Raw genomic sequence first — 57,671 nt, forward strand, 5'->3', positions numbered from 1 at the left:
TGGTCATGGGTCATCTCTTTTTTGTTAATGGTAAAGAAATGACACAGAATTCTGAACACTACCCCGATTGCTTGTCCATTTCTGGTTCGAAAATGCCATAGTCGAAATTCAGCCGCTCGCCATCACCCCCCAATCACTTCCTGCAAATTGCACGACATCAATCCGCACACCTACCCCACGGATGTGCTCCTACGAGTTGGTCAACACCCGGCGAAAGAAGTCGCGGATCTGACACCGTGTACCTGGAAAGAAAAGTTCGCCAGCACTTCGTTGCGACCAGAAATCTACGGCTGGTGCAATGACGCCGTAGAATGAGCACTTACGCTGTTTTTAACTTTAGACACCTTCATCAGAAGCAGTAAAATCCCCTCTTTTTCAAGAGAAGGTGCCAGAGTTGGCCTGAGATAATACAACTAAAAGAGTTTCTGAATAATTCCGTAATATCTCTACAAGTCACAGGCACCACAGGATTGTTAAGTGTCTCCTTAAAGTTGATTGATTGTCTTTTTTATTATCATAACCGGGAAAATATACCCGGTTATGATAATAAAAATTGATTGTAACTACCGATTAACTTCATCAAATCTGTCCAGATTCATTACCTTAGTCCAAGCTTTGACAAAATCCTGGGTAAATTTTTTCTGGGAGTCATTGGAACCATAGACTTCAGCCACCGCGCGCAACTCTGAGTTGGAACCGAATATCAGATCCACTGAGGTGGCAGTCCACTTATCTTTGTCAGTTTTGCGATCCTTACCTTCATAAAGCCCTTCTGACTTTTCAGACTTCTTCCACTCGGTGGACATGTCCAGTAAGTTAACAAAGAAATCATTTGTGAGCACACCGGGACGGTCGGTGAAAACACCGTTGGGAGATCCACCAGTATTGGCATTGAGCGCACGCATTCCACCTACCAAGACTGTCATTTCGGGCACGCTTAAGGTGAGTAGGCTGGCGCGATCTACTAGCATTTCCGTGGGCGTTCGGCTGTTATCTTTAGCGAAATAGTTGCGGAATCCATCGGCGGTGGGCTCTAGTACCGCTACGGATTTCACATCGGTTTGCTCTTGGCTTGCATCAGCCCTGCCAGGCCTAAAGGGTACTTTGATATTGTTTCCACCCTCGGCAGCGGCCTTCTCAATGGCAGCGGAGCCGCCGAGCACGATCAGATCGGCGAGTGAGACTTTCTTGCCGCCGGATTGATTGCTATTAAAGTCCTGTTGTATTTTTTCCAACTGCGTCAGCACCTTTGCCAATTCGGCGGGATCATTTACCGGCCACTGCTTTTGTGGCTCCAGGCGAATGCGGGCTCCATTCGCTCCGCCACGCATATCGGAGCCGCGGAAGGTGGAAGCTGATCCCCATGCAGTTCTCACCAGCTCGGGAACCGTTAAGCCAGAGTCGAGGATTGCGGATTTAAGGTTATTAATATCGCTGTCATTGATCAAAGGGTGATCCACTTTGGGAATGGGGTCCTGCCAGATCAGAGCCTCTTCAGGTACTTCTATACCCAGGTAACGCGCTTTAGGCCCCATATCCCGATGTGTCAGTTTGAACCAGGCTTTGGCAAAGGCGCGTTTAAATTCGTCCGGGTTTTTCTGGAAACGTTGGGCAATTTCCTTGTAACTGGGATCAACTTTAAGCGACAGGTCTGTAGTAAACATAATAGGCGCGTGGCGCTTATTCTTATCAAAAGCATCTGGCACCAAATTGGCTGCATCGGGATCATCGGGGATCCATTGCACAGCACCGGCAGGGCTCTTGGTTTGCACCCAATTGAAATTGAACAGGTTATTCAGGTACTGCTGGCTCCAGGTAATTGGTGCGGCGGACCAGGCGCCCTCCAAGCCAGAGGTCATGGTATCGTCCGCATTGCCTTTGCCGCATTTATTTTTCCAGCCGAGCCCCTGCTGTTCGATCGGGGCGGCGGCTGGCTCCGGGCCTAGGCAGTCGGCCTTGACAGCACCGTGGGCTTTACCAAAGGTATGGCCGCCAGCGATCAGCGCTACCGTCTCTTCATCATCCATCGCCATGCGACCAAAAGTTTCGCGGATATCTTTAGCGGCGGCCACTGGATCGGGATTGCCGTTGGGTCCTTCCGGATTCACGTAGATCAGACCCATCTGTACAGCGCCGAGTGGTTTCTCCAGCTGCCGGTCACCGGTATAGCGTTCATCAGCGAGCCATTTGGTTTCCGGCCCCCAATAGACCAGATCCGGCTCCCAGTCATCGATCCGGCCACCCGCAAACCCAAATGTTTCGAATCCCATGGACTCAAGCGAGACGTTTCCAGTGAGGATCATTAAGTCGGCCCAGGACAGCTTTCGCCCATATTTTTGCTTGATGGGCCAAAGCAGCCGCCGCGCTTTATCCAAGCTGGCGTTATCCGGCCAACTGTTAAGCGGGTCAAAACGCTGCTGGCCTCCGCCGGCACCACCCCGGCCATCGTCGATACGATAGGTGCCCGCGCTATGCCAGGCCATACGAATCATAAAGGGGCCGTAATGGCCGAAGTCTGCTGGCCACCAGTCCTGAGAGGTTTTAAGCAGTACCTCGATATCATTTTTTACCGCTTTGAGATCCAGGGTTTTAAACTCCTCTGCGTAATTAAAGTCATCTCCCATAGGGTTGGATCTTGGTGAGTGTTGGCGCAGAGGCCTAAGATCCAGCTGGTTTGGCCACCAGAACAGATTGGATTTTGGCTGACCCTCGATGGGGCCCTGGCGAATAACTGGATCAGTCACAACTTCCTCCTCATTGGCGGCAAAGGTTTTCAGTGTCAGCAGTGATATGGCGATTATCAGTGCGCCACAGAGAGGGGGTCTTTTTATTAGCATCAGAGTCATCTCCATAGGATATGAAATACAGACCTCAGTTCTTTACCGAGTGGGTCCTTCACTGCCTGAGTCAAAAGGGTTATATAGACTATATTGGCGGCTTTTTGGGTACATTTAGATAATTAAAGCGCCAGCACATACTCTCGTTACTGAACACCACAGTATCAGCCTGTTAGCTAGCCGAGAAAAACGTTCTTTGTTGTATTATCAGGGTAGTCTCAACAAGTTGCGTGAATTTCATCTTTCTGAGTATTTTTATAGAAACTGAAAATTATTACATGCTCGCTTGGTAGTAAGGGGTTTTCCAGTCTGTCCAAGTCACTATAAATTATTGATTGTTTAGTCGCTGAGGGTTGGAGCTTGTTACGGTTGTTATGAGCGTTGGCGCGCCAATAAGAAAAGGGCATTCTCAGATTTATAACAGTGAATTACTCTAACGAGAGCAAAGTAAATAAATGTAGGGGTACTGAAGGTAATTCTGCAAACAAAATAATAAATATTAATTCTTTGGTGAGGCCATACAGTATTCCGCTCGCCATTATCTGATTGAGATATCAGCCAAGTTCCCGATGGAAGAGCTCCACGGTTAAAGATAACAGCCCAGCTGTGCTTTTGAGTGGAGTACAAAGTCATACTAAACACCCTAGGGGAGTTTCTATGCGTTTGTCGATACTGTTATTGTCTTTGTTATTAGTAGCATGTGGTAAGAAGTCTGAAACCGGCGCAGATGTACTCACTGCCAAAATCAAACCTGCCTCTAAGGCTACGATTGCCCACAACCAAGGGGTCTCCGACCAACTGCCATTTACTAATGAGACAGATTTTGAACTGGCCAAACGAGGATTTATTGCCACTATTCCCGGCGCCCAGGTAAAAAATACTGAAGGGCGTGAGGTATACGGTTTATCCCAGATGCAGTTTCTGGAAGGGAGCTCTGCACATACGGTAAACCCCAGCTTGTGGCGGCAGGCCCAGCTCAACGCTTTGAACAATGGGCTGTTTAAGGTAGTGGATGGTATCTACCAGGTCCGCTCCCTGGACCTGGCGAATATGACCCTGGTAAAGGGGGATAGCGGCTGGATTGTTATCGACCCCCTGACATCTGCGGAGACTGCGGCTGCAGCTCTCGCCCTAGCCAACAAATCTCTGGGAGAGAGGCCGGTAAGCGCGGTGATTTTTACCCATAGCCACGCGGATCATTTTGCCGGGGTGACTGGGGTGCTGACCGCTGAGCAACTGGAGAATGACTCAATTGATATTATTGCTCCAGAGGGTTTTGCTGAGGAGGCAATCAGCGAGAATGTTCGCTCTGGCAATGTGATGCAACGGCGCGCCTTATACCAGTTTGGAGACCTTTTGCCCTCGAGCCCTGATGGGTTTGTTTCTTCAGGTCTGGGCAACCGGGTATCCGATGGCGAGCACGGCATTGCCACGCCAACGGTTGTGATCCCCGAAGCCGGTGCACAAATGAAAATCGATGGGGTGAAAATTGAATTTATAAACACCCCCGGGGCGGAAGCACCGACTGAAATGGTATTTTTCTTTCCCCAGTTCAAAGCGTTGTGCATGAGTGAAATAGCCAACCACACACTGCACAATATCTATACCCTGCGTGGTGCCAAAACAAGAGATGCCCTGGCCTGGAGCCGTTACATTGAATTTGCGATGGAGAAGTTTGGTGGACAGACGGAAGTAGTATTCAGTAGCCATCACTGGCCTACTTGGGGGAAAAGTGAGGCTATGGATTACCTCGCCAAGCAGCGGGACCTGTACAAATATATCCACGACCAAACTCTGCGCCTCGCCAATCATGGCTATGACATGATCGAAGTTGCTGAGAGGCTGGAATTGCCTGAAAGCCTTTCACAAGCCTGGGCTAACCGAGGGTATTACGGCACGGTTAATGTCGGTGCCAAGGCTGTATACAACCGCTATTTAGGTTATTTCGATGGCAATCCGGCTAACCTGCACCCGGTTCCCCAGGAAGAGGCGGCTCAGCGCTATGTGGAATATATGGGTGGGGAGGAAAGCATTATGGCGCGGGCACGGCGGGACTTTGCTCGCGGTAACTACCGCTGGGTGGCCATGGTACTGAAGCATTTGGTTTTTGCCGAGCCGAATAACGACCAGGCCCGTTACCTGCTAGCCGACAGCCTGGAGCAGCTGGGTTACCAGGCAGAGTCCGGTATTTGGCGCAATTTTTACCTCTCAGGTGCGAAAGAATTGCGTCATGGTGTTGAATTTCGTGAAGAGGTATTGCCGGCTGAGGAAATAGTCGCCAGGGTGCCCCTGCAGTTGTTATTCGATGCCATGGCCGTGCGACTTAACGGAGAGAAAGCGGCGGATGCGGAGATCCGCCTGAATATTGATATGACCGATACCAGCGAGAAATACCTGGTGGTGGTGCAGAACGGGGTGTTACATGGCTATCCCGGTCGGCACAGTGATGATCCCTCAGCCAGCCTCGCCTTGAGCAGCACCGATCTGCGTTTGATGTTTGGCGGCTTGGTAGGTGCGCCCACCATGATCAAGGAGGGACGCTTGAAGGTGAGTGGCAACCCCCTGGCCCTGATTAAATTCGGCAGGCTCTTCGATAAGTTTGACCGGAACTTTAATCTCGTTACGCCATAGCAAAGTAAAATCATCGGTTTTTACAGCCTTGGGTAGAGGTCCGGCAATAGTGGTGCAGTCGGCCTCAACCGTTAACTTCGCCGAGGTGCCGGTTTCCTTGGAGGTGAAGTCGATCCCATTGCTGCCTGAGCGGGGAGCAATAACCAGGCCGGTGTTGCCATTATTCATCCAGCTTTCGATAAGCCCTGAAGAAGTCAGGTCGATTCGCTCAACACCTGTGTAGAAAGGGACAAAACTTTCTGCCAGGTCATCGCGCACTGAAGAACCGCCAACGGAATTCCAGGTTACAGACTCCTCTTGCCAATCATTTGCGGCCAGGTAAACACCGTAGGTATTGCCGGACCTATTGGTGACATTCAGCTCCAATGTGGCGCTATTGATCGAGCTACAGGCGGTGAGGTCTGAGAGGTCGAACTTGATCAGCGAGTACAGGGTACCAAAAGTGGAGTCACTGCCATCGGCAAGCAGCCCATCGGGATCCCCATCAAAATTACTGGATGAGTAGCGTGAAGAAATAAACACATCGTCAGTCACCGGCAATATAAAGTTGTTGCTGCCGCTGTTATCTTCAGAAATAACGCTGCGGTCCGCGCTGTTGCGTATTAAAGTCATGGCCTCACCGATACGGTTGGCACTCCACCAATTCACGTTACTGGGTAATACCAGTGGATCTGCGGTGCGATCTTCTCGCGATAAGGTGCTGGCGGTATCGTCAAATTCGGCAGTACGCACCACCAGTTCCTCTGCACTCACCTGAATTACTTTGAATTGCTGGATACTGGCCATGTCGATAGTCCAGGACTTGGCATCGTTGGCAGACCGGGCCGGAGCCCCCCAGCTGCCCTCCCCGACATAGACAGTGCCGCCGGAAGTGGTTGTGGAGAAGTTACTACCACTTGGGATGACTGCCTCGGTAAGTTTGGTGAGGTGGGTATCGGACTCTACTACCAGGTTCATGGCGTAATCGTAGAAAGGCTGTGCCCACCAGCTGAACAGGGTGGGGTTGTCAGACTTGCCTGTGTAGTGGGGAAATAAAGGCTTATGGTATTGCGCAAAGCGCCAGCTGGCAGCACTGCCTGATGCTGATAAGTCACTTTCAAGCCAGTTATTCATGGCAGTTGCATAGGAGGACCAGCCACTGCTCTGGAACTGGCTGTTGAGGGTATATACACGCAATAGGGGAGAAACCTGCACAGCACCATAGGTGTCGCTGGGAGTGCAGTCACCGTCGCCATTAAAGTCCACGCCGAAGACCTGGCAGATGGTGGAATAATTATCGTCCTCATGATTGCCGTGTGTGGGAATTAACGGGTAGATGCGTTTGTAACTGTAACCGTCGATATTATCGCTGGAATAAGTCAGCTCCCAGTCGTCCAGAAACTCACGCATTTCCGATGCACTATTCGCGTTGGTAAAGTCTCCACCGTGCATAACGGCGAGGGGGCGAATTTTTGCGAGCAGCTCATTTCCCTGCCGGCGGGTGGTATGGCCAGTTCGGGTATCACCGCCGGCAACCACTACAAATGGGGAGTTGTGCGCAGGTGCAGTCCGGAACCAAAAACGATCCCCACAGCCATCTTGATCACAGATACGAAAATATACGGGAGAGTCTGCATTTAAATCCTGTAAGCGCACGAAGTGGCTGGTGATACCGCCATCGAAGTTTTCGCTGTTGCTGACATAGGCACTATTCCAGTTACTTTCGTCGGTGGAGTAGCCATAGTTTAGGTAGGGGCTATTGCTACTGCCGTCAGGTGAAAAGCCAATCACTGCGCTGCTGGAAGCATCACCATCCCAAGAGAGCCTGTAATGTTTAGTTGCGGCACTGGCACCCATTGTAAGTAACAACGCCGAGATTGTAAGAGCACTGCCAAAATATCGTCTCATTAGAGAAATCCTTTGGAAATTGGGACCATTTTTGTGAGAGCGTCGCGGCCTGGAAGGGGGGGATTGCATGGCAGCAACGCGCAGGAATTATTGAGGAGCTTTGTGACAGGCTGTTGAACGACTGGTTACCAAGCGGACGAATGCGGCATTGCGATAGGGAATTGTGACCCTGTCCCCACCAATAAAATTCACAGCGGTACCGCCGACTGTTAAATAGCGGTAAATACCGCTCAGTTTCTGTTTATTTTCACTGGTCCAGTAATCGCCTCGCATGGTTTTTGGAAAGTACTCGGACTCAATTGTCGGGCTGCCCGGTTTATTGTCTTTGCTGATAATCGTATTGATCTCACTGAGAGTGGGCAGGCGCCAGTTGCCTGCTTGACACAGGCGCTCGCGATTGGTGCGCCGGATCAGGTCTTCAGTATCGCAGCGGTCCGGCTCAAAGTAGCAGTCGCCATTATTGGCAACGCCTTCGCTATCAACAAACCAGGAGTAGGTCCAGCGTCCATCGTGGATGTCCTCGTTGTCGGTTTTTACTTCCCATAAGAGACCACTACGCTTGTCACAGACGCAGGACCAGGGACCTTCCCAGGCGCCGAGTAACTCCCCCTGCATATTGACCTTGACCAAGTAATGTTCCGGTGGCTCAGGATTTTGTGGGGCACGGACCATTGCTGCCGCAACCAGTGTGAAAGGTAGAGCGAAGACCAGAAGTAGGCGAAGTATCATAAGGTTTTATCAAAGCTGAGTTGAATGGCGCGGCTGTGGCGAGTATGGGCAATTTGTGCACGGTCAAAGGCGGAGACCCACATGCAGATGCCGTCCACAATAGGAATATCTTGGGAAGAGCCGGTATCCAGTTTGCGCACCAATTCCAGGGACCAGTGGCCATCGCGCCAGATACCACGAGCGCGGACATCTGCACGGTCGCCCTCAAAGCGATTGGAGGTATACAGCACCGAGGGCATCAAGGTACCCAATGGGAATTGGTCGTGACTTGAAGAATAGGGTTGGTAATCGAACCAGGAAATAGTCCAATCCGGGCTTTGACTGTGGGGGAGAGAATACTGATAGGGAGCCAGCTGATCTATTTTTGCAGGTAGGCGCTTGGGGGTGATTGTAGTGGGAGAATACCACTTCCAGTTCATTCTATAAGCACCGGACTCTTTGCTATCCTGCTGGTAACCAGCGGTATAGCGACGTGCACCGGGACGCACTTTATCCGGCTTGCCGATAAAGTTGTCATCAGCCAAGTACATCTTATTGGTACGTACTGCCTTCCAGTGCCAGAGGTCATGTAACTGCTCGGAGGTACTGTAATGGTAGCCCTTGCCGTGCCAGTTTGCGGGTTTATCAGCCAGTGGGGATTGTCCCAAATGGGCGGTGCCAGCTGCGGCGAAAGAGCAGTTTTCAGAAAGGAGTATCGCGAATTTATCTTCGTAATGGCTTTTTTCATCAAATGTCTCATAACCTGATTGCAAGATTTCCCAACCTTCTGCAGTTTTTTTTAAGGGCAGGTGGGCGAGGCTCTCATCGGGGTCTTGCCAGGTGATATGAAAAAAAATCTCCTGACCATTTTGAAGGGCCTTTAACTGTACATCTGAGCGGCCATTATAAAAATTGGCACCACCATCGGTACTTAAGGTAAGTGTTTGTGCCTTTTGCCATTGGGGTTCTGAGGCCATGCCATCGATATCGATAAATGTATTTGATGAAATTTTAGTGACGGGCAGTGCGTGGTGTGAGTATTCGTTGAGTAGATACCAGCCTCCAAATAAAAATAGGCAGAGTGAAACGGGCAGTATGAAAAGTAACCTATTTGTGGAGCGCGAGGGCTGCATAATAAGCAACAATGCATGGCATCCGAATTGCACCAGATAAACGCCACCATGGAGAAAAATATAAGCACATAGCCCCGCGGCGGTATAAAAGTGTATGAGACGAATGATCGTTAGCGAACCGGTTCCGCTAAACAGCATCCAGCCGCTAATCAGGGCAATGCCTGTCAAAAAAATGCCAGCCCAGGTAACAGTTCTGTGATAACTGAAACTACGGGGTTTAGACTGCTCCTTGGGATTCAAAAAGCGCTGGAAACGGGAGGTTAAGTAGCTAAGGGTAGCCAGAGATAACAAGATGGCGGATATGAAGTGTACGCTATGCACTTCTCCTTGGGGTAGGAGTTCATCGATGCTGGCAACGGCGGTACTGCTAAGCGTTCCGATACGTAGTCCACTAAACAGGCTAAAGAATACGGCCACCACCGCTGCGCTGTGTATAAGTATCCACAAAGGGCTTTTTGATCTTTCTGACATGGTGGCATCTCAAAAAGTGCTCAGGCTATCGAGGCGATATGACAATTTAGAGAATAAATTAAGAGGGCAGGAGATAGATTTACTCATGCAGGGGAGTGACGTCGAAACTCTCTTGAGCTTCGAGAGCCCCTGACAGGGCGGTTAATTGCGGACGTTGACTGCGCCAGTTCAAATCTGCGTGACGAAAGTCCAGGTAGGATAGCGCTGAGCCCAGATTGATATGTAGCATACTGAGCGCGCCGGGAATCTGCACCACTCTGGATTCGAGAAAGTCTAGTGTTCGGCTGATTGCACTATTGTAGCGGAGCCACCAAAACTCCGAGCGCAGCCCCCCGCGCTCCCGAACTTTCTCTATTTGCCTCTGCACCAGTGTCTCAGTCAACCCTGAGGTGAGACTGTAGAGTGTCCGCAGATTCCAGCTATTGTTCACCTCTTTACTCAGGCGGCCATCGCCTAGTTGCATATCCAGATAGGAACAAATTACTTCGCTATCCATAATGGTTAAACCATTGTCAAGGACTAGGCAGGGAACCTTGCCAAGAGGGTTGCTGGATGTTAATTCCTCGTGATTCTGAAAGGGGTGTGAGAAATGCCCCGAAATACAGGACTGTAACTTATGCTCCTGTATAACAATACGGACGGCACGAGCAAAGGGGGAGGAATAAGTCAGGAAGAGCTGCATGAGTCCACCAGCTTGTTTGGATTATCAGTGACTTCAGTGTGCTGAATGACGCTGACATTGTCTATATGGTGGCCCGGCAATGAAATGCTGGCGTAGATTTGAGAATTTGTTGGTGTTTCAGGGGCTCGCACCGGCCTGTGACCGGTGGCGACATATTCCTGTGCCGCACTAGCCGGTTAACTTATTAGTTAACCGGGCTAAGGAGCCAATGAGTAGTAACCTTTATAAATTCAGTGAGGTGAAATCATGTCTGTGATGCGGTTGTAAAGATGCTGCTTTAGATAAGCACGCTGTTTTTTCAAGCTTGAGTAATGTTCGTCATCAGTTCCGATCCCGCTGTCCTGAAGCCCCCGGATCTGTTTATCAAGCTTTCTGTAGAGGTCATTATCCAGTTTGAATTGCAGGTCTTGTTGTAGGAGGTGTTTGATGGTGTCGATATACTCGGGGAAATCCGATACTAACTCGTGCGCGGCAATAGGCATGGGAGAACCTCCACTTGATCCAGTTAGGGTCTCACCGTGTAGTTTAGTTTGTGGCCGGCTGGTCACAAATTGGCTGTGCTGAGGTCTAAGATTTACTTCCTTATCAACTTTCATTTATCACATTTGCTTTGGGGTAGTTGATGAGAAATCACTGAAAGTAAAATTCGGAATATACGATTTTCTTCTAAAGAAAATTCTGTAAATAATATTATTTTAGAGGAATATATTGGAAAGCGAATACTGGGATGTTTTCTGGTGGTGGATATTTTACGGATAGAGTGCTGTTGGCGATCATGCCTCTCCGAATACAGGTGGGGAAGTTTTAATGAATCTTTGTATGATCAGGCAAAAATAAACCCGACAACTTCGTGTTGCCGGGTTTATTTCTAAAAAGAAATGATGTTAAAAACCTTAGCGTTACTGACTTGCTTGTTCAGGCCGAGGCCTCGAGCGGGGCAAAACGCAGCTGGCGTCGTTGCAACAACTCTCCCAGATAGAGTTTTAAGTAAGCTGCTGCTGCACGCTTACCCTCGGCTGCGGCTTCATCGGTAATTCTTCCAAAGCGAGAGTAAGCTTGGGAACAGAAAGAATCATTGATGTTAATTGCGCACATAAAGCGGTCGCGCCAGTCCTGCGATGGCGGTAGCTCAAACTCGCGGGACAGGTTCTTGATCAGAGTGTCTGCCAAGCGCCAGTTATTCTCCATTTGCAGCTGACGCAGTGCCCAGCTGGATTGAGGTCCGTAATGTACCTTCAATGCAGAGATATTATCCTCATAGTAGCCGCGCACAAGATCACACAGCTGATAGAGCATATCCTGCCAGCTTTCCGCCGGAGAAAAATCGGAGTGCCCGAGCACCACATCACCAAAAGATTTGTAGTGACGCTCCGCTAACGCGGTTAGGCTGGCATCCACACTGGGAAAGAAATGGTAGACAGATGCTGCAGGAACCCCGGCAACCTGACTTAGATTGGCGAGACTTATATCGGTTGAATCCTGCTCAGCAATGAGGGTTTCCAGCGCATCGAGAAGCTTCTCATATTTCTCGCGGCCGTTTTTACGTTGTGGTTTGCGCGGACTTGCAGTGTCGCGCCGGCTGATAGCCCGTCGATCGATTTGGTTCAAATTCACCTCCCCCCTAGACAAGCGCAATCGGCTAGCGTCCGAAATACGCTTTACTTCCTTGTAAAAAAATGTCTTTTGGAATTGATGATTATTATCGTACCAATTTCGGGGAGCAAGGGAATTTTGTTTGATTTGTGGGGTAGTTCCGCATTACCAAATTAAATTTGAATAAATCTCTCTACCCCATCAAACTAAAGTTTATTTGGTCAATGGTAGCGTAGTTCTGTTGCTTTACCTCGAAATACCCGGTAGGAAAAAGCGGTATAGGCAAGGATGACTGGTACCACAATTAGCGCGCCCACCAAAATGAACTTGAGGGACGCCGTCGCGCTGGCCGCCTGCCAAATATTCAGCTGCCCCGGCACAATGTCTGGGTAGAAGCTAAAAGCCAAGCCGATAAAGCACATTAGGAAAATAACCACTACCATTGTGAATGGTAGGGCGCTGTACCTGTCATTTTTTTGGGGCATTCTACCGAGTAGGACATCGTTGAAGATAAAGGCCAGGAAGCATAGGGTTGGGATTAGCAGGACAAACATCACCAGTGGATAGGTGAACCAGCGAGCAAAGACTGTTGGGTTGACCAGGGGGTTAATCACGGATACTCCTATGACCCCGAGTAGGGTTGCGCGCCCCGCCCGGCGAGTCCAGCGTACAGCACGCGCTTGCAGCCCATCTTCGGTTTTTAATACCAACCATGCTGAACCCATATAACTGTAGGCGGCCGTCACACCCAGGGCGCTAACTGCGGAAAACAGCTGGGCTTGCCAGCCAGGCTCAAACCCCATCACGTATTGACCCAACATATAACCTTGGGCCAGGCTGGTGGTGAGGGAGCCCGCCTTGAAAGTCCTATCCCATGCGAGTTTGTGGCTTACGGCGGCCTTTGCGCGAAAGTCGAAGGCAACACCGCGCATTATTAAACCCACCAGCATGATCGCAGCAGGGATATAAAGGTGCATAAGTACCATATTGTGGGCAATGGGGAAGGCGATTAACAAAAGGCCAACGGCCAAAACCAGCCAAGTCTCATTGGCATCCCAAAAGGGGCCAATGGAGGCGATCATGGTGTCCCGCTGCGCTTCATCCTCTTCGCTCAGAGGCAGCAGGATACCCACACCCAGGTCATAGCCATCGAGGACAGCGTAGACCAGCACCGCGAATCCCATTAGGCCAATAAAGACGACAGGTAGCCAATATGCGGCGGAAGATGCACTCTCACTCATTGGGAATCCCCCTTTGTCGATTTCTGGGTTGAATGAGGCAGATTGGTCAGGCTGCCCCCTGCGAGAGGTTCTTGTGTCTCAAACTCCTCCACTTTGACTGACTTCAAGGCCATTACTTTCAGTGTGTGTATATAGGCGTATAAAAGGATCACGTAGACAATCAAGTAAAGGGTTAGCGAGAAGCCGATATGAGAAGGAGGTAGCTGGGTGACTGCGTCGGCGGTTTTTAATACACCTGTGACAAGCCAGGGTTGGCGACCGATCTCTGTTACATACCAACCGGCAAGTGTTGCTACCCAGCCGGCAAAGGTCATTCCCACCAGAGTTTTTAGTGCCCAGCGAGGCAGTTCTTTGCGCTTCCACAGTAGGTAGCAACCACCCCAGGCCACCGCCAGCATCAGTAGCCCCATGCCAACCATAATACGGAAGGCGAAGAAGACCGGCGCAACGGGTGGATGATCTCCAGGGAATTCATTAATGCCTCTTACTTCGCCGTCCAACTCATGGGTGAGGATTAAACTGGCCATTTTAGGAATGGCGATCTCAAAGTGGTTGGTTTTTTCCTTGCCATCGGGAATTGCAAAGAGTAGTAAAGGTGCTCCTCGTTCAGTTTCCCAAACCCCCTCCATCGCTGCGACTTTTTGAGGTTGGTACTCAAAAGTATTGAGCCCGTGCAGGTCACCTACAAATATTTGGATGGGGATAAATACTGCCGCTAATATCAGACCGGTTTTTAATGCCAGGCGCGGGGCGCGTTTGGGGTCGCCTTTCAGGATACGATAGGCAGAGATTCCAGCGACAAAGAAGGCTGCCGTTAATCCCGAGGCCAACAGCATATGTGTCAGGCGGTAGGGGAAAGAGGCATTGAAAATAATTGCGAGCCAGCTTTCTGGGTAAGCGACACCATCGCGTATCTCAAAGCCGGAGGGCGTCTGCATCCAGGAGTTAAGAGCGATAATCCAGAAGGCGGAGAGTGTTGTGCCTATGGCTACAACAAATGCGGAAAATGTGTGTACTTTACTGGGTACACGGTTGATTCCAAACAGCATAATGCCGAGGAAAGTGGCCTCCAAGAAAAAGGCAGTGAGCACTTCGTAGCCTAGTAGAGGTCCGGCGATATTACCGACCTGGGCCATAAAGCCAGGCCAATTGGTGCCAAACTGGAATGACATGGTAATACCGCTGACAACCCCGAGGGCAAATGTCAGGGCAAAGATCTTCACCCAAAATCGATAGGCGCGCATCCAAACGGGATTATTAGTCTGGTCATAGCGCAGCTTGAAAAAGACGATAATCCAGGCGAGTGCGATAGTGATAGTGGGAAATAAAATATGAAAACTGATGTTGGCGGCAAACTGTATTCTGGAGAGGATCAGAGTATCTAGCATGGGTGCCTCTGGTGGTCGGAACTATTTTTAACCAGATAACCGGGCACTCTTCCTGAGTAACCCGGGGGTGCCCGAAAAACACCAATGCAGAAGTATGGACCTGCCAGTATTTTTTGAGCGGCTACCGACACTGGGTCGGCGGCGGTATATCCCTATACCGCTTTTTCTGTGGCCCGTTGGATTTCTCAATCCCCCGGGCTGACTACTTCTATGTATTTCTTTTGAAGCCGTGGCGTATTTTTATTCGGAGTTTGACGTTCCACTAGTAAGTTTGCTTTTGAGTTTCAACAGCTTGACGATGCCTGAGCCGAGCTTCATCAATTTAAGCAGGTCGTTGTGCTCCAGTTTGCTCAGGGTGTTGGCAAACTCCTCCAGCAACTCCAGCAGGCTGTAGACCTCCTGAATTTTTTCTTGCGCCTGGGCTTCCTGCTCATCCTGCGGTTCATTGAGCAAAAGCTGGCGCAGTAGGCTCAGGGTGGGATCCAATTCACGCTTGCGGCGCTCTTCAAATACCGTGCGTGCCAGGTCCCAGATTGAACCAGCTGCGGTGAAGTAATCCTTGCGATCCCCTGGTTGGTGATGCAGCTCTATCAAACGCCAGGCTTGTAACTCCTTGAGTCCCATACTCACATTGCCACGGCTGATTTTTAGGGCCTGGGCTAATTGCTCGGCGTTGAGTGGAGAGGGGTGGATGGTAAGCAGGGCAAACATCTGGCCGACGGTACGGTTGAAACCCCACCGGCTGCCCATCTCGCCGAAGTGCAGTACAAATGCTTGGGCTTGACTGGAAATTTTCATGACTTTCTTAATGTTCAGAAATTTCTGAAAATTCTAAATGTAAATTGATCTATGTCAATATGTAATTGAAAAGTGTTTCACTGACTGCTGGAGTGGACACTGTTGGAAGTCGATTCGCCGAAAGAATTTGCTTAAGGGTTTTTCGAGTGTCCCCATCGCATACCAGGGAGAGGCTGACTTCTCACAGCTTCTGGATTGTTGCCATAGCAGCCTGATACCAGTTATTGGGAACGATAAAACCTCGGTTGATCTCTCCGTGATGGTCGAGTGCGGCGATGCAAAGCGGGCGATCCACAGTTTCTTTTTCGAGCACCTGAGTAAGCTGCTTAAAGCTGCATCCGCATTCATACCCCTGCTGTAGCGGCGCCAGCCAAGCGGGCTTGGACAAGTGGAGCCAGCGGATATTGTGACGGAGGGCATCGAAGTGGTTGCTGAAACTGTCCAGATCGGCCCACCAGTAATCTGTGCGACTTTCTTCCAGGCTTTGCCGGCTGTTATCAACAAGGGGGTTTTCCAGCGATGCCAATGAGCGAAACAGCCGGCCTCGCATCAGAGCCCACTGTTGTTCAATGTGCAGCTCCAGGCCTTGTAAGAGGGGTTGCACTAGAGGGCAGTAAATCAATGGCAGTTGGTGTTGAACCATGCGCTCGAGCTTTATATCCAAGCGGTCCCTGAGACCCGGCCCGAGCCAATAGGGACCGGGAAGTTCCAGATAAAACTTCACTGCAACTTCCCAGTGCTCACAACTATCACTGGGCAAATGGGTCACGACAAAATCCAGCTCCCCCAAGGTTCTGTCACTGGTACGTAAGGGCAAGTTGTGATGTAACAACCGGTAGTCGGGGTGATGGTTGAAAGCAAAAGCCCAGAGCCTTTCAAAGTAAACACCCAGCCGTGCGGTGGGTTTTTGCTTACTGCATTTGTCCAGAAACCGCTCCAGTTGTACAGAGAGCTGCTCCCTGGCTACAGGTCTGGAAAAATAATCCAGAAGTTGGCTTCGCCGTAATTTCGTCAGCCAAGGCAACCTCGGTAAGGGCCCTTTCCAGGCAGCCGGACCGGCAATATCGGCACTTCCCACCGCCCAGAGAAGGTTGGTCCAGTTATCCACTGGCGCACTGGGGATAAAATTTGTCATACAAAGCGCAATGGCCCAGTGAAAAGGTAATCGAGAGTGTACCAGAGGCGGCACTATTCAGAGGACTGTGCTAGGGTTCTACATCACACGGCGAAATAATAAAAATACGAAATAAAAACCGGTTGTCCGAGATGATGCTTTCGTGCCGGTAAGCCCCTTAAAAGCTGGGGTTTCATGCACTCCGCACTAATGAGTGGCCATTCGATGTTCGGGTTCCGGAAGATAATAACAATCACAGGAGGCTAGTGTGGAATCAGGACCCATGATCTCGATCGGTCTGCCGATCGCGTTATTTATCATTATGGTCGGAATAGGGATGACCCTGACGGCCAAGGATTTTCATCAGGTTACGGTGAAGCCTGGGGGCTTAGTGGTTGGTACTATTACCCAGATTTTACTCATGCCGCTTGTTGCCTTCGCCTTGTGCTGGCTTCTGAGCCTGCCGGCTGCGATTGCGGTTGGCTTGGTGATAATCGCAGCCTGCCCCGGGGGTACCGTTTCCAACCTATTCACTCTGCTCGCACGAGGCAATGTGGCACTGTCTATTGTGCTCACAGTATCAGCAAGCCTGATTACTATCCTGAGCCTGCCATTTTTCACCAATTATGCTTTGCGCACCTATTTCGGAGCGGAACAGGAAATTGTCCTACCATTTGCCAAGACGGTGGCAATGCTTTCGGCCATCGTCTTGTTACCAGTGGCAATTGGGATGCTGGTACGGGCCTGGAACCCGCACCTGGCCACCCGCGCGGAGGGCGTCGTCAGTATTTTTGGAGCTTTTGTACTGCTGATTCTGGTGGTGGGACTGGTGTGGGGCATGCGTGATCGCACCGGTGAGTTATTGTCACAGGCCGGCCCCTCGGTAATTTTGTTAAATTTTTTGGGAGTAATTGTTGGATTGTTGACCAGCCGGGTATGTGGCTTGTCCGGGCGCGATGGACTGGCGGTGGCCACTGAGCTGGGAATCAAAAATGGCACCATTGGTCTGATGGTGACATTGACCCTTCTACACTCCAGTGAAATGTCAGTGCCCTCGGCAGTTTATGGTGTATTGATGTTCCCATCAGGTATGTTATTGGCAATATACGGCCGTAAAAAGGCTCGGGAGGTCGATGAAGATCGTGCTGCGGAAATCGGCGAGATAGGGTAACGAGGTTATTTTTGGCCTACCTGGACTGGTGTTATCGGTCCAGGCTACAGCTCAGTCAAGTTCTTCAATATAGGCTCCCAGGCGTTCGAGATCAGGCACACTGATGCGGCCGTAGGAGGACTCGATAAGCCCCTTGGATTCAATATTCTTTAGCACCCGGTGTACCCCCTGCCGTGTCATACCCATAGTATTGGCCAAGAGCTCACGGGTGAGGCGAAATTTAACCGTTCCAGATTCCCCATTTCCGTTGTGCATCTGTGCCATAAATAGCAGGCGTCGCGCAACCCGTGCTTCCGTTCCCCGCAGGACATCATCCTGGATGATCGACATCACTGCCCATAGTCTGCGACTCACCTGCTCCAGTGCGACAGGATAGGCCTCAGGATGGCGGCACATCATATCTCGCAGTTGTTCTCCTTGGACATCCACAACGGCACAGTTGCTATGGGCGCTAGCGCCGAATACTCGGGGGGTGCCAGGGCAAAACACGGTATCGCCAAACCAGGCCCCGGCATCCAGAATGGCAAGGGTAGCTTCCCGCCCCGCGGTATTGCTCGAACAGATTCGCACTTGGCCGTCGGCAATTATGGACAGGCGCTCCAATAGGGAAGCTGAAGGATAAATCATGTCGCCAGCATGAAAGCGCTGTATTTGTGCGCTTCGTGCGAGCTGCCCGCGAGCTTCAATTGGCAGTCCGGCGAGCAGAGGACAGGCATCGAGTATGACCGCTATATTATTCATTCGCCAAGTGTAAACAAATTGACAGTGTTTGCGACAAGCCTCATCCAGAATCAGGGTTCCAATAATAACCGGGAGAGACTGATGCAAATGGAAACTATACCGTCGTTGAAGGGAGTAGTCAGTGATGAAGAGTGGCAATTGCGCGTAGACTTGGCTGCAGCTTATCGTTTAATTGCCCACTATGGCTGGGATGATACAATTTTCACCCATCTGTCCGTACGCATTCCCGGTCCCGAATCCCACTTCTTAATCAATCCATTTGGTATGTTTTTTGAGGAGATTACTGCCTCAAGCCTAGTCAAAATAAATCTGAATGGGGAAAAAGTGGATGACTGTGAGGCGATGGTAAACCCCGCCGGTTTTACCATTCACAGCGCTATTCATTTTGCCCGAGAGGATGCCCACTGTGTAATGCATACCCATACCACCGCCGGCGTGGCGGTTTCAGCTCATGCCGAGGGCCTGTTGCCAATCTCGCAGCAGTCTTTGTTTCCCCTGTCGAGTATTGCCTACCATGACTATGAAGGTATTGCTGTGCGAGAAGATGAGAAGGAGAGACTGGTTTCCGACTTGGGCTCGGCCAACTATTTGATTTTACGCAATCACGGGTTGCTAACCTGTGCTCCCACGATTGCAGATACTTTCCTTGCGATGTTTGTTCTCCAGAGAGCTTGCGAAATACAGGTGGCTGCTCTCGCGGGTAACCAGCCCCTTACACCGGTACCTCAAAAAATTGTGGACAAAATTGTTAGTGAGGGCGATATAGTCACTGGTAGTCAGGGTGGTCTCCTAGCCTGGCCGGGGCTACTGAGAAAGCTGGATCGCGTCGACTCTACCTATTGCTACTAAAACACCTGTAATTCTGCGACCCCATGCCGGGAATAAATGTGCCATATTTCCCGGCTGTCAGTTAAGTCAACACTTTTAGCTGGCCATCTCCTGCCCTATTTATAATCTCTAAAATTGCTTCCTGGTACAATTCATTAAAAACAGGCAAACTAACCCCAGTGCTTTTTGGGGATGGCTCGATTCAATTCTTTAAAATGATTTATTGAAAGTTAGTGGCTGGGCATGATTGCTATTGGAGATTACAGTAATACATCATGTTTAAATATTTTTTTAAAAAACAATTAAAACGTCATGATTTGGCAAACAATATGAAGCTTGAGGCCCTGGTGCGTGGCCAACTTTTAAGTCATCAAGCACTTACAGATTGTGACCCCGGGGTTGGTAATGATAAGAAGCATAATATTGTTCTCTCTTTGACCTCCTTTGATAAGCGTATTCATGATGTTTATTTGTGTGTGGAGAGTTTGTTTCAGCAATCCTTAAAGGCAGATGAAGTAGTATTGTGGCTCTCTGCTAAAAATTTTCCGAATAAAACTCTACCCGAGACTTTACGTAAACAGCAGCGACGCGGTTTGCAGGTTTTCTTTGTGGAAGAGGATCTGGGGCCCTATAAGAAATATGTTTATACATTTGAAAAGTTTCCTAAAAGTCTGATTGTTACTGTGGATGATGACGTCCTTTATCCGCCAGATATGCTCGATATGCTTTATCAGGCTTACCTAAGAGATCCTTCAAATATTTATTGCCATCGCGCCCATAGAATTCAAATCGACAATAGTGGAAAGGTTCTGCCATATAAAAAGTGGCGAACTAATAGAGCTAATTGGTGCGGAAAATCAAATATTGAACCTTCCCATAGGGTTTTTCCCACAGGGGTTGGAGGAGTTTTGTATCACCCAGACGCATTACATGAAGATGCATTTGATAGCCATAAATTTTTGCAGTTATGCCCAAATGCAGATGATATATGGTTGAAAGCGATGAGTATTAGGCAGGGTACAAAGGCGGCACGAGTCTCTGATTCCCGTCATTGGAGAGATCGATTCCTGACTATTCAGGGCGCGCAGGTGCAGCCATTAAAAAGAGAGAATTTGAGAAGTAAAATTGGTAATGACGAAAAAATTAGACGTGTTTTTTCTGCGTACCAGATTCAGGAAATGCTGTAATTGTAATTTATTTGAGCTTCTTGGATGGCAAGCATTGTTAACTTTGCAAAATAACAGATTAATGCACTAAAAAGATATGCCATCCTCACTCATGGACTACCCCGAGCTCGTGAGATATTAGCAGATTCACGTAGTTACGCAGTATTGTGCGGGCAGCAGTGAAGTTGATGAGGATTTACTTTTTTGTCAGGTTAATAGCCATGATCTTGGGTTACCATTTGTAACGAAAACCCAACTCAAGGCCAGCCGAAAAGCTATCCCCAGGGTTGTCCAGACTGCTGGAATAAAATATTTCAGAATAAACTGAGCAGTGATCTCCACACTCTTCATAGCTGGCCCCCATACGCAACTCCCCATACAGATCGTCTGGCTCCTGATATAATCGTGTTCCTGAAACCAACACGTCGGTTTCTTGGTCCAAATTGAAAATCAAGCTGGGAGCAAGGTAGAAACTGAATCGCTCAAGGGGAAGTGAACCGTACATTTGTCGACTTGATTTTCTCTGGCTTTTGCGTTTTTCGAATGAGGTTCCCAAACGCAATAGAAAGCCGTTGTTGTTGATATCACTAACCAATACATCGTAAACATCCTGGATATCATCGCCCTCTTCAGAGGTATAGATCAATTGTGCTAATGGAGTAATGGAGTAATAGTCGTATAATTTAAAACTCCAGCCTCCCTCCATAGCTAATGCATAGCCATAGGCTTCGCTACTATTTTTTAGATTTCGCAAATCGTTAGCATCAAAATTGAAATCAAACCAATTCAGCTTTACTTGTGCATCCAGATAGTACCCCCGGTATCCATACCAAGTAAGGAATCCACTGACGCCATAGTTTTTTACATCAATGGTGCCGTCGCCGAAAAATGAATTTGTATCATTTGTTGAGTCTCCATAGTGTAGGGCCATGCTTGCTACTGGTGTGCTTCCCAGGATTGATATATTGAGGGGAAGATCAGCTCCGAGCTGGAATTGAAAATAGTTTTGATCCCAACTGGCCCAAGTGGTGGAGTTTTGCGGAGTAGCTTTTACATGATGAACACTGCTGCGTACCCATATTCCCTTGCCGTCGATAGCTGTTTCCAGGGATGCGCTATAGTCGGTGCTTGACAGGTCTCGATAACTGCTCCCCACCCAAAAACGGTTACCTACCCGGCTTCGCAGGGAAGAGGGAATATTGAGGGTGCGAAGGATTTGGGGCAGTGATTCATACATAACCGCAGCGGGCTGCCAGCGCGTCATTCCCCCCTCGGGAAATTTGCTCGAGTTACTAACTACTGAGCGCAGATACCAATCACCGACGTTGCTCTCGGATACCCCATTGTGATGCAGGGTATAGGCATAGGCGCCACCAATTGTTGCTTGTTGGTCATCCTTGGTAACGTAATCCCCATTAAGGATAAACGCGCCTGGGTCGGAGTGTCCTTGAACGGTTACGAGTTGAATGCCGTTACCTTGGGTTGGGGCACCCTTGCCATCCACATTAAAGACGGTAATAGCTGTGGAGCCAGATGTGTCACCTTCAACTCTTAGCAGATCACTGCCGGCAGTATCATCATCTAGAAAAACGTCCATCCAAAGGCGTCCATCACCGCCAATATACTGGCCATAGTTTCCGTTATTGTCTTTTTTAATCGTCAATGTATTGAATTTTTGGTTGACCAGATCAATGGTGCCATCGTTGGCGATATTGCCAGTAACGATATACTCATCTTTGTCAAAAAAAGCCTGCCCGCCCCATTTGACGTGTAAACCCAGAGGGTTCCCACTACTGTCGAGACCGCCACCTACATTGAGACTGCCGGAGAAAATCATCTTGGAACTGCCCCAAACAACTACCCTTTCCCAATTTTCCAGCTGGGCTCCGTCCAGGCGGTAATCAAGTCTGAAAATTACGGTATCTATATCACCATCTTCGGCGCTGAGGTCATCTCCGCCATCGAGCAGCGCATCACCATCGAAAGAGTAGGCATCAATAACCAGGGTATCTGATCCATCACCGCCGCGTATTTCATTGCTGATACCTTCATCCCAGTGAATATAATCATCGCCTTCACCAGCATCCAGGTAATTAAAAATAAAGCCACCGTCTAAGGTGATTCGATCATCTCCTTCTCCCCCCCATACATGGAAAGACAATCCATCTAAAAGCTGAATATCATCGGAGCCCGCACCGCCATGGATGCCGCCGCCGCCAATAAAATTTCCGACATCGCTATCGCGTTCTTCCAGTATGATGGTGTCGTTACCATCGCCGCCATCTACAAGGTTAGTGATTATCGCACCACGAATATTAATCTCATCATTGCCAGCGCCCCCGTAGGCATTGTCAAGGGTGCCTCCGTTTAGTTCTAGAGTATCGTTGCCGCCAAGGGCGTTGACATCGGCGTTATCAGCATCATTGTCTTCGTCACAGGTAATTAGATCGGGGCCATCTGAGCCTATATTTCCTGGAGTACACTCCGCAGAAACGGACGGGCAGGAAAGTAGGAGTGGCAGGGATAACCCGGCGACAAGAAAAAATTGCTGGGTTTTAAAGAGTTGGAGTGAACTGAGCAGATTATTATGTGTACCCACGATGGCTCCGCTAATCGCTTCATTGTAGGTCGCAGCCGGCTGTCTGAGCAGCTCAGCTGCTGTGCCCGTTTATATTTGAACAGCTGGTGAAAGCCTGTCTATGCGTGGTTTAAAGCATTTTTTAGAATTTGGTTCCAAGTCCTATGTTGATTACCCAGGGGTCATAATCAAAATGGGCATAAAGTCGATCGGTTCCCAGTTCCGTGGGAAAATCTACAGTGGGGTCGGTATCCGACATGTAATACAGCGCTGACAGATTAATTAATAATGGAAACCTGAACTGCCGGAAGTCCAGGATGAAATCGACCCCGGCCTGTAGCGCCCAATCCCAGGAATGCCCCATATTAAAAGAACCAGGTGCAACTGATAAACCGGAATCTATCAAGTATTCATCGAATTGGCGGCTGATGGAAACCGAGTGGAAGTTAGTGTAGTTAATCCCGGCTCCCACGTAAGGGCGACTGAAATAGGAGGGATCCAGGAAATACCAGTTGGCGAAAGCCAGTGTAGTGGAAGCTTTGAAATCCCCTAGCTGGATTTGGTCCCGTCCGGGGTTGCCGGTAAAGTTGTCCAGAGTTACACCATAAGGGGCGCTGTTGATATGCATCAACTCGAAGCCCAAGCTGTCCGTAGGGCGCCATACGCCGGAAACTTGCCATGTTTGTGCAGTGTCTATTTCCCAAACGGTATTATACAGGTCCCACTGCTGAAGAACCCGATATTTCAGTGATGTCCCCGCATCATTGGGAGTCACATAACTCAGGCCAAATCGCACTATAAAGTCGCCCCACTCGATATCACGCCAATCCTCCTGTGCGTGGGTGATAGCTGCGCTGGAAGCCAAAAAAAGCGTTATTGCTGTATGACTTAATTTCTTGAGTTTCATCACTATCTCCCTCTTTTAAAATGCGCAACTGTGTAGAAAAGGTTTATTTTTCTGTCGCTGCCTTTAGTCCGCTGTAACTTATTGGGTTTGTTGGTGGGTATCCAAAAAGTAGCAGGATTCAGGACGGCTGCAGAAGTTTTACAAACTTTAAGGCGCAACTTTTCCGGACGTTTATTGCAGAAAATTTTTTAAACTGTCACTCTTATTTGTGAGTTACTAAAAAGAGGGAAGGAAAGAATACACTGTGCTCGGGAGCGTATGAGGCATGGAGGCCGATTACGAGCTTACAGGGATGTATTCATAGCGCGACTCGAGTGCAGTGTATTCTTTCCTGCTGACCCAGTAGTAGAAGAGGGTTGAACCTGCTTTATTGTTAATTTCTATTTTGACGCAACTGAAGGATATTAATCAGAGGCTGATTAATTACGAAAAATAACAAATTAATGTAACACATGGATGTGTCGCCATCGGTAATAGGCTGGCGCGAGCCTATACAATAACAGTAGATTCTTTTATCTGCGTCAGTATTTCACGGACGAGAATGAAATCGATGAAGATTCACCTATTTCAATGCCAGGTTAATGTAAATCAGATATCCTGAATCCCCCCGGTCTCCTCTGGCACGGTTTCCAGGTTGCGGGCGTATTCCAGGAATTCCATGGCAGCGGGAGAAAGGGGGCGAGATTGACGCCTTGCCAAATACCAGTGAGTGGTAATTGGCAAGGCCTCAACATCCAGTATGGAAAGACCAGAGTGCCCGCCAAATGCAAGGGTGTGCTCGGAGAGAATAGAGACGCCGAGACCGGACATCACTGCATGCTTAATGGCTTCATTGCTTTCAATTGTCATGCGGACATTGAGGTCAACGCCTCTTTTCGCCAGGAAGCGTTCGATGGCATGGCGGGTACCGGAACCCTCCTCTCTGCGTAAGAAGGGGCAACTGGCAAACTCCTTTAGGGAGATATTTTTCCTGTCTGCCAGCGGATGTTTTTCCGGGGCTATAGCGAGCAAGCGGTTCGGTAAAAACTCCACCAGCGCCAAATCGGGGTTTTTTGGTGGATGGCTGAATACATAAAAATCGTCCGCGTCCTCACTGGTGTAATCAATGATCTGCTGGCGGTTGCCCACGCGAAAGCGAATATCCAACTGTGGATGCTGCTTATAAAAGTCCCCAATCAAGTGTGGGATGAAATATTTGGCGGTAGTGACGACTGCCAGCTGGAGCTTGCCGCTTTCAAGGCCACGCAGCTTGGCCAGCTTTAGCTCTAGGTATTCATAATTCTTAAGAATCTCACGGGCACTGTCCACTAGGGTGAGGCCCGCTTCGGTAAATTGCAATTGCTTACCCACCGCATAGTAGAGGGGCAGCCCCACGGCTGAGGAGAGCTTGGCCAGCTGCATTGACACGCTGGGCTGGGTCAGGTGCAGGGTTTTGGCGGCGGCACTAATGCTGCGTTTCTCGAACACAGCCAACAGGATCTCCAGCTGACGTGCGGTTCCGATGCGGGCGTGGGCTCTGCTGGATGACACAAGGCACCTGTATAGATGATTGCTGATAGATAACATAATAATTATCTATTTTTATCTATCAATACCCCTATCGATAATGCGCCCACTTAATAAACAGTGGGGGCCTCTTTGATGCATAAGTCACAACTTTATTTTGGCGCGTCGGTTGGATTACTGGTCATGTTTGTTGGCTGGACCCTAACACTGGCCGGTATCGTAGCCGGTGCCCTCATGGCTGTTGGTCTCCTGGTGTTGCTTGCCAACGTCGGTTACTGGTTCGCCAGTCGAAGCCGCCGGCGAATCAGGGTGGATATCGCCAGACAGGAGCGACAGCCAGGACGATCCCAGCGTCGGAAGTACTGAAAATGCAACTCGATATTGTTGTAGGTTTCTTCCTGCTGGGTGCACTGGCACAGTTGGTTCGCAGTGACCTGCGCCTGCCGACTGGCCTCTACCAAAGCTGTGTGATCTTCCTGTTGCTGGCTATAGGCCTCAAGGGTGGCGCGGCACTCAGCACCTATTCTGCTGCTACCCTGGTACCACAATCACTGGCTGTTCTGGCTTTTGGTGCCTTGCTACCTCTGTTGGCTTTCCCGGTCCTTCATTGGATTGGCAAGTGGTCCCGCCTCGATGCCGCAGCCACAGCTGCCCATTATGGTTCTGTCAGTGTCGCGACTTACGCTGTGGCTGTTGCACTTCTCAATTCACACGGTATTGAATACGAAGCTTACTTCCCTCTGTTTGTCGCTTTGTTGGAAGTTCCTGCAATTGTAGTGGGCATTCTCCTGGCGAGGCAGTCTGCTAAAGACGCCGGAACCGGCAAGCTGTTTCATGAGCTGACCTGCAACCAGGGCGTCCTCTTGCTTCTCGGCGGTATTGTCATTGGTGCCTGGGCTGGAGAGCGTACTGCGTCTGTCATGCCTTTCTTTGGTCAATTATTTCACGGCGTTCTCGCGCTTTTCTTATTGGAGATGGGGCGGGTAGCCGCGGCGCGCCTTCGAGATGTAAAGGGGCAGGGCGCATTCCTGCTCAGCTTCGGCATCTTCATGCCTTTGATGGGTGGTGTTGCGGGGGGAGTTCTCGGCTCCCTGCTCGGCCTGTCTGCCGGAGGCGTCTTCCTGCTAGCGGTGTTGGGCAGTAGTGCTTCCTATATCGCAGTGCCTGCAGCGATGGCCGTAGCTCTGCCCCAGGCTAATGCCAGTGTTTCGATCACCTTGTCTCTGGCAATCACATTTCCTTTTAACGTGCTGGTGGCGATCCCCGTCTATCTGGCCTTCATTCAACACTGGAGTTAACTGCAAGTGAAGTCTCTGCCTTTTGAAAAAGTCACCATCGTAATGGGGTCGCGCTCGGATTGGGCCACCATGTCCAATGCGACCAAGCCCCTTACAGAGCTGGAGGTCCCCTTCGCTACCGTCGTAGTTTCTGCCCACAGAACCCCCCAGCGTTTAGTGGAATTTGCCAGTGAGGCACATAAAAAAGGTACCCAGGTGATTATCGCTGGTGCTGGTGGCTCTGCGCACTTACCGGGCATGATTGCTGCCATGAGCCCACTGCCCGTGATTGCTGTCCCTGTTGAGAGCCGTTTTATGACTGGTATGGACAGCCTGCTTTCGATTGTACAGATGCCACGGGGTGTTGCCGTTGCCACCCAGGCAGTAGGTGCTTCCGGCGCTTTTAATGCGGGCCTGATGGCAGCACAGATGTTGTCATTGAGCGATTCAGATCTGCAGCAGCGCCTGATTGCCTGGCGGGAGCAGCAAAGTGAGCAAGTTCCGCTGTCTGTGGAGTAAGACACTGTGAGTGAGCGCACCAGACATATCGCTATAGTTGGCTGTGGGCAGCTGGCACAGATGATGGCGCAGGAGGGCCAGCCCCTCGGTATCACTTTCAGCTTCCTCGCCGAGGAAGGGGAAAACACCAGCTGTGTCGAAGGGCTTGGAGAGCTGATCAAGCTTGAAGAGCATGAGAGCGGGGAGGCTTTGTATCAAGCCTTGGGCCGGCCAGAGGTAATTACCGCCGAGCGAGAGCAGGTGGATGTGGCCTTGCTACGAAAGTTACAGCAGTTTTGCCCGGTATATCCCGATCCCCATATCTTTGAAAAAGCCCAGCACCGCTTGCGGGAAAAGTTAGCACTGACCGAGAGCGGTCTTCCGGTGGCGCCCTTTGTACCGGCGCTGGGGGCTGATGAATTACGTCGGGCCCTTGGCACCCTGGGCTATCCGGTATTTATTAAAAGCTGTGAAAATGGCTACGATGGGAAAAACCAGTGGCGGGTTAAAAATCAGGCGCAACTAGAAGGTGCTATCGAAGAAGCTCAGAGCCAAGCTTGCGTGGTGGAAGCAGCGGTGGATTTTTCCTGTGAAGTTTCCCTGGTTGGAGTGCGCTCTGTATCCGGGGAAGTAAAAACCTATCCCCTGACTGAAAACCTTCATCGCCAGGGCACTCTTCTGGTTTCCAAGGCGCCGTTCCATGACTCCCAATTAATGCGTCAGGCCCAAGGCTACCTGGATAAACTGATGCGTGACTGGGACTATGTAGGCGCGCTGACCCTGGAATGTTTCGTGACAACCGAGGGGTTGATCGTTAACGAAATAGCGCCGCGAGTCCACAACAGTGGCCACTGGACCTTGGTAGGAGCAGAGTCCAGTCAATTTGCCAACCACCTGCGCGCCATTCTCGATATGCCGCTGGGGGATACACAGTGCTCCAGCCCAACCGCCATGATTAATATGCTAGGCGTGAATAAATCACCCTCGCAGAAAAATGAAGGCGTATGGCTTTATGGCAAAAGCTTGAAAGAGGGACGCAAGATGGGCCACGTTATTCTTGTGGATAATTGTGTCCATCAACTGTCCCGTCGCAGTGAAGCCGTTATTGACGAGCTTTATCGTTAAGGTAACGCCAAAGGACTCGGTGTTTACCGCAGATCTCTTTTCGGATTTTTAAAGCGGGGCTGTGCGGCCCCACCTCGCCACATTGGGCTACCCACTCGGTAGGCGGCCCGTGCAATCATGTGTACGCCTACGGGAACAGTAAGCAGCAGGAACAAGATAGCTGCCACAGCGCGGGCCGTGACCTGGGTATCGTGGAATAGTGCGGCTACCCCGGCAAGCATCAGGCCGCAGCACAGGGTGGCGGCTTTTCCGGAAGTGCTCATACGTGTATAGAAATCCGGCATCCGCAATAATCCAAGTGCGGCGCTGAAGCCGAAAAAACTGCCTACCAGCAGCAGTGTTGCAATAGATATTTCAGCGAAAGCCACTGCCACCTCCATCGTGAAACACAGTCTTTTTACCACTTTTTTCTATAAATCGGGCAAAGGCGACACTCACCAGGAATGCCACCAATGCCAACGCGATCGCTGCATCCAGATAGACCGGTTGTCCCGAAGCAATCGCCAATAGCGCACAGTAAGCTACTGCAAGAATATTCAAGACATCCAGGGCGACCACTCTGTCCGCCAGTGTGGGGCCGAAGAGAATACGCAGAAAGCACATGACCAAGGCCAGTAACAATAACAAGGAGGAAATATTGATCGCCATCAGGATGATTGGGGAGTGAATATCGGCAATAGTTGCGTGCATCAGGAAAAGGCCTCCCGCACTCGCTTTTCGAAGCCCTGGTGAATCTCTTCCCGGAAATCTTCTGGGTTGTCCACAAACATGGTGTGAACTAATAGTTCAGAGTGGTCTCTAGTGATCTCTAACACCATGGTGCCCGGTGTCAGCGAAATCAAATTGGTAAGAATAAAGATCTGGTTTCGATCGGTGATTTCCAGGGGAATCCGCACAATCATAGGGCGGCTTTTCAATCTCGGGGAAAATACTTCATAAGCGGCACGTAGGCTGGAGAGCATCAACTCCTGTAGAAAAAAAATAAACAGGTGGGCGAAACGTGGCAAGCGTTGAAAGTATTTGCTGCCCCCCGGCAACTGTGGGGAGACTCTCAGTGCCAGATAACCAATAAAAAAGCCAAAGCAGAAGTTCACCAATGTCGCATTGCCAGTGAGAGCTGACCAGCTGATAGCTAGTAGTAAGTTAAGTAAAAATACACGCATAGTTAGTGGTTTCCGGTGTATTGGGCAGATTCGCTGCCCAGTACCGCATCCAGGTAGCCTTTGGGTTCCAGCAGTTCGCTGGCGGCGTCCAGGGAATAATCAATAAAGGGCTCGGGAACCAAGCCCAGCCCAAGTGTGATCAGCGCCAGCAGGGCTACTGGTAGCAGACGCTGGAACCTCTCTTTTCGGGGAAGTGCATACAAACTACTGCAATAGCCCTTTGGGTGCCCTTTCCAAAATACCTCCGCCCAGATCTTGCTCATGGAAAACAAGGTCAGTGCACCGGTTATCAATGCCACCGCTGCAACCAGATAGGCCGCCTGGTCCAGGCTCGCTTTTAACAACAGTAGCTTTGCCCAGAAACCCGACAGGGGAGGAAAGCCAGCGAGGCTGAATGCCGCGATAAAAAAAAATATGGAAAGCAGTGGGCTGGCTTTGTAAATTCCGCCAATTTCATTCAACTCATAACCGCCGGTAAGACGCTGAGCAGTTCCACTGATCAGGAATAAGTTGGTCTTGGCAACAATGTTATGCACCATATAGAAAACGGACCCCGCCAGAGCCAGGGGAGAATTAAGAGCCAGCCCCAACACCAGAAAACCGATCTGACTGATGATATGAAAAGCGAGAATCTTACGAAATTCATACTGTGCCGCGGCGCCCAGGACACCGGTGAGCATAGTGAGCAACGCGGCGCCCAGCAGGATATTGTGGGTAAATCCCAGATCGGTGGGGAATATTAGTGTAAAGGTGCGTATCAGGGCATAGACTCCCACTTTGGTAAGCAGCCCGGCGAACACTGCTGTAACTGCCACAGGGGGGGCGTGGTAAGAGGCCGGCAGCCAGAAAAACAGTGGAAAGATTGCTGCCTTGATACCGAAGGCGCAGATAAACAGTACTGCCAGGGCAGAAATTGCTACAGGGTTATCCACAGAGGCTAGGGAAATATGCAGTTGTGCCATATTCAGGGTGCCGGTCAGTCCGTAGATCATTCCGATTGAAGTCAGCATCAACAGAGTGGATACCAAATTCAAAGCTACATATTTGACCCCCCCGTCCAACTGAATACGATCTCCACCCAGTACCAGCAGGGCAAAAGAGGCAATCAGCATTACCTCGAACCAAACATACAGATTAAACAAATCTCCAGTAATAAAGCTTCCGCAAACCCCGGCCAATAAAAGCTGAAAGAAACTGTGAAACCCCAGTTTTATCCGACAATCATCGATATCTGAAAGAGAATATAAGGAAACGCAGAGTCCAACTAGCGCACTGATAAGCAGCATAATGGCACTTAATCGGTCCGCTACCAGAGTGATGCCAAAGGGAGCGGTCCACTCGCCCATTTGCACAGCGGTTGGGCCGCTGATCTCCACGAGCGCGACAATACTAATCGCAACCCCAAGCATCAGCACGCATCCAAGCACAGAAATAATGCCGCATAAAGAGCCCCGCCCTCGGGCTGGGAAAGTGGCGAGGGCGGTGGCGATCGGCAGCAGGAAAGGCAGAGCCAGTAGCCAGCTCAAGGTTTTCTTTTCCTCTTGGGCGCGGCTGGTTCGGCAATTCGCATGGTGTCCACATCCAGTGTACCGAGCACTTTGTAAGCTTGTGCGATCAGGGCAAGGGCAAACGCGAGCAAGCCAAAGCCAATCACTATTGCGGTGAGAATCAGCGCTTGTGGTAGCGGATTCGCTATCGGCATGGGAGGTACTTCCAACCCCTTGGGCACCAGCGGCGGTGCGGCGCGGGTCAGCCTGCCCGCTATAAAAATAGCCAGGTTGGCTGCATTACTGATGAGCACCAGTCCGAACAAATAGTGCAGTAAATCCCTGGCGAGCATCAGGTAAACGCCGGTGGCAATTAGTATGCCGACAACAATTGCAAGTGGGCCTTCCATATCAACTGGCCTCTTCCAAGGCAAAAATAAGGGTGAGTACGGCACCCAATACGGCCAGGTAAACACCGACATCAAAAATCAGTACATTGCTGATACCGATACCACCGGAATTTTTATTGCCGGTCAGTTGGAGCCATTGAGCGGAGAAGGGAGCCTCACCGGAAAAGACTGCCAGCATTCCGGAAAGTGCTGCGATCAGCACACCGCTAGCCGCCAGATTTCCGGGGGGAACTCTCAGCGCCCGCTGGGCTGCTTCTATCCCCCAAGCCATGGCAAAGAGTGCGAAGGCTGAAGCCGCGATCAATCCGGCGATAAAGCCACCACCGGGATAGTTGTGTCCGCGCAAGAGCATATAGACGGAAAAAACCAGAATCAGTGCCACCAGTACACGGGTTGCGGTTTGCAGTACCAGAGAATTCACTGTGCCCCCCGTCGCAGCTGATGGCCCAGTAACGTCACCGCGGCTACCGCTGCAGTAAATACGACGATAATTTCACCGAAGGTATCCAGTGCGCGGAAGTCCACCAGGATCACATTGACAATATTGCGACCATGGCCCTCGGGGACTGAGGCCTCCTCAAAGAACTCACTGGTGGGGCTCACAAAGGGCGTTTGCAGTACCGCAAGGATAGTCAGGGTTACCAGTAGGCCGAGCACACAGCCCAGAACAGCATCCCTTGGGCGAAAACGGATTTTTCTACCGGGGCTGAATACCGGCAGGCGCGGCAATATCGCCGCAATTAATACCAGGTACAGGGTTTCTACCAACAACTGGGTGATGGCCACATCTGGAGCGCCAAAGAATAAATAAATCAATGCGATTCCTACACCCAGTGCGCCGAGGGCGCAGATAGCAATGAGCGGCTTTCGTGCTGTGGCCGCCATAAAGGCACCACCCACGGTGAGTAAAAATGCTGCCCACTCTTTCAGGTTAAGGCGTGGCCAGTGGTACTCCAGAGGGAATTGCCCTGTACGCAGCAGTGCATAAGCGAGGAATACGGAGATAGTGACAAAAATTACCGTCAGGTAGCGGCGCATCACTCCATTTTGCAATATGCGAGTTTGCCACGCGGCAAAGGCTCTCAGGAGTTCGAGGGATTTGTCCCACAGTACATCGGCGCTCGTTGGGGCGTGTTTGAAATCCCAGGCCAGCCATGCGCGCAAGCGGCGCAGACCCAGGTACATAATGACACCCAAGGCAAATGTGAGAATACTCATCAATAGGGGAATATTAATACCGTGCCAGAGTTTCAGGTCGATAGTTTCGGGAATGCCGAGTACCGCCGTCAGGGCCGGTTCTACCAGCCCCCCACCGACTAGGTCCGGTGCCAAGCCAAAAGTGAGCCCCAAACTGCTGAGTATCAACGGACTTATCCACAACCCTGGCGGTGCTTCGCTGACTTTAGGTAAATAGTGTGGAAGTTTCCCCAGGAACGGTTTCAGGGCCACCATGCCCGCAACGGTAACGGTAACCGCATTGGCGAATACCGCCGCAGTGGAAACCAGGGCAGGCTCGGATGCCACCGCCAACGCACCCTCGTATTTCAACTCCTTGCCAATAAACCCAAGAAATGGTGGGAAGCCCGCCATAGAAAGTGCGGCCGCCAAGGCTGTGATAAAGGTGATATGCATTGAGCGCCCGAGACCGCTCAGCTTATTCATTTTGCGGGTACCAGCTTGTTTGTCGATGATGCCCACCACCATAAACAGTGCGGCTTTATAAAAAGAGTGCACTATTAAGAAAGTAATAGCGGCTGCCACTGCGGCCGAGGCGTCAGAGCCCAAAAACATGGTAAGCGTGCCCAGAGCAATTACTGTGGTATATGCCAGGGCGAGCTTTAGGTCGGTTTGACGCAGGGCTGCCACCGCCGCTACTGCGGCTGTGGCGACTCCGGTACAGGTTAAGATCCATTCCCATACTTCCGTGTGGGCGAGAACCGGGTGCAGGCGCGCCAACAAATAAATACCTGCTTTCACCATCGTCGCGGAATGCAGGTAGGCGCTTACCGGAGTGGGAGCTGCCATAGCATTGGGCAGCCAAAAATGAAATGGCAGTTGAGCGGATTTGGAGAAAGCACCAATCAATATGAGTATCAGGATCGGCACATATAACGGGTTGCCACGCACGGCCTCACCGGAGGCCAGTACTTGCACCATATCGAAACTGCCAGTTATGGAACCGAGCAGTAACAAGCCCGCCAATAGGCAAAGTCCCCCAAGGGTGGTTACCAACAAGGCCTGCAGGGCTGAGCGGCGTACAATCGCACTGGTATGGTTATAACCGATCAGTAGGTAGCTAGCGACGGTGGTAACTTCCCAGAAGACAAACAGGGTGATTAGGTCACCTGCCAGCACCAGCCCGAGCATCCCGATCATAAATAGGTAGAGATAGAGGTAAAAACGGCGCAGATCGGGATTTCCACGTAAATAAGATGCTGCGTAGATAGCGACAAAAACGCCAATGCCGCTGATCAATAGGGCAAAAAGGAAGCTCAGGCCATCGATTAAAAATCGCAGGGAGACCCCAAGGTCCTCTACCCAGGTGATCCCAAAGGTGTACTCTTTGCCGGCTGATATATTTGGCATCAAGAGTATCAATGACAACGCAATGATTGCCGGGGGCACAGGAGCCAGCAGGGAAATCAGTCTTCCCGGCATGGCCCGCCCGCTATCGCGACTGTCCTTGTCGCCAACTGCGCCCATTTATTCATCCCCAATTGCCTCGCTCTATTTTAGGAGGGAATTAGTGGAACAACCGAAAGAACCATTAATGCCAAGACTACGATTGACTAAATAAAGAGACTGGAGTGGAGAACTCCGGTCGAAGTTTGGCGTGAAAAATTAGTCCTCTGAGCGTTTAACATTGATGTAGTAGGTAAAAAATTATCGGCTTCAAAAGTCTAATAGCCAACTACTACTGGGTCAGAAGGAAAGAATACACTGCACTCGAGACGCGCAGTGAATACATCCCTGTAAGCTCGTAATCGGCATCCATGTCTCATACGGTTCCGAGCGCAGTATATTCTTTCCTTCCCTCTTTTTAGTAGTTATTGCTATAGACGGCAGCTTGAGCAATGGCAACTTCCACCAGAATTGATAGCCAATACCCAATGAGTAAACCAATGGGGCGATACCAACATCGACTTTGATCCGGAAGTAGCCACCATAAGAGGTACGGAAGCGGATTTTTCGCTTCATTGTCAATATCCAAGTACTAAATGGCAGCATTGAATAGTCAGCGGCTGACTTGGTCGAAAGCTATATCTATACCTAATTCACCTGCGGGGCCCCAATGATCGGCGAACAACCAAGTACTTGTGATGCTGACGGAATAACCGCTATCCACATAGGCCCGAGTGCCGGCCAATGTCGGGCCATTCAAGCGCAGCCTGCCGGAATCGTCGTTCGGGTCCACTGCTGCGACGCCAATTCGAACAATAAAGTCTCCTTCTTGATATTCAGCCAGAGTTTGACCACAAGTTAATAATGCGGCACAAAGTAACACTGCTGGTCCAAACCCTTTTATATCTAAGCCCCCTTTGAAATCCATTCCGAAATGGAGCTACGCAATTAGTGTAGTGGGATAGGTAACCGCCTATTTCGGAAGGCTTACGCTACAGCGGAACGCACTGATCGAGCATAGGATATTGATCAGAAAAGATGTGAGCTAAACTATTTTGCTGTTGATAATTCACCTGCCCCCCTAGCGTCGGCGAATAGATATCGAACTTTAATTGGAGACAGTGGCAGGTTTGGACAAAGATTTTGTTTAGTGCTGAACCATTAAGCTAAGCCTGCAATAAATTACTGATATAGCAAGCGGAACTGCAGGCAACTCACGCACTAGCGCCGGCCTTGGCCTGCGTCAGCGTACAATTGCTAAAGCGTAAACTCGATTGTTTGTTAGGTTAATGGCGAGCAATGTAAATAATTAAATTCTTTTCAGGCAGACAGCTGCTCCAGAAGGTCTTTATCACTCTCGTGCCAATATTCATTGCCGCGACCAAAGGTGCTGCATTTTACAAATTTCTACTACGTTGAATTAATTGGTTGAGTCTTTGGTTTTTTAAAAGCCATAATAACAATGGCCTTAATCGCCGTGGACTGGCTGGACTCTATCGCTGACACATTCCCTCCAATGGATGTTTCAGCTAGTGTAAAGAAGGCTAAGGTTTTCTACTTCTTGGCTTAACGCTGGACTTTTACCTTAATACACCTGTGATCCTACCTGAAAATGGTGGGTTGTTTAACTATTGATGGAAAAAGGGTAATTAAGGGGCGTTATCGGTGTTTATCGATTGGATCAATCTAGGGGGGCTAAGGGCTCCGATGGAACCCTTATCGAGTGATTTAATCCTGAAACAGTGACAGCCACTGTTCAGAATCCATGGTTATATTTTCCCCATCTTTGCTGTAAATCGCATCAGCCAACGCCTGCTTGTGAGCCTGCATATCGATGATCTTTTCCTCGACGGTATTTTCACAGATAAATTTATACACAAAGACCGGTTTGTCCTGGCCGATCCGGTATGCCCGGTCGGTTGCCTGGTTTTCTACTGCCGGATTCCACCAGGGATCGTAGTGTATAACCGTATCGGCAGCAGTGAGGTTCAAGCCGACCCCCCCGGCTTTCAGGCTGATCAGGAACACAGGAATATCGCCATTCTGGAAGGCGTCAATCGCTTCCTGGCGCTTACGGGTTCGCCCGGTGAGTTTTACATAGGGTATTGCCTGTTCTTCCAGGGCCGTTTCAATCTTGCCGAGCATCTCGGTAAATTGGGAGAATAAAAGTACCTTGCGGCCTTCCTCTAGCATTTCCGGGAGCATATCCATCAGCGCTTCCAGCTTGGCCGATTGCTTAACCTTTTTTGCCTTCTCCAGTTTAACCAGGCCGGGATCACAGCAAATTTGTCGCAGCTTTAACAGGGCATCCAAAATTTCGATATGGGAGCGGTTGAGTCCTTTATTTTTCATCAGGTCTCTAACCCTCTTCTCCATTACCGAGCGCACGGTTTCATACAGTGCGGCTTGGGCGGTGTCGAGGGTAACCCGCTGGATAATTTCTGTTTTTGGGGGGAGTTCAGTGGCAACTTCCTGCTTGGTGCGGCGTAAAATAAAGGGAGCGATCCTCTGGTTCAGAGTCTGTTGTTTGTGCTTATTAGCCTGCTTCTCAATGGGATTTCGATAAAGGCCGTTAAACCTTTTCTGGCTGTGTAGGAAGCCGGGCATCAGGTAGTCAAACAGTGCCCACAACTCGCCCAAGTGGTTTTCCAGCGGTGTTCCGGTCAGGCATACCTTGTGCTGAGCAGTGAGGGTACGGAGTAATTGTGCCGCTTTTGATTTAGGATTTTTAATGACCTGGGCTTCATCGAGAATCAATAGATGAAAGTTATATTCTTTTAATATTTTACTATCCCGCACAATAAGCGGGTAGGTGGTTATAACCAGATCAGATTCTGGAATGAGCGAGAAATTTTCATGCCGCTCACTGCCGTGAAGTAGTAGTGCTTTTAATGTTGGGGCAAAGCGATGGGCTTCGTTAAGCCAGTTACCCACTAAGCTGGTGGGTACAACCACCAGAGCGGGGTTTATCAGGCGCCGGCTCTCTTTTTCTTTGAGAATATGAGCCAATCCCTGTAAGGTTTTTCCCAGGCCCATATCGTCGGCCAGAATGCCATTCATATTGAGTTTGCGCAGATGTTGCAGCCATTCAAAACCAGTTTGCTGGTAGGGGCGCAACTGTGCTTTCAGCGCTCTGGGTGGCTTTACACTTTGCGGGCCCTTTTGCAGGTTTTTAGCAAGGACTTTTAGATCTTTATTGTCCTGCCAGGCTGAATCGGCATTAGGCAGCTCTGGCACCGCGAACTTGGGTACCTTGAAACTTTGGGATTCACTGTCATACCATTCTTCTAAAACGGCATATAAGTTGCGGAATAGTGCACTGGGTAGACGGATATACTGGTCTGAGCCGAGAGGAACTAAAATGTCGTCTTCATCGGTAGCCGTATATCCCAATTCCAAATATTGCAATAATAGCGGAGCCAGATGAATGGGCTGACCTTCAATATCTACGGTTGCACTCAGGGAAAACCAGTCATTGGAAGATTGTTCTGTTTGCCATTCCCAATCTTCAATCTCGTGTACTTTTAGAGAAAAGTCATCTTCGAATTGAACGATCCAGCCAGCTTCTTCAAGTCTTGGGATACCCTCGTTGAGGAAATCGTGCCAGCGCTCTATAGGCGTTTGATTGGTTTCACCATCATCGAAGAACAGAGTGGGCTCACCGGCTTCATTAGCACCCAAACTCCACTGCCATTGCATGAGATCTTTCAGTACAGCCGCTTCGTGATGAAAATTCCGCTCTACTCTATAAAGCTTGTCTTGTTGGGAGTAGATATTATTTTCTGGGCGATTCTCTGTAAGAATTTCCTCTGCGTGGATTATTACCGGGCCATACTGAATATGAAAACTGGCGGTATGAATACTTTCAATCCCTCCCGGGATGGGAGTTGATTTAAGAATTAAGCCCGGTCGCAAAACATCATTCACTTGTATAATAGGCAGTGATTTTGGAGTGGGTAAATGTTCACTGCCATAGTGGTTATTAAGAAAGGTAATAGCATTGCCCATTTCATTTTTAGAAATGGCGGGCATAGTTGTGAAGTCATTTAGAGCTTCACCACCCAATGGGCTTATGATAGGGCCAATGATGTTTTCGTGAGGGGAAAAATAACAAGGTGGTTCGGTGGGTATCAGCTTCCAGCCGTTGGGGAGGTCTGGCACATCTAATTGCAGCTGTGCATCGTTCTTGCTTTCTTCCCAGCTGAGTTCCAGTTTGACCGCTTCCCCCCCACGAATCGGGGTTAGAGAATCGATATCGCTGAAGAAGCGCCCACTATCTAGCAGGTTTCTCAACAGAAGCGCACCTTCCTCCCCAGATATGGTTTTCCTGAAGAAAGATTGTGAAAGCAGTTGTTGAAGGCCAAAAATTTTCTGGTCAATTTTTGATATGGCAAGGCTGCTGTTGATATGGAAGTACTCGCGCTGAGGCTTACCATAGCCGCCTTTTTTGAGTGGTCGGGCTGAATAAACGTTAATTCTGGCTTGTGCGGAAGGGTATCGATCATCCCAATCCAGGGTGTACAGCAGGTCTCGCTGTGATGGAGAGTCCAATACGACTTCACGCTGTTTTTCTGCAACGTTTTTCTGCCAATGATCCCAGCTTGTCCCCTTTAACGTCTGCTTGGATGTCTCTTGATTCTTATTGATAACTGCCATCAGTACTGCGGCTACATGTTTACAATTATATCCAACTGGACAGGAACACTCGCCATCAATTTCAAATGTCCCCGATACTGGGTTTTCAGTTATCTCTATATACTGTTTGTAGTGATTTGCATAAGAACCGCTTACCCTCCCAGTGATGGTTTTACCACCCTGGGAAATAATAAACTTCTCAACGTAGCCATTTCGAAAGTAGTTTTTTCCTCTAACCAAGCTGTTAGTGGGAAGTTGATTGGAAATACTGTTGAAATCTAAAGGGATATTCATTCTTTGGCTATGAGATTATTACTGCTGGCATTTCTAACTATATTTTCTGTTGGTTCTAATGATACTGCTTTTTAAGTGGCAAGTAAGCAATCGGGAGACTGTAAGTATCAGGCATCCCGTTCCTGTTACCGGTTGACAGGCCGCCTATTGAGGCAGCCTGTTCCGGGATAAGAACCTCTGATACTGAAACGCTGCCCCCAGCATACACAGGCCCACCAGCATACAAACCACAATCTTCTGTATCAGTGAGAAGTCCTGCATATCCCAGAGCACAATCTTCAGTGCGGCTGTGCCGTACAAAACTAGTGAGAGCTTCAGTAATTTCTGAGTTTCTGGTTTCAGGGTCTGGAACAGCAACAGCGTTGCATGCACCACCAGGGCAAAGGATATTGCCGGCAGCCACATGGTTTCTAGCAACTGCGCCAAAAGGGCGATATAAACAGGGATCGCTGTCAAGTGCAGCGCCCATAAGTTAAACAGCCTGCGGTCAGGCCATACGGCTCTATTGGCGAAGAAGCGCTGATAAACCAGCAGCGAAGCAATTCCCAGGGCCACCAAGTTATACAGCCCCAACATCGGTGCCTTACTGGAATTGGCAATTACTGCTGTAACTTGCAGCAAGGTAATAAACTCAAACAGGCGCAGACTCAGCATATAAAGCGGGGTCAACTGGTTGCGTAGCGGCGCTAATTTGGGTTTAAAAATATACAGACCGGCGAAGTACAGCTGGCCTAGTAAAAGTGCCAGTGCAAAGTCCCGGCTTAGGGCATAGCTAATAATAAGTAGCGTTGCCGCAAGATAGTAAAAGGCCAATGGGAAGAGTGGCTTAAGTACCCGATGCAGGGTTAACTGCCAGTCATGCCCGGCTGCCTTTCGCCGCAACCCCTGACCGATCCACAATAGCGCAGCCATTGATACCAGCCCCAACAGCAAGCCACTCATGGCAAACCCTTGCCAGTTGGCAAATTCCTGCAGGACACAACTGATTATTGTTACAAAGCTTGCGCCTGTGATCAAGATTCGCAGTTCCTGTTTCAATACCTCCAGTTTCAGGCGGGTATAGAGTACTAGGGCGATAGCGCAAGACAGCCAAACGGCGATGGGGAAGTAGCCGTTGGCCTTATAAAGTACTGTCGGCAGGAAAAATATTGGTACCAGAGCGTAAAACAGCTTGCGCAAATTGAGTGCCAGAGAGAAGCCTGTGGACTGCATATTCAGGTGTTTGTACAGAGCTGCAATCATCCACAAGCTAAGGAAAGCCTCCACACTAGCAATCTTCCCGTAAGGTATTTGATCATAGAAATGTAAGTTACCCACAACCGACGCACTCGCCAACAGCGGGACAAACAGCAGCAAGTAATGACTGAGTCCAAACCATTCACTAAATGCTGAGCCAGTGCGCTGGCCGCGCCAGATCAAAAAGCCCATCGGCAGCAGGGCAAGCAGCCACATGCCCTGAGGCCAGAGGATTCCGACCGATAGCAGGAAGCTTGCGGATAAAAACACCACAAAAGCGTTATCTGCGAAAGTGGTTAAATGGTGCTCAGCAGCAGTAATTCGGTCTGCGCAGTGCTGCAATAGCCGGGTTAATGTGAAGGCTGCCGCACAGAGTGCCAGCCAGTTACCCCAGCCAGCATCTGCGCTCAACGACAGCAGCACTGGTGCGGGAACAATTCCGCCAGCTACCCAGGCCAGAGCTTGCCACAGCATAGTAAGGCCTGCTGCAGTAAGGGCGATGTAACCCTCGCTTCGCACGCTGATAAAACCAAAACGGGCACCGAGAAAAATCAGCAGCAATCCCTCAAGGCACCAGACAATCCCCAGTAACGCGGGGCTGCACAACGCCAGGATTGCCAAGCCTGCCAGTAACCCACCGTGTAGTAGAGCCATACTCTGTACAACACGCGCGGAAATACTGGCAGTGTTGTAGCCAAACAGCCAGCGTGAATAAATGGCCAGTGCCATCCAGGGCAGAAGGTTCAGCAGCCACACAATGCCCAAGGTATTGCTACTGGGGGCCATGGACCAGCTGATGTGGATAAACAGCACCAGATTTATGGCAATAATAATCAGGCGCCTTCGCTCCAGCCCCTTGGATTCTATTAATTCAGAACGCAGTCCTCGTAAAGCGTAGTGAGCAAAGCCATAAAAGAAGCCGTGCAATATCAACAATGGCCCCCAGGTAGATGCAGCCTCATCTAGGTTTGAGATCGAAAATTCAAACATGGCGGCGCTCAGTACCATGGTTACTATCGCAAGCTGTGGCCAGCGTATCTGCCTGGACAAATGCAGCATGGCTAGGGCGAGTGCTAATAAATAGCTGAGATAAACAAGCGCTGAAGGGTCAAAATGATTCGCCACTAAAGGCATGGTGGCTCCACCCAGCAGGGTCACCATGGATACCACTCGTGTTACAAATAATAGAGCGAGTAAGTACGAGAGCCCTGTCGTAATCACCAATAGGCCGATGCCAACAGAAATAGACACCAACTGGTAGTAGGGCCCAGCAAAGTACCCACACAGGTAGAGAAGAATCACCCCGAGTGCTATCAACCCGGAGCCGTAGTCGGCCATATAGGGCATACGTCGGCTAAAAGTCACACCACCAAAAGTTGTTGCAGCCGCGACCAGAAAGCCCAGGGTAATCTTACCGGTCGAGCCCAAATAGTTGTTGAAAGAGAACTGCAGCAAGTATGCAAAGCCAAACACCAGCGCCAGTATGCCGGCAGCGGTCATAAAGAATATCGGGGCTTTACCCTGGCGCTGGTAATGGCGATAAAAGTTTGCAAGGGGCTCCCACACACGATTGAGTGGTTCCAGGGCTGGTGTCAATAGGCTGGCCAGCCCTTCTTGTAACCATGGGGTGGCTACTGACGCTTTTCCGGCTTTTTGAGGAGGTGATTTGGGTCCAGAAGATATAAGTTCGGGTGATGCTGTTGCAGAGGCTATGGGTGCTGGATGAGCTTGCTCAACGGTTTGGCGGGGCTCGGAGGGGGTGCCCATAAGTAGGGCCAACTCATCCTCTAATTCCGCAGTGCTTTCTGCCAGGGGTTCTTTTTGCGCTGTATCATCACGCCTCAGTTGCGCTTCGAGCGCCGATAGCCGCCGCTCAAAGGTCTCCAGTCGGCGCTGATTGTCCCGCTCCAGCAGGGCCAGCTCTGCACGAAGCGATAGCAGTTCAGTTTCCATAATTTGCTCTTATCATTTTGATCGAGACTATCCTGTGTCTATTCCCGCGACAAGTGCATAGTTAGCCACAAGGATCTACCCGATCATTCTTTTATCATCTTCCTGCAATATGCTTAAGCAAGCAAAGGTAAAGTCCAGCACAGGCAAGGGTACTTTCTCCTCAAACTGGTAGAGCCCATTCACAACTGCTTTTACAACGGAAAGCTTTGGCCTTAGTATTGCTGGAATAGGAATACGAGAAATAGATACTGAACGCTGCAACCATTGCCAGCCACCACTCGCCGTTGAAACCTGACCAGGCCAGTGGACTCAATTCAGTAACCACCTTGTTGATCAGTCTTTACTGGGTAAAATTTTGAAGTGACGGTACGGGTATTGGCAAAAATGCGAGGCTAGGTCAGTTATTCCGATGATTGATGGATTTCTACAGCGAAAGGCACCTTGCCAGACTATGCCGGCTCCCCAGTTTGCGCGTCCTTCGTCGTTCAATTCACCTCGCAATTCCTGAGCTAAAGCCTCTCCGTATAGCTTGGCACCCTGCGTATGCAGAAGCTGTAAAAGCGGGTTCAGCTTTCTGTAATCAGGCCCAAACCAGTTCACAATCGCATTTTTACTGGCCTCTTGCAGTGTTTATGCCTTAGGGCGCACAACGGCCTGCATTGAGCAGTAGATGGTTTTATTACAGTCTTTAACCAGAAATTCCGAATACTCTGAGATCACCTGGGACACCACCAAGTTGGACAACTTGGCCACCTCCGCCAACTCCTCCTTGCAGCCAGCAATATTGGCCGCATTGGAGATGGCAGGATCGTAACTAGTTTTGTGGGAAAAGTTCCTCTCCTCTTCGCCTCGGCGGCTGCGTTGAATGCTCTGGTAAGCCTCTTTGTCGGCATCCACGATATCCCCAATAACCCGGCCCGGTTTGACTTCAAGTTTCATGCAGGAGGCGGCGGCGAGAGCAATGGCCATTGGGACAAAGAGTTTTTTCATTTTATGACCTGAATCCATCTGAATTGAATACCGCTGTAGAGCTTTTGGACACACATGTTACTGTCGCAAAAATTACCTGCGGGATCTTATAAGTATATTGTCAGCAATCAAGTGAGTAAGTGGATAGATAGACTCTACAGGTGGCGTAATAACCCTGCCGGCAATGGGAATCCTTAGATATGTCGTGGTTCTTAGAATTTCAGGTGTAGATGAGATACCCAATGAAATAGCTATCAAATGTATGAATTTGCTACCTGGTATAACCAAGCTAGGAAAGCAACCAAACTTGCCGTTTCATCAAGGCTTGCATCTTTTCATCTGGGATATCACTAGCTTGAAAGTTCTTCACGGCGCGTGGCTACTTTACTGCTCGCTGTGCCCTTTGCATTAACTGGAGAGGCTTTCTCCGTAGAGCGGTTTAAAAGAGCTCCAAGCCGTGAAGCAGCCTGTATTGAAAGATGTGCGGGCAGATTGGTGTCCTACTTGTAAGAAGCTGGGCATGATTCTTGCGCAGTTCCAGAAAGATAACTTCCTGTGGGGCCTCACAATCCAAAATGTGGATTTCGATAAGCAAAGAGAGTGAGTAAAGTGTTTCCGTGCGCTGAGGCAATCATCCTTGTTGCTCTAACGTGGCGACAAGCAGGTTCGGTTCAGTGTTGCTGAAACCCGCGCCGATGTAATTCGCCAGATTACCTTTAACACAGTTAAGGCCTGCGGAGAAAATGTTTGAACTCAATGCTATCTCGCTGGCTTTGATTGTGGGCACACTTAGCATTCTCTCGCCCCGTGATTGGCCACTGGTGTCTATGGTGGTTGGTGCTTCCAGCAGTGCAGGGCACTGGGGCCCTTATGCGCTCGCAATAGGACTCAGCCTGTCATTTGCCCTGGCTGGTAATTTGCTGAGTTTCCTGTTGGTCTCTTTAGGCTTTGACCCAGAGCTATTCCGTTACATTGCTGCAATCCTGCTGGTAGCTGTTGCCCTTGTGCTGCTTTTCCGACTAGGTGACTCAATATTTGTCGAAAAGCACCGTAGGGAAGAGCATTACAGGTGATAGTGCCTGGATGGGGCAGTTTGGTATCAGCCGCCTTACAAGAATAATTTAGTTGCCTTGCGTAGGCCCCACCTTGGGTGCGGCAATTACTTTTGCTTCCGACTTTGCCAAGGATTTATCTGACCCAATTTATTAACGCTGTCCTTACCGACGATCGCCAATAATTGAATCAGCCGATAGCCTATACTGGTAATGTGTATCCAGCGACTCAATACTTGCCATGTCTTTTGCCAAGCCTCTTTCACTCCCCACGATTGTTTCAATTCATGGAATGGAGTTTCTATCGCCCAGTGTTAGTTGTAGCTCTCAATTACCTCGTTCACCTTCAAACTGGTGTTTGTGAAGAGTAGCAATCATATAGCTTTCAAGTATTATTTTTTCCCATGCCAATATTTGTACCAAACTGCCCACCTAAGAATTGTGTCATGAGTGCCTTGCTGCGATAGCGTCCCTTTTGCTCTCGCCCATATAACCAGAAGGTAATCTCAGTGCTTTTCTGGTGTGCTATACGTCGTTTGTTATCTTCGAGACAGTGTACTTTATGTCAACCTATTGTTTGTCCCGTGAGGCTCTACACTCTAACTAAATAGAATGATTCAAAAAGAGTATTCTCAATTGGAATTAGAAATATTTCACAAAAAATTTGTATGCTATATAAGCAATGTTAAGATGCATCTAATTTTTAAGTGCTAGACTGACTTGAGGTTTCAGATAGGGAAAAATTTTTTTTGATCAATAAAGAATTAATTGGAGAATCAATTACCTTTAGCTATTTATTGTTTTATAGTTCTAAATGTAAAGATGAGAATTACTTTTTTCTAAAGTAATTTCCTGTTTTTGGAGTCCTTATATTATGTATCTGCCAGTAATTTCAGTCATTAACTTTTCAACTAATTTGAACGACCAGCAGATTCAAGATGCGATACGGGCCCTGAACCGGCAAGTAACTGAGGATTTTATGCCTATCTGGGGCTCAGGACGCATACTAAAACTTCACGCTCCTCCTTTCATCCTAGTGATTCTCCTGCGCCCAATAATATTCTTCAGGAGGATCCTGTTCGTGGCTCTGCTGTAATTTACTTAGTAGACGAAGCGACTCTTCCTGGGGCATTGGGATACCATTCTCTAAATAATAGAGAAACTCCATTTGGCTTCGTCTTCACTGATTTTTTAGAAAACTGGACGGTCACTTTCTCTCATGAATTTTTAGAGATGATAGTTGACCCTATCGCTAACATTCTTGTTCCGGGGCCAGATCCTCGCCATCCAGATGCACTTGCCTTGCATGCTTATGAGGTGTGCGATGCAGTAGAGCGATTTAGCTATTCTATAGATAATATTGAGGTCTCTAACTTCGTTACCCCCAATTATTTCGTTCAAGGTGAGCCTCTCGGAACCCGTAATGACTTCCTTGGAGTTGGCGTAGAATCCTTTGGAATTACAGAGGGCAGTCATATTGCTTACTTGGATTTAGTATCTGGTCAATGGGAGACCGAAATTGGTGAAGCGCGTAGACAATCAGCTCTTGAAAAGGCCCGAATTGATGCCATGCGCTGTAAAGAACGATATCGCCCTAGTAGTGATGAACTGAATTCTATTCTACTTAGTTGCAAAAAAATTTATAAAGGTATGGATCAAATTGAAGGTGTCACTCGTCGAGATCGTTATCGCAGCTGTGCATCAAAAATTGATAGGATGATTGAAACTCATCAACTAGTACAAGAGCCAAGCCAAAAAGTAAATTTACAAAGGCCCGCAAGGCATTAAGCACGCTTTACATTGTGCTGTTTATAAATCAGCCATTCTTCTAAATCAACTTCTGCCCAATATTTGGGTGGAAGTTGAAAATTTAGTGCTTAATCATAACCGTATTTTCAATGCTGATTGCTTTTGAGATATTGGCGGAGTCATCCACGAGCGTACCCACAATAGATTTAGATTAGCATATTCAAAGATATGCATAAATGTCATTATGATTTAGTAGGAGATAAAAGTACTATAGTTGATGGCCGCACCGTAACCCTATTTTGTGGGGATGGAATTTCTTCAGATAGAGATGTTATAAATATAGTAGGTATGGCATTGGGTTTTGATGATCAATGTGGTCGGTCAAGAATTGAGCTGGTAATGAGGCAGAAGGATGGTGAGGTTGTATGGATAGAGCAGATTATACCTAGATTTCCACAACAACCGACACACTTAGAGATAGCGAAGGAGGCCGCTGGGTGTAGGCTGGTTAGCTTATGTACAAATAAGCCAGGAATACCATGGGAACCCATAATTAAGCAATGTGTAAAACCATAATCTTCGATAATGTGGTGAATTCGTGGATCATCAGTTGATCGCACGGAAACTAGTTTCAATATATATTTTGGCAAGCCGTATCCTTCTTGGAAGTTAAGGTTGAACGAAAATACCAACGAGCTACAGAGGCGTTTCTTCCTGAAAAGGAAAAATATTGGCTACTGCTTAGAAAACAGATTGACGATGCGGTATTCCATATAAATACCCGGCCTGTAAACATGTTAAATAACTTGAGCCTACTAGAAATTATGGTAAGTGTGTGTCGCTTATGTTGGCAATCTAGCGTCCGCTGGGTAGGGCTTGAAGACCAGAGTTGCTGCGTTGCAGTTCTTGCAAAGAGCTAAGGCCATTCACTGCGAACTGCGCCTAACCTCTGAAGCCTTCAAATCCCTCAGAGATATAATGAAATCATTCAGAGGCACCCAAGTATTCGGTGTCTGCTATAACGAGACTCACTGTGACTAAAAAGTCTGGTCTCCTTTATGCGCCATATAGATACTGGAACTATTGCAATAAGACATAGCCGGCTTCGGCGACTTGAAAACTTTATTGATGTCGCTTATGCCCTTCTATTCGTCAACTTCGTCTTATACCTTCCTTCCGGGGAGGATATGGCTTGGACAAAGCTTGAGTTTGGTCTTCTAAGCCTTTTACTGGAACATTCTCAAGAACTTTTCCGCCTGTTTATTGCTGTCGGGTTAACTCTGGTGCAGTGGAACCTGACGCATAAATTACTTGGGCCGGTTGAACAATCCAATAATGTACATACTTCGCTGGTGTTATTGCAGCAAGTGGTCGTGTGTTTTTATCTCTATTTTGCGATTAGTGACCCCAAGTTAGTCAGTATCTCATCCACCGTAGGTCAGAGCGTATGCCTTGCGCTATCAGGATTTATCGGGATTGCAGCCTGGCAGTATGCTCGTAAGCAGGGTTTCGCCAATACATCCTTGACCAGCAAGGAAAAAGATAACGTGCTTAAAAGCGCTATTACTGAGCCAACTGTCGCAGTACTGACTATTGGTCTTGCATTCATCAGTCCTGTAGTTTGGTCTTTGGGTTGGCTGATCATTCCACTGCTACTGGTAGTAATACAAAAAAGAATTGGCCGAAAGTGAAAAGCTATTAATTCAGCTTTGTACTAAAAAGGGGGAAGGAAAGAATACTCCGCGCTCGGGACCGCATGAGGCACGGATGCCGATTATGAGCTTACAGGGATGTACTCACAGCGCGTCTCGAGTGCAGAGTATTCTTTACTTCTGACCCAGTAGTATATCCATCTTAACTCACTGCTCAGTCTCTTGGACTAACTTCACTTTCTACATCTTATTTTCCTGGTCTGCTAGTTAACCAGGATTCTGGCATTCTTGTATGGTGGTGAGAAAAACAGCGAAATTCGTTTCACTATAAAACAACTCGGATAATGCACGGGATAGTAGTAAAGCTTTGGCAAATGTAAAAGGTACAAGTAAGAGTCAACAAAGAGCTTATGAAATTCTTAGCCATCAAGTGTAATGAATTGTCGGTTTCACCGACTAAGGTTGCGATGCACCCAATTTTACCTTTCCACTGGGGTGTTTATTTTAATACTGAGGATATGATAAGCATGAAAGTACTTCGCCTACTCCTACCCAGCCTGCTCGTAACATCCCTCCTTCTCACCGTGCCCTTCGCATCAGCCGGAGAGCCTTTCTCCGAAGAGCGCTTCAAAGAGCTGCAAGCTGCCAAGCAACCCGTATTGATTGATGTGCGGGCAGACTGGTGCCCTACCTGCAAGAAGCAGGGCATAATTCTTGCGCAGTTCCAGAAAGATAACCCCCAGTGTGGCCTCACAATCCTTAATGTGAATTTCGACAAGCAAAAAGAGTGGGTAAAGCATTTCCGTGCGCCCAGGCAGTCAACTCTGCTGCTCTATCGTGGGGACAAGCAGGTATGGTTCAGTGTTGCTGAAACACGCGCTGATGTTATTCGCCAGAATATCTTTAACTCAGTTAAGGCCTGCGGCGAAAATGCTTGAAGTCAGCGCCACCCCCCTGGCCTTGATTGCGGGCACACTTAGTATTCTCTCCCCCTGTGTTTGGCCACTGGTGCCAATGGTGGTTGGCGCCTCCAGCAGTGCTGGGCGCTGGGGGCCTTATGCGCTCGCCGTAGGGCTCAGCTTGTCATTTGCCCTGGCTGGAACTGTGCTGAGTTTCCTGCTGGTCTCTTTAGGGCTGGACCCAGAGCTATTTCGTTATATCGCGGCAATCCTGCTTGTAGCCGTTGCCCTTATTCTGCTGATCAAACCATTTTCCGACTGGGTGACTCTGCGTTTGTCGAAAGTTACCGCAGGGGCGAGTATTATTGGTGATGGCGCCTGGGCCGGGCAGTTTGGTATCGGCTTTCTCACCGGAATTATTTGGTTGCCCTGCGTAGGTCCGACGCTAGGTGCAGCAATCGCGCTTGCTTCCATGGGCCAGCAATTAGGCCAGTCATTTATGGTGATGTTTTCTTTTGGGCTTGGTACCGGCGCTGCGCTACTGGTGGCAGGCGGGCTATCACGGAAAATTTATAGCCGCTTATCACCATCAGTTGGTGCTTTTGCTGTTGGTGGCAAAGTAGCACTTGGTGCCATACTTTTGTTGCTTGGGATTATGGTGTTGAGTGGCCTTGATAAAGTCCTGGAAACCTGGGCTTCGAACTGGATGCCCGAGTGGACTTTTAGTTTTTAATAATCACCTCGAAGTAAATCACTATTTAGTCGAGGTGTCCAAAGCGATTAATAGTTATTTTAGTGTCTGGAAAAAACTGAAAATTACCTCAGGAATCCAAGAAGTTTTACGAGTAAGTTTAAAGCCCCAGTAACCTTCAATTACTGGGGCTTTTTTTATATCCTGTTAAGGAACTGTTAAAAATTATGGCTGGTAAGAAGGGTAATCGGTATAGCCTTTATCGGTACCGCCATACATGGTTTCCGGGTCAACCTTATTAAGAGTCCAATCATTGCGAATACGTTTGGGAAGGTCCGGATTGGCAATGAAAGGGCGGCCAAAACCAAAGATATCTCCGTTACCCGCCTGCAGCACCCGCAAAGCCTTCTCTGGGGAATACTTGCCGGCATACATGATGCGCCCGCCAAAGATATCTCGTACTTCCTGGTAGAAATTCTCAGGTAAATCCGGTGCATTATCCCAATCCGCTTCTGCTAAAGATAGGTAAGCAATTCCCGCCTCGTTCAATAGTTTGATTGCTTCGATATAAGTTGTGTGTGGGCCACTCTCCACTAGGCCAAGATAAACACGGTCCTCATCGGTACTTTCAAACAGCGGAGCAAATCGAACGCCGAGTCGATCATTGCCTACCTCTGCTGATACCGCTGCAACAATCTCTTTGAGAAAACGCAGTCGGTTCTCCAGGCTACCGCCATACTCGTCTTCGCGTTGATTGGTATGTTCAGAAATAAACTGGTTTACAAGATAACCATTGGCACAATGCAGCTCAACGCCGTCAAAGCCTGCTTCCAAAGCATTGCGTGCTGCCTGGGCATAGATCTGCACCAGTTCTTTAACTTCTTCTGTTGTCAGTGCACGAGGTTCACTGGGATCAGCCAAAGCACCTTGCCCTGGCCCTGTCTCAATAAATACCTTTACCGCATCTGCACGAATTGCAGACGGCGCAACAGGAGCCGTTCCACCCGGTTGTAGTGATGTGTGGGATACACGCCCCACATGCCAAAGCTGGGCAAAAATAATACCGCCAAGATCGTGTACGGCTTTGGTCACTTTTTTCCAGCCTTCGATCTGGTCCTGTGAATAAATTCCGGGAGTCCAGGCATAACCCTGGCCGCGGGGCTCAATTTGCGTGCCCTCTGTAACCATAAAGCCCGCACCAGCTCGCTGAGCATAGTAGTTGGCCATCAGATCATTAGCGATGTTACCGGGCTGTGAACTACGCGATCGGGTAAGCGGCGGCAGCACAATGCGGTTTTTCAGGGTGTAAGGGCCCAGGTTGATTTCACTGAATAGTGCTTCGTTTTTCATAACTACTTTCCTGCTAAAAGCTTATTGCAGTGAGGCTTAAAAAAGACCGTAGGGCTTTTCATTAAGGCTGATAAAGATATTCTTCTTCTGCGTGTAGGCATCAATAATCGATTTATGGGTTTCACGCCCGATACCGGATTTCTTATAACCGCCGAACGGTGCATGGGCAGGGAGTTCATGATAGATATTCACCCACATGCGGCCTGTTTCCACGGCTCGTGCAACGCGCAGTGCACGGTTTATATCCTGAGTCCAAACAGCACCTGCCAAGCCATAATCGGATTGGTTGGCCATCGCTATAACTTCCTCCTCAGAGGAGAATGGAATCACTACCACAACTGGGCCAAAGATTTCTTCTTGTGCGACTTTCATAGCGTTGTCGGCATGGGTAATAATTGTCGGCTCAATATAAAAACCCTTTTCCAATCCAGGTTTTTGCAGCCGCTTACCGCCGGTAAGGATCTTTGTACCTTCTTCTTTGGCAATATCTATGTAACCAAGAATACGGTTCATTTGCGCTTCACTAATCTGGCTGCCCATCTGTGTGTTGGGGTCCATCGGATCGCCGACATTCACGGCTTCAAACTTGGCTTTTAGTTCCGTAGTAAAACGCTCAACAATATCTTCGTGCACAAAAAGACGGGCACCAGACTCACAGACTTGTCCCTGGTTCAGCAGGATAGACAGGGCTCCGCCCTCCAGTGCTTTTTCCCAGTTTGTGTCGGGGAATACGATATTGGCCGACTTGCCACCCAGCTCCAATGTAGCTGGCACCAATTTATCAGCCGCAGCTTTGGCCACGTTATATCCGATGCCGGTAGACCCGGTGAAGGCCAGCTTCGCGACTTTAGGGTGATCCAGTAAAGCCTGGCCCGCTTCTGAGCCTACGCCGGTGACAACGTTCACCACACCATCTGGTAATACTTCTTTGAAAATCTTGGTCAGCTCCAGCAGGGTGGATGAAGTCATCTCGGATGGCTTAATCACTACTGTGTTACCGGTTGCGATAGCGGGTGCAATCTTCCAGGCGGCCATCAGCAGAGGGTAGTTCCATGGGATTACCTGACCGACTACACCCATTGGCTCGCTGAATACCAAGCTCATGGTTTGATCATCAATCATCACCGCTTCGTCGCTGTGAGAGCGGATAACCCCTGCAAAGTAGCGAAAGTGGTCTATGGCCAGTGGGATATCAATATTTGAAGTTTCGCGAATTGGCTTGCCGGTTTCCAATGCCTCAAGGTGGGCGAAAAATGCTTTCTTTTCTGAAAGCATGTCTGCAATTTTGAGCAGTGCATCCTGTCGTTCAATAGCGGAAGTAAGTTTCCAGGTGGGGAACGCCTTTTCTGCCGCAATGACAGCAGCATCGACATCACTTGAATCGGCCAACGGTATGCGAGTCAGTAATTCGCCTGTAGCAGGATTGAGGCTGTCCATCGTACGCCCCGAGTTGCTATTAACCCATTCACCACCAATAAATAATTTATAAGATTCCTGAGGAGCAAAGCGCTTAGTGGGTCGGCTCATATCTATCTCCAGATAATTAGAAGAGTAACTACTTGGGCTATTAAATAGCCCCAGCCAGATGTGGCTGTGCCTTACGATGGTGGGAATAATAGATAGGCAAAGATACAATTAGAAACAACTACTCTTTGTCCTGGTTACAAATATGAATGGTATAAGTCGGTTAGACCTGAAACAGCTACGTATATTGGAAGCGCTACTGCAAGAGAGAAACCTATCGCGGGTAGCGGAAAAGGTAGGGTTAACTCAGCAAGCAATCAGTGAACAGCTGCGTAAGTTGAGGGAAGTATTTGATGACCGTCTGTTCATTAGGCAAGGCAACGGCATGGTGCCCACTCCTATTGCCGAACAACTGGGCGGTAGGATCAGCAGCATTTTAAAGGATATAGAGTCACTGCTGACCCCAATAGCTTTTGACCCGGCAACCTATAAGGGGGTTTTTAGCATTAGCGCCACAGACTATGCGATTCAATCGGTACTACCCCAACTACTAGAGGTTGTCCGTAAATGTGCCCCGGAACTTAAAGTTATCGTCAGGGACTTTGAAACAGATAATCTCAATCAGTTAATGGTGGCTGGTGAGATCGATCTAGCGCTCACTTTCCCTGATTTCATCCCGGATGACTTGCCTTACAAACTGTTATTTGAAGAGCAACATGTTTGTATTGCAGGAAAAAAATCTCCTCTAAAGGGCAGGTCATTGACTTTGGCTGACGTAGCAGAGCTTCCACAATTGATTATTTCGCCTTCTCGCCCGAACTTGAGAGGGTCTCACGATGAATGGTTTGCTATGCAAGGACTAAAGCGCAATATCGTAATGTCAGTACCTTGCTTTTCAGCCGCACCAGATATTATTGCTGCCACTGACACAATTGCTTTTTACCCCTCAAGATTGTTGCCCAATAAGAAAGTGATTCCTCTCAATCTGGATACACAGACCCCAAAATTTGAAGTCATTGCAGCATGGCATAGCCGATCTAATCACAGCCAGCTCCATTTGTGGGTAGTTGATCAGCTTATGAAATTATTTACGTAGCTATGTAGTTCTTTAATTGAGCTTTAGCAATATTGAAGTCCGTATTATATCGTGATGGAATAGTAAGATGGTTTCTAGGAAACCATCTTATTTTTTTAGAAATAAAAAGAGTGTATTGTCGTAATGCTATTGCCGTAAGAAAAGCTCAGCCACTTCCTTTTTAGCGGCAACAACATAGGTAATCATCAGGTGCTCTTGATTAACATCGGTCAAGTAATCGATATCCCTATGCATGTTCCCTAAAATGGAAAAGTTATCGGTGTCGAGATTGTATGACCACAGCTGGTCGTCTCGATTGATTGAGTAAATCACACTCTCTTTGATAACAAATCTCTTTTCGCTACCTTGATCGGTTAGCTTCTCGATAAGCTGGTCTTCCGCGGCGCCAGGTTGCCAGAAGCGGTTCATATGATCTATATAGATCAACCGGCCATCTTTAGCTCTTTGGGCCCAGCTAACTGGTTTTTCATTGATAAACCTGGTCTCAAGGCTATCTAAATCGACTTCTGCAAACTGTGTAATCCCTTTAACCGTCAAGGATAGTAACGCTGAATTATCGATACTATCCCACTGGAAGAGCTGATCAACAGGCGCATTCAGGGGCAAGCCCTCTACACGGCCATCCAAGAAAATTTTATTGAGCTCATTATTGGCATTTACCAGAATACTTTCTCCATCGGCAGACCAATGGATACCGTCGATATTGGTATCGATTGGAAACTGAGATACCTGCCGTAAATCACTACTATCAGTTACCCACACCTGGTCTTCACCAGAGCGCCTGGAGGTAAACGCAATCAAGTTGCCATTGGGTTGGAAAATACCGTCATCCTCCCCGGAAATCGACCGTGTGGCGCTTGGGTAAATTGTGCTGACATCCTCTTCTGAAGGTGTGCTGCTAGCCCCAGGCAGGTTAAGCGGTATCGAGGCAATATCACTATCGTATTGCCCTTTAATAACCAGTGCTCTATGTCCACCTGGATGAAAGTCTGGAGAGCTGGCAGATTGGTCCAGAGGTAACTGAATTCTACTGACCTTGCCATCATAAGTGAGAGAGAAGAGTCGTCGCCCTGTACTAAAGATTAACTCATCTTTAAGCGGCGAAAAGTTAGGGGATATAGTCCTGCGCTGAGGGATTTCATCTGGATAGTCTACCGGATGGCTGGTTAAAAGCGCCCCCTTAGAATCCAGCATATCGATATAATGCCGGCCATCTTGATGATAGCTGGTGACGGCTATTAAATCGTCATCGATTGAATAATCAAAGTGGGCTAGGTTTCCCTCTTCCAGGTCATAAAGTACCTGACTGCTGTTATCACTCACGGAATATTTGATTAACCGCCAACGATCAGACTCTTTATGCAAAATAGCGAGATCATTGTTATTTAACCATGCCGGATTCTTAATGGCCGAGTTTTTACAGCGCATTAATACACTTGGCTGTTGCGGACTTACTAATGCCTCTTGGAAGTCCAGGCTTACCAGGTTGTAACAGGTATTCTGGGTTAGCGGTATGGTACAGTCTTCTTCTGAAATAAATACCAGTTTTTTGCCATCCGGAGATAATGTATGGCGGCCATAAGTACCCCATTCGGGAGTTAATTCCGTTTCCTGCTGAGTATGTATATTCCTGGCCCAGATTTTATTAACACAGAGCTTATCCAAATAACGATTAAATATAATATATTCACCATCAGGTGAATATGAGGGGCCAAACTCTTTGTGATCCGTAGCCGTTACTGCCTGTAATCGATCAAATATAAGCTGAGCGTTTTGCTTGGGTGAAGAGTAATTAAATCCAACAAATATCAATAATAGCATCCCGATTAGCGCAAATATTGGGAATCTATTTGGTTTAACTGACTGGGTTTGATAATCCGGATTACTTGGTTGTATATCTATTACAGGCTCAGGGGGTGCAGGGGGAGCAGGAGAGAGGGCGTTTTCTTCCGATACTGTCTTATCCTGTGGAATAGAATCACCATCTTGCCAAACAATATCACATTCCAGGCTATAACCTTGTTTGGCATGGGTTCTAATATAAGACTGCTGCTTTCGATCCTCGCCCAAGGCTTTTCTAAGTTGCGCAATACTTCTTTGCAGCGTATTTGGTGTGACTATTGTATCGGGCCAGACCTTAGATAGTAGCTCATCCTGGCTCACTACCTTTCGCTGATGCTTTGCCAAGTGGGTTAAGACAGCAAGGGCTTTTGGGGGGATAGTTTGTGATTGCTCATGTCGGGTGATCTGGTTTCTGGATAAATCAATAAAGAAGTCACCCACCCAATATTGTGAAGCCATTGATGTATCTACCTGAGCAAAATTTGAGCTGAATTTTTGCTATCGATACTAGCATAAACCCTGATTACATCTAAAGCGCGCCTTGTAACCTATTGATAAATAAGCACTTTATGCCAGCAGTAGAAAGTCATCGAAAAATCAGGAGCACTTCAGGTGTTTCACTGGCTCCTTGTTTAGATTGAGCGCTTCTCCGATCACATGTAACGGTATAAATACTGATATGAAAAAGCGTTTACTAGTCGCCTTTCTCCTGTTGCTACCTATCGCTGCCCTTGAAGCAGGTGAGCATAAGGCCCTGGAGTTATCCACAATCCAAATAATACCCATTCAGGACTCCAGCAATAATAGAGAATACGAGCTGTTTATTAAGCTGCCTGAAAAATACGAGGAGAGTGATACTAATAAGCATCCGGTTATTTACTATACAGACGCTTTATGGGCGGTTGAAATGCTATCTGCCACTACTGAATACGCACTAGAAGATGCCATTTTGGTGGGTATTAGTTGGCAGAAGGATATGGCCGGTGCTGAAAAAGAATGGTCGAGTCGATATCGGGACTTTAAACCGGCAGTTCTCTCTAATAAAAAAGATAAAAAATCATATAAAGGAGAGGCCCATCAGTATCTCGCCTTTATAAGAAATGACGTTATTAAGTATATCGAAAGCAATTACCGCGCAAATCCAGATAACCGTACTTATTTCGGTTACTCATTCGGGGGGCTCTTTGGGGTTTATGCCTTAATAAGCCAACCGGATACTTTTCAAAACTACATTATCGGTAGCCCATCAAGATTGATAGGCACTTATATGGATTCTCGACTTGAATCAGAGCCTAACAAACCATTGATGGATATACCCAAGCAAACAAACGTATTTATTGCTTACGGAGAATTAGAGAAGGAACTGGGCGCTACGGTAGAAAGGTTCGTTAGTGAGTTAAAGGACCAAGAATTGGCTAACTTAACTCTGGAGCCGGCAGTTATCGAATCGGCGAATCACACTACAGCATTCCCAAAGACATCAGTTCGCAGTATTTATTGGCTTGCCGATAAGCTGAAACACTAGTCAATAGTATATCGAGTCTTATTAATTAAAAATTAAATTTGGGATCTAAGATGATTATGAAAAAGCTAATCGCAATCGGCTTAATGTATGGCATAAGCGTCACTGCGGGCGCAGGAGATTTGCATGCTCCAGAAATAAATATGGCCGACTATGGTAGTGACCTCACAGGCCTGGAGAGATCAATACCAAAGCTTAAAAAAGCATTTATTGATACAGCTCCAGCGGATAGAAAAGACGGTATTCCTGTTGGTGAGATAGATACAACTAAGGAGAGTTTGCAACAGCTGGCACTAGAAATAGCTGATAACCAACATACACCTTACGATAGCCTACTAATTGCTCAAAACAACAAACTGGTTTTTGAATCCTACTATTCCCTTGGTCGTGTCAATTTTCCTCACCCACAAGCGTCTGCCACCAAGGCCTATACAGCCCTGGCAATTGGGAGGGCGATACAGTTAGGGTATTTGACCATGGAAGACTTGGACAAGCCTGTCACTTCCTTCCTGAAAGGATTGGATAGGAAGCAGCTTGCTAAAGGCGCAGACCTTGTCACACTAAATCATGCCATGAGCATGCAGTCAGGAATCCGTATTGCAGAGGAAAAACTCGATGCCTTACTAGAAAAACCTGAGCAGTTAACCGGGAAAAAGCTAGCCCAAATCTATCTAAGTTACAGTAAGCCGATCACTTCTGATTCGCAAACTTACTTATATCAAGGCTCAGACCCAATGATTGCAATGCTGGTTCTGGATGCTGTAGTTCCCGGCTCCGCCAGCGACTTTATTAAAAAAGAGCTGCTAGAGAAGATGGGGATCGATAGCTATCACTGGAAGGAAGCCGTTAGTGGGGTGCCCCAGGCAGGGTCAAGAGCCATGATGACATCTCGTAGTATGGTTAAGTGGGGTACATTGGTACTCAATAATGGCAAATGGAATGGCCACCAGCTGATTCCGGAAGCGTTTATCACCAAGGCCACTGGAAAGGTAGCTGTACCTACAGATGATGAGTTCGACTACACCAATTTTTCCTACGGCTACTTCTTCTGGCGAACCCCTCTGAAGGTTGGCGACAAGAAATACCTAGCGAAATTTGGCTGGGGCGGTGGTGGCCAGTATGTGATATCCATCGAAGACCTGGATTTGGTGATAGCTATCACCGGCCGCGGCGATGAAGAAAAAACTCTGGGCTTGATTGAACAACGTATTTTGCCGGTTTTTGTATCTTCTGCATTAAGTGGTACAGCCGGCTAAATTGTTACATTAATTAACATTGCCTAGGCGCTGTTAAAGTTTTCTGTCC

General features: G+C 48.6%; 47 protein-coding genes and 1 pseudogene. 18 read left to right on the forward strand and 30 right to left on the reverse strand.

Annotated features, from left to right (window positions below):
* Positions 1 to 132: 132 nt before the first annotated feature.
* Positions 133 to 315 (forward strand): transposase domain-containing protein, encoded by a 183-nt coding sequence (locus ACCI49_RS11940; protein WP_371839285.1) that lies wholly within the window; start codon positions 133 to 135, stop codon positions 313 to 315.
* 248 nt (positions 316 to 563) lie between these two features.
* On the opposite strand, the gene katG is transcribed toward ACCI49_RS11940, so the two are convergent.
* Positions 564 to 2,837, reverse strand: a complete 2,274-nt coding sequence (katG, locus tag ACCI49_RS11945) for a catalase/peroxidase HPI (RefSeq protein ID WP_371839221.1) — start codon at positions 2,835 to 2,837, stop codon at positions 564 to 566.
* 657 nt (positions 2,838 to 3,494) lie between these two features.
* Here katG and ACCI49_RS11950 point away from each other — a divergent pair.
* Positions 3,495 to 5,468, forward strand: coding sequence for an alkyl/aryl-sulfatase (locus ACCI49_RS11950; protein WP_371839222.1), 1,974 nt, complete (start codon positions 3,495 to 3,497; stop codon positions 5,466 to 5,468).
* Between the two features lie 78 nt (positions 5,469 to 5,546).
* Here the strand turns inward: ACCI49_RS11950 and ACCI49_RS11955 are convergent.
* The 10 genes and pseudogenes from ACCI49_RS11955 to ACCI49_RS12000 all read right to left on the reverse strand — a co-directional run.
* A pseudogene (locus ACCI49_RS11955) lies at positions 5,547 to 7,424 on the reverse strand (DNRLRE domain-containing protein); the annotation flags it as partial.
* Between the two features lie 18 nt (positions 7,425 to 7,442).
* Positions 7,443 to 8,084 carry an Lcl C-terminal domain-containing protein gene (locus ACCI49_RS11960; protein WP_371839223.1) on the reverse strand — a complete coding sequence of 214 codons (642 nt, stop codon included), beginning with the start codon at positions 8,082 to 8,084 and terminating at the stop codon, positions 7,443 to 7,445.
* Positions 8,081 to 9,667, reverse strand: a complete 1,587-nt coding sequence (locus ACCI49_RS11965) for an ethylbenzene dehydrogenase-related protein (protein ID WP_371839224.1) — start codon at positions 9,665 to 9,667, stop codon at positions 8,081 to 8,083. Before ACCI49_RS11965 ends, ACCI49_RS11960 begins: the two co-directional genes overlap by 4 nt.
* A 79-nt stretch (positions 9,668 to 9,746) precedes the next feature.
* Complete coding sequence (locus tag ACCI49_RS11970; RefSeq protein WP_371839225.1) at positions 9,747 to 10,349, reverse strand: glutathione S-transferase N-terminal domain-containing protein; 603 nt, start codon at positions 10,347 to 10,349, stop codon at positions 9,747 to 9,749.
* A 230-nt stretch (positions 10,350 to 10,579) separates the two neighbouring features.
* Positions 10,580 to 10,945 carry an HP1242/YdcH family protein gene (locus ACCI49_RS11975; protein WP_371839226.1) on the reverse strand — a complete coding sequence of 122 codons (366 nt, stop codon included), beginning with the start codon at positions 10,943 to 10,945 and terminating at the stop codon, positions 10,580 to 10,582.
* 319 nt (positions 10,946 to 11,264) lie between these two features.
* A complete protein-coding gene (locus tag ACCI49_RS11980) occupies positions 11,265 to 11,957 on the reverse strand; it encodes a TetR/AcrR family transcriptional regulator (protein ID WP_371839227.1) in 693 nt (230 codons plus the stop codon).
* A 206-nt stretch (positions 11,958 to 12,163) separates the two neighbouring features.
* A complete protein-coding gene (locus tag ACCI49_RS11985; protein ID WP_371839228.1) occupies positions 12,164 to 13,183 on the reverse strand; it encodes a cytochrome d ubiquinol oxidase subunit II in 1,020 nt (339 codons plus the stop codon).
* Positions 13,180 to 14,571, reverse strand: a complete 1,392-nt coding sequence (locus ACCI49_RS11990; RefSeq protein WP_371839229.1) for a cytochrome ubiquinol oxidase subunit I — start codon at positions 14,569 to 14,571, stop codon at positions 13,180 to 13,182. The genes ACCI49_RS11985 and ACCI49_RS11990 overlap by 4 nt, the downstream gene beginning before the upstream one ends.
* Before the next feature lie 240 nt (positions 14,572 to 14,811).
* Complete coding sequence (locus ACCI49_RS11995) at positions 14,812 to 15,369, reverse strand: GbsR/MarR family transcriptional regulator (protein ID WP_371839230.1); 558 nt, start codon at positions 15,367 to 15,369, stop codon at positions 14,812 to 14,814.
* Between the two features lie 181 nt (positions 15,370 to 15,550).
* A complete protein-coding gene (locus ACCI49_RS12000; RefSeq protein WP_371839231.1) occupies positions 15,551 to 16,504 on the reverse strand; it encodes a DUF1853 family protein in 954 nt (317 codons plus the stop codon).
* Between the two features lie 247 nt (positions 16,505 to 16,751).
* On the opposite strand from ACCI49_RS12000, the gene ACCI49_RS12005 reads away from it, so the two are divergent.
* Positions 16,752 to 17,654, forward strand: coding sequence for a bile acid:sodium symporter family protein (locus ACCI49_RS12005; protein ID WP_371839232.1), 903 nt, complete (start codon positions 16,752 to 16,754; stop codon positions 17,652 to 17,654).
* A gap of 51 nt (positions 17,655 to 17,705) precedes the next feature.
* Here the strand turns inward: ACCI49_RS12005 and ACCI49_RS12010 are convergent, their stop codons facing one another.
* The gene (locus ACCI49_RS12010; protein ID WP_371839233.1) at positions 17,706 to 18,395 is read right to left on the reverse strand and encodes a Crp/Fnr family transcriptional regulator; all 690 of its coding nucleotides are present in this window, start codon (positions 18,393 to 18,395) and stop codon (positions 17,706 to 17,708) included.
* Positions 18,396 to 18,476: 81 nt separating this feature from the next.
* Here ACCI49_RS12010 and ACCI49_RS12015 point away from each other — a divergent pair, with 81 nt between their 5' ends.
* The gene (locus ACCI49_RS12015; protein WP_371839234.1) at positions 18,477 to 19,244 is read left to right on the forward strand and encodes a class II aldolase/adducin family protein; all 768 of its coding nucleotides are present in this window, start codon (positions 18,477 to 18,479) and stop codon (positions 19,242 to 19,244) included.
* 254 nt (positions 19,245 to 19,498) lie between these two features.
* The gene (locus tag ACCI49_RS12020; protein WP_371839235.1) at positions 19,499 to 20,410 is read left to right on the forward strand and encodes a glycosyltransferase; all 912 of its coding nucleotides are present in this window, start codon (positions 19,499 to 19,501) and stop codon (positions 20,408 to 20,410) included.
* 211 nt (positions 20,411 to 20,621) lie between these two features.
* On the opposite strand, the gene ACCI49_RS12025 is transcribed toward ACCI49_RS12020, so the two are convergent.
* From ACCI49_RS12025 to ACCI49_RS12035, 3 genes are all read right to left on the reverse strand, one after another.
* The gene (locus tag ACCI49_RS12025; protein WP_371839236.1) at positions 20,622 to 22,988 is read right to left on the reverse strand and encodes an autotransporter family protein; all 2,367 of its coding nucleotides are present in this window, start codon (positions 22,986 to 22,988) and stop codon (positions 20,622 to 20,624) included.
* Between the two features lie 121 nt (positions 22,989 to 23,109).
* On the reverse strand, positions 23,110 to 23,874 hold the full coding sequence (locus ACCI49_RS12030; protein WP_371839237.1) for an OmpW/AlkL family protein: 765 nt from the start codon (positions 23,872 to 23,874) through the stop codon (positions 23,110 to 23,112).
* Positions 23,875 to 24,462: 588 nt separating this feature from the next.
* The gene (locus tag ACCI49_RS12035) at positions 24,463 to 25,404 is read right to left on the reverse strand and encodes a LysR family transcriptional regulator (RefSeq protein ID WP_371839238.1); all 942 of its coding nucleotides are present in this window, start codon (positions 25,402 to 25,404) and stop codon (positions 24,463 to 24,465) included.
* Between the two features lie 111 nt (positions 25,405 to 25,515).
* On the opposite strand from ACCI49_RS12035, the gene ACCI49_RS12040 reads away from it, so the two are divergent.
* From ACCI49_RS12040 to ACCI49_RS12055, 4 genes are read left to right on the forward strand one after another with little or no spacing between them, the layout of a single operon-like run.
* Positions 25,516 to 25,746, forward strand: coding sequence for a hypothetical protein (locus ACCI49_RS12040; protein ID WP_371839239.1), 231 nt, complete (start codon positions 25,516 to 25,518; stop codon positions 25,744 to 25,746).
* A gap of 2 nt (positions 25,747 to 25,748) precedes the next feature.
* Positions 25,749 to 26,678, forward strand: a complete 930-nt coding sequence (locus ACCI49_RS12045) for a sodium-dependent bicarbonate transport family permease (protein WP_371839241.1) — start codon at positions 25,749 to 25,751, stop codon at positions 26,676 to 26,678.
* A 6-nt stretch (positions 26,679 to 26,684) separates the two neighbouring features.
* A complete protein-coding gene (purE, locus tag ACCI49_RS12050; protein WP_371839243.1) occupies positions 26,685 to 27,176 on the forward strand; it encodes a 5-(carboxyamino)imidazole ribonucleotide mutase in 492 nt (163 codons plus the stop codon).
* A 6-nt stretch (positions 27,177 to 27,182) separates the two neighbouring features.
* Positions 27,183 to 28,280 (forward strand): 5-(carboxyamino)imidazole ribonucleotide synthase, encoded by a 1,098-nt coding sequence (locus ACCI49_RS12055; protein WP_371839245.1) that lies wholly within the window; start codon positions 27,183 to 27,185, stop codon positions 28,278 to 28,280.
* A gap of 23 nt (positions 28,281 to 28,303) precedes the next feature.
* Here ACCI49_RS12055 and mnhG read toward each other — a convergent pair whose 3' ends face one another.
* The 12 genes from mnhG to ACCI49_RS12115 form a co-directional block, all read right to left on the reverse strand.
* Positions 28,304 to 28,648 carry a monovalent cation/H(+) antiporter subunit G gene (gene mnhG, locus ACCI49_RS12060; RefSeq protein WP_371839246.1) on the reverse strand — a complete coding sequence of 115 codons (345 nt, stop codon included), beginning with the start codon at positions 28,646 to 28,648 and terminating at the stop codon, positions 28,304 to 28,306.
* A complete protein-coding gene (locus ACCI49_RS12065) occupies positions 28,635 to 28,970 on the reverse strand; it encodes a cation:proton antiporter (RefSeq protein ID WP_371839247.1) in 336 nt (111 codons plus the stop codon). The genes mnhG and ACCI49_RS12065 overlap by 14 nt, the downstream gene beginning before the upstream one ends.
* Positions 28,970 to 29,443: a Na+/H+ antiporter subunit E gene (locus ACCI49_RS12070; protein ID WP_371839249.1), complete on the reverse strand. Its 474-nt coding sequence runs from the start codon at positions 29,441 to 29,443 to the stop codon at positions 28,970 to 28,972. The genes ACCI49_RS12065 and ACCI49_RS12070 overlap by 1 nt, the downstream gene beginning before the upstream one ends.
* A 2-nt stretch (positions 29,444 to 29,445) precedes the next feature.
* Positions 29,446 to 30,969, reverse strand: coding sequence for a Na+/H+ antiporter subunit D (locus ACCI49_RS12075; protein WP_371839250.1), 1,524 nt, complete (start codon positions 30,967 to 30,969; stop codon positions 29,446 to 29,448).
* Positions 30,966 to 31,340, reverse strand: a complete 375-nt coding sequence (locus ACCI49_RS12080; protein WP_371839251.1) for a Na+/H+ antiporter subunit C — start codon at positions 31,338 to 31,340, stop codon at positions 30,966 to 30,968. The genes ACCI49_RS12075 and ACCI49_RS12080 overlap by 4 nt, the downstream gene beginning before the upstream one ends.
* Position 31,341: 1 nt before the next feature.
* Positions 31,342 to 31,761, reverse strand: coding sequence for a Na+/H+ antiporter subunit B (locus tag ACCI49_RS12085; RefSeq protein WP_371839252.1), 420 nt, complete (start codon positions 31,759 to 31,761; stop codon positions 31,342 to 31,344).
* A complete protein-coding gene (gene mbhE / locus ACCI49_RS12090) occupies positions 31,758 to 34,043 on the reverse strand; it encodes a hydrogen gas-evolving membrane-bound hydrogenase subunit E (protein ID WP_371839253.1) in 2,286 nt (761 codons plus the stop codon). The genes ACCI49_RS12085 and mbhE overlap by 4 nt, the downstream gene beginning before the upstream one ends.
* A gap of 219 nt (positions 34,044 to 34,262) precedes the next feature.
* Positions 34,263 to 34,538, reverse strand: a complete 276-nt coding sequence (locus ACCI49_RS12095) for a hypothetical protein (protein ID WP_371839254.1) — start codon at positions 34,536 to 34,538, stop codon at positions 34,263 to 34,265.
* A 37-nt stretch (positions 34,539 to 34,575) separates the two neighbouring features.
* Complete coding sequence (locus tag ACCI49_RS12100; RefSeq protein ID WP_371839255.1) at positions 34,576 to 34,845, reverse strand: OmpW family outer membrane protein; 270 nt, start codon at positions 34,843 to 34,845, stop codon at positions 34,576 to 34,578.
* An 845-nt stretch (positions 34,846 to 35,690) separates the two neighbouring features.
* The gene (locus tag ACCI49_RS12105) at positions 35,691 to 38,891 is read right to left on the reverse strand and encodes a DEAD/DEAH box helicase (RefSeq protein WP_371839256.1); all 3,201 of its coding nucleotides are present in this window, start codon (positions 38,889 to 38,891) and stop codon (positions 35,691 to 35,693) included.
* 144 nt (positions 38,892 to 39,035) lie between these two features.
* Positions 39,036 to 42,080, reverse strand: a complete 3,045-nt coding sequence (locus ACCI49_RS12110; RefSeq protein ID WP_371839257.1) for a DUF2339 domain-containing protein — start codon at positions 42,078 to 42,080, stop codon at positions 39,036 to 39,038.
* A gap of 630 nt (positions 42,081 to 42,710) precedes the next feature.
* Positions 42,711 to 43,070 (reverse strand): hypothetical protein, encoded by a 360-nt coding sequence (locus tag ACCI49_RS12115; protein WP_371839258.1) that lies wholly within the window; start codon positions 43,068 to 43,070, stop codon positions 42,711 to 42,713.
* A 436-nt stretch (positions 43,071 to 43,506) separates the two neighbouring features.
* On the opposite strand from ACCI49_RS12115, the gene ACCI49_RS12120 reads away from it, so the two are divergent.
* The 6 genes from ACCI49_RS12120 to ACCI49_RS12145 all read left to right on the forward strand — a co-directional run bounded on the left by ACCI49_RS12120 (position 43,507) and on the right by ACCI49_RS12145 (position 49,134).
* A complete protein-coding gene (locus ACCI49_RS12120) occupies positions 43,507 to 43,653 on the forward strand; it encodes a thioredoxin domain-containing protein (RefSeq protein ID WP_371839259.1) in 147 nt (48 codons plus the stop codon).
* Positions 43,654 to 43,792: 139 nt separating this feature from the next.
* Positions 43,793 to 44,122, forward strand: a complete 330-nt coding sequence (locus ACCI49_RS12125; protein ID WP_371839260.1) for a hypothetical protein — start codon at positions 43,793 to 43,795, stop codon at positions 44,120 to 44,122.
* 1,110 nt (positions 44,123 to 45,232) lie between these two features.
* Positions 45,233 to 45,889, forward strand: coding sequence for a hypothetical protein (locus tag ACCI49_RS12130; RefSeq protein WP_371839262.1), 657 nt, complete (start codon positions 45,233 to 45,235; stop codon positions 45,887 to 45,889).
* Between the two features lie 1,019 nt (positions 45,890 to 46,908).
* Positions 46,909 to 47,541 carry a hypothetical protein gene (locus ACCI49_RS12135; RefSeq protein WP_371839263.1) on the forward strand — a complete coding sequence of 211 codons (633 nt, stop codon included), beginning with the start codon at positions 46,909 to 46,911 and terminating at the stop codon, positions 47,539 to 47,541.
* A 488-nt stretch (positions 47,542 to 48,029) separates the two neighbouring features.
* A complete protein-coding gene (locus ACCI49_RS12140; protein ID WP_371839264.1) occupies positions 48,030 to 48,440 on the forward strand; it encodes a thioredoxin family protein in 411 nt (136 codons plus the stop codon).
* On the forward strand, positions 48,433 to 49,134 hold the full coding sequence (locus ACCI49_RS12145; RefSeq protein WP_371839265.1) for a cytochrome c biogenesis CcdA family protein: 702 nt from the start codon (positions 48,433 to 48,435) through the stop codon (positions 49,132 to 49,134). Before ACCI49_RS12140 ends, ACCI49_RS12145 begins: the two co-directional genes overlap by 8 nt.
* Positions 49,135 to 49,317: 183 nt before the next feature.
* Here ACCI49_RS12145 and ACCI49_RS12150 read toward each other — a convergent pair whose 3' ends face one another.
* Entirely contained in the window at positions 49,318 to 50,442 is a 1,125-nt protein-coding gene (locus tag ACCI49_RS12150; protein WP_371839267.1) for an alkene reductase, read from the reverse strand.
* 36 nt (positions 50,443 to 50,478) lie between these two features.
* Positions 50,479 to 51,969 carry an aldehyde dehydrogenase family protein gene (locus tag ACCI49_RS12155; RefSeq protein WP_371839268.1) on the reverse strand — a complete coding sequence of 497 codons (1,491 nt, stop codon included), beginning with the start codon at positions 51,967 to 51,969 and terminating at the stop codon, positions 50,479 to 50,481.
* 142 nt (positions 51,970 to 52,111) lie between these two features.
* On the opposite strand from ACCI49_RS12155, the gene ACCI49_RS12160 reads away from it, so the two are divergent.
* Positions 52,112 to 53,002, forward strand: coding sequence for a LysR family transcriptional regulator (locus ACCI49_RS12160; protein ID WP_371839269.1), 891 nt, complete (start codon positions 52,112 to 52,114; stop codon positions 53,000 to 53,002).
* Between the two features lie 126 nt (positions 53,003 to 53,128).
* On the opposite strand, the gene ACCI49_RS12165 is transcribed toward ACCI49_RS12160, so the two are convergent.
* Positions 53,129 to 55,303, reverse strand: coding sequence for a winged helix-turn-helix domain-containing protein (locus tag ACCI49_RS12165; protein ID WP_371839270.1), 2,175 nt, complete (start codon positions 55,301 to 55,303; stop codon positions 53,129 to 53,131).
* A gap of 220 nt (positions 55,304 to 55,523) precedes the next feature.
* Between ACCI49_RS12165 and ACCI49_RS12170 the strand changes: the two genes are divergently transcribed.
* Positions 55,524 to 56,369 (forward strand): alpha/beta hydrolase, encoded by an 846-nt coding sequence (locus ACCI49_RS12170; protein WP_371839271.1) that lies wholly within the window; start codon positions 55,524 to 55,526, stop codon positions 56,367 to 56,369.
* Positions 56,370 to 56,425: 56 nt separating this feature from the next.
* Positions 56,426 to 57,622, forward strand: coding sequence for a serine hydrolase domain-containing protein (locus ACCI49_RS12175; protein ID WP_371839272.1), 1,197 nt, complete (start codon positions 56,426 to 56,428; stop codon positions 57,620 to 57,622).
* The last annotated feature ends 49 nt before the right edge of the window (positions 57,623 to 57,671 follow it).

It is taken from the genome of Microbulbifer epialgicus (assembly GCF_041447265.1).
GTDB lineage: Bacteria > Pseudomonadota > Gammaproteobacteria > Pseudomonadales > Cellvibrionaceae > Microbulbifer > Microbulbifer epialgicus.

Coding starts and splice junctions, on each gene's coding strand:
- ACCI49_RS12125 (WP_371839260.1), top strand. CDS start 43,793: ATGTTTGAACTCAATGCTATCTCGCTGGCTTTGATTGTGGGCACACTT.
- ACCI49_RS12015 (WP_371839234.1), top strand. CDS start 18,477: ATGCAAATGGAAACTATACCGTCGTTGAAGGGAGTAGTCAGTGATGAA.
- ACCI49_RS11960 (WP_371839223.1), bottom strand. CDS start 8,084: ATGATACTTCGCCTACTTCTGGTCTTCGCTCTACCTTTCACACTGGTT.
- ACCI49_RS12155 (WP_371839268.1), bottom strand. CDS start 51,969: ATGAGCCGACCCACTAAGCGCTTTGCTCCTCAGGAATCTTATAAATTA.
- ACCI49_RS12030 (WP_371839237.1), bottom strand. CDS start 23,874: ATGAAACTCAAGAAATTAAGTCATACAGCAATAACGCTTTTTTTGGCT.
- ACCI49_RS11970 (WP_371839225.1), bottom strand. CDS start 10,349: ATGCAGCTCTTCCTGACTTATTCCTCCCCCTTTGCTCGTGCCGTCCGT.
- ACCI49_RS12045 (WP_371839241.1), top strand. CDS start 25,749: ATGCAACTCGATATTGTTGTAGGTTTCTTCCTGCTGGGTGCACTGGCA.
- ACCI49_RS12150 (WP_371839267.1), bottom strand. CDS start 50,442: ATGAAAAACGAAGCACTATTCAGTGAAATCAACCTGGGCCCTTACACC.
- ACCI49_RS12165 (WP_371839270.1), bottom strand. CDS start 55,303: ATGGCTTCACAATATTGGGTGGGTGACTTCTTTATTGATTTATCCAGA.
- ACCI49_RS12145 (WP_371839265.1), top strand. CDS start 48,433: ATGCTTGAAGTCAGCGCCACCCCCCTGGCCTTGATTGCGGGCACACTT.
- ACCI49_RS11965 (WP_371839224.1), bottom strand. CDS start 9,667: ATGTCAGAAAGATCAAAAAGCCCTTTGTGGATACTTATACACAGCGCA.
- ACCI49_RS12105 (WP_371839256.1), bottom strand. CDS start 38,891: ATGAATATCCCTTTAGATTTCAACAGTATTTCCAATCAACTTCCCACT.
- katG (WP_371839221.1), bottom strand. CDS start 2,837: ATGCTAATAAAAAGACCCCCTCTCTGTGGCGCACTGATAATCGCCATA.
- ACCI49_RS12000 (WP_371839231.1), bottom strand. CDS start 16,504: ATGACAAATTTTATCCCCAGTGCGCCAGTGGATAACTGGACCAACCTT.
- ACCI49_RS12095 (WP_371839254.1), bottom strand. CDS start 34,538: ATGAAGCGAAAAATCCGCTTCCGTACCTCTTATGGTGGCTACTTCCGG.
- ACCI49_RS12140 (WP_371839264.1), top strand. CDS start 48,030: ATGAAAGTACTTCGCCTACTCCTACCCAGCCTGCTCGTAACATCCCTC.
- ACCI49_RS12160 (WP_371839269.1), top strand. CDS start 52,112: ATGAATGGTATAAGTCGGTTAGACCTGAAACAGCTACGTATATTGGAA.
- mbhE (WP_371839253.1), bottom strand. CDS start 34,043: ATGGGCGCAGTTGGCGACAAGGACAGTCGCGATAGCGGGCGGGCCATG.
- ACCI49_RS11950 (WP_371839222.1), top strand. CDS start 3,495: ATGCGTTTGTCGATACTGTTATTGTCTTTGTTATTAGTAGCATGTGGT.
- ACCI49_RS12110 (WP_371839257.1), bottom strand. CDS start 42,080: ATGGAAACTGAACTGCTATCGCTTCGTGCAGAGCTGGCCCTGCTGGAG.
- ACCI49_RS12175 (WP_371839272.1), top strand. CDS start 56,426: ATGAAAAAGCTAATCGCAATCGGCTTAATGTATGGCATAAGCGTCACT.
- ACCI49_RS12010 (WP_371839233.1), bottom strand. CDS start 18,395: ATGAATAATATAGCGGTCATACTCGATGCCTGTCCTCTGCTCGCCGGA.
- ACCI49_RS11985 (WP_371839228.1), bottom strand. CDS start 13,183: ATGAGTGAGAGTGCATCTTCCGCCGCATATTGGCTACCTGTCGTCTTT.
- ACCI49_RS11990 (WP_371839229.1), bottom strand. CDS start 14,571: ATGCTAGATACTCTGATCCTCTCCAGAATACAGTTTGCCGCCAACATC.
- ACCI49_RS12170 (WP_371839271.1), top strand. CDS start 55,524: ATGAAAAAGCGTTTACTAGTCGCCTTTCTCCTGTTGCTACCTATCGCT.
- ACCI49_RS12065 (WP_371839247.1), bottom strand. CDS start 28,970: ATGCACGCAACTATTGCCGATATTCACTCCCCAATCATCCTGATGGCG.
- ACCI49_RS11995 (WP_371839230.1), bottom strand. CDS start 15,369: ATGAAAATTTCCAGTCAAGCCCAAGCATTTGTACTGCACTTCGGCGAG.
- ACCI49_RS12040 (WP_371839239.1), top strand. CDS start 25,516: ATGCATAAGTCACAACTTTATTTTGGCGCGTCGGTTGGATTACTGGTC.
- ACCI49_RS11975 (WP_371839226.1), bottom strand. CDS start 10,945: ATGAAAGTTGATAAGGAAGTAAATCTTAGACCTCAGCACAGCCAATTT.
- ACCI49_RS12080 (WP_371839251.1), bottom strand. CDS start 31,340: ATGGAAGGCCCACTTGCAATTGTTGTCGGCATACTAATTGCCACCGGC.
- ACCI49_RS12115 (WP_371839258.1), bottom strand. CDS start 43,070: ATGAAAAAACTCTTTGTCCCAATGGCCATTGCTCTCGCCGCCGCCTCC.
- ACCI49_RS12070 (WP_371839249.1), bottom strand. CDS start 29,443: ATGCGTGTATTTTTACTTAACTTACTACTAGCTATCAGCTGGTCAGCT.
- ACCI49_RS12020 (WP_371839235.1), top strand. CDS start 19,499: ATGTTTAAATATTTTTTTAAAAAACAATTAAAACGTCATGATTTGGCA.
- ACCI49_RS12135 (WP_371839263.1), top strand. CDS start 46,909: ATGCGCCATATAGATACTGGAACTATTGCAATAAGACATAGCCGGCTT.